Origin of the sequence: Capnocytophaga cynodegmi DSM 19736 (assembly GCF_000379185.1) — a bacterium.
GTDB classification, from domain to species: Bacteria; Bacteroidota; Bacteroidia; order Flavobacteriales; family Flavobacteriaceae; genus Capnocytophaga; species Capnocytophaga cynodegmi.
Window position 1 is genome coordinate 1 of record NZ_KB900726.1, and the last position, 56,093, is coordinate 56,093.

Consider the following 56,093-nt stretch of genomic DNA (forward strand, 5'->3'; position numbering starts at 1 on the left):
ATTTATTTAAGACTATACAACTAAAAAAATAGATATTTTAAAGAAAAAAACAGCTTTAAAATTAAAAGCTGTTTTATTTTTTTTACTTTCTTGATACAAATTAACGAGTGTAGTTAGGAGTTTTTGTAATTATAGGAATGTATGTATTAACTTCTTCCGCGTTCTTCTGCATTTCCTCCCTCTCTTTTTTGTACTGAAATTTTGCTATTTCCAAATTTATAGGTAAGCGAAAGACGTAGGTAACGCGTGTCGTAGTATTGACGATAGCTTTCTGTAATGCCTTGTTGTTTAATTTTTCGGGTATAAGTCATTATATTGGTTTTGAAGATGTCGTTTGCATTGAGAGCAATAGTTAATTTTTTATCGAAAGCTAAATATTTGATACCCAAATCTAAACTTGAAACCTCCGAGCTTTTTGATGCTTCATTGTCCCACGGAAACTGATATTCATACGATACACTTGCTTGTAAAGTTTTGTTTTCATTCAGCATAAAAGTATTCCCAAATATTGATAACCTCCCCAACTTTTCATTGGGTCGGGAAATGCAGCAACATAAGGTTTTACATTTTCGTAAGTTACAATCATATATGCCGAAAATTCCCACCACCAAAACAAACTTTTATTGATATTTACCGAAGCACTCCACGAATCTCCATTAGCAAAATTTTCCCATTGCATTTTAGTTTCCTCCAAAGCAGGATTGTGATACGTAATTTGAGTTCCATTATCCTGTATGTTGGAATATGTTAGCTGGAATGTTAACCAATGTTTATAGGAATAGTTCAGCGTTGCTCCTAATAAATAGGTAGGCTGCAAAAATGGGTTGCCCACTACATACGATTTCGGATTCATATATAATCTTCCTGGGTTAAGTGAAAAGAATTGCGGACGATGAATGCGACGGTTTACATTTGCCGAAATGTTGTGATTCTCATCAATTTTATATTGAATATATAATGTCGGGAAAAGCTTAAAGAAATTTCGTTTGTGTATTTTGTTATTTGCTAAAACGGAAACTCCTTTGGTTTGTGTATTTTCGCCTCGAAGCCCTGCTTTTATGCTCCATTTCTTTCCGAAAGATTTCGCCCAATCGGCGTACAAGGCTTGGGTATCTTCTGTATAAAGAAAATGGTCGTTGTGAGCAAGAGCTTGTATTTGATTTTCATCACGAAAATCGGATTCGGCTATATTATCGGTCTGTGTTCGGGAAATTTTCGTTCCGAAAGAAAGATTTCCCCACGAAACGGGTAGCTCCGCATCGGTTTTAAAGGAATAATTGTCTATTTTTTGTATAGAAAGCGAATTTACATACGACTTTGGTTGCGTGTTCAACTGATAATTATGAAAAATAGTGTTTAGGTTGTCATTTCTATCTTTTTTGTAATAAAAATAATCGGCATCGAAGGTGAGTTTTGCTCCTTTATCTCCGATTTTTTGTAAGAAATTCACATTGACAGACAAATTTTGAGTGTTTTCAGGTTCAATTTGATAGGTAATATATTCTTTCATCAGTTTTGGATTGTTGTACATATACGCACGATTTGCTGTCAAACCATTGTTAATATTATCCGAAAAACTTCCCATAAACTGTACACCAAGCGTACTTTTTTGGGTTACATCGTAGTTCAAATTTACAAGAGGCACCCACGTTTTGTTTTTCCCTTCTATATCTAACCGATTGACCCAATATTCCTGTGGATACCAAAAGTGAATGTCGTTTTCGTATTTCGATTTTCCGTCTGTATAGCCCAAATCAGCCAAAGCGGAAAACTTATTTTTTCGATAAGAAAAGTTTGCACCGCTTCGCAATGTTCCTACAATTCCTTGTTGGTAGGAAGTTCGCAGAGTGGTGCTCCAATGGTCTTCCTTGGCTTTTTTCAGCACGATATTGATTAGTCCTGCATTGCCTTCGGCGTCGTATTTGGAAGGCGGTGTGGTGATAACTTCAATCTTTTGGATATTGTCGGACGATATCGATTTCAGGTAGTTAGTGAGTTCTTCGCCTGAAAGTTGTATTATTTTATCGTTGACCATTACACGCGTAAACCATTTTTGCCAACAATAGAAATATCCTCGTTACGCACCTGAACTCTGGGGGTAGATTTTAGGGCATCAAGGGCATCTCCACCACTTGCTTGAACAGAATTTTCTACGTTGAAAACAATTCTGTCCACTTTTTGTTCTACAAGTTTTTTACGACCTTCAACAGTTACAGCTTCCATCTGAATAGACTCATCAATTTTTATAACTCCTAAATCAGTATTTTTGGAAAGTGATACGTTTTTGCTGAAAAGTTCCGTTCCGAATTGTTCTAAAATGAGGGTGTAATCGCCTTTCGGGATTTTCACCAAAAATTTTCCCGAAACATCAGTAAGTGTTCTGTGTACGGGTTTTTCGTCTTTCTTTAAGATGACATTCAGAAATTCAGCGGGTTTTTGCTGTTGATTTTTCACTTCTCCCGAAAGAGTGACTTCTTGGGCGGAAAGACTTATTGCCCATAGTAAAAACAAAAAAGAAAATATGGTTTTCATGGCAACTCTGTTTTTGATTTCCATCTTAAAGACGTATGAAAGAAAAAAATGTTACAAAAAATCAGAAATTTTATTCAAAAAAATGTACATTTGCCCAATAACGCATTCTCAAAATCCGTGAAAGAGTTGTTGTTACATATCAAAAAAGTTAAGTTCCTTTTTTGGGGAATGTTCATTTTGTTTTCGCTTACGCCCTGTACTGCGAAAGGAATTCTTTTTGATAGTGCTGAAATATCATTTTTTAAACCGCTTCATAAAAATAGAACGACTACCTCCTCATTTCAATGTCAAAATCTCGTCTCTGCGAATAAAAAACTTCGTACGGAATGTGTTCTAAATGTTTTGATAATCAGGAGAATGATTTGCTTTGTTCTACTGAGATATTTGCTTTTGATGCGAAAATAAAAAATGAGTATTTTAATCAAAACTCTGCAAATACTCCTCCTAAATACATTCTTTTCAGGTGTTTAAGAATTCATTTAAGTTAATTTTTTCTGATAGTAGGTTTTCAATTGAAATAAATTGAAAGAAACCTATAACTATTATATTATTTTACTTTTCTGATTTGGAAAGTAAGCTATTTTTGTAATAAAATTTTAATATTAAAAAGAGTTTAAATGAAAAATAATACATATCAGGAGCAATTCTCCTCTTGGGCAGGGTTGTTCGCTTTGTCTTTACGTTTGGTTATCGGTTGGACGTACTTTTCTGCCTTTTGGCGACGCGTGGTTTTAGAAGATAAACTTTCTCCGGAAGTGGCAGGTTATGTAGGTGAGAAGTTTAATCATTTTTTACCTAATGCATTGGGAATAAAACCTTTAATTGAATACTTAGTCTCTAATCCCGATAAATTAGAGTTTGCTATGATAGCCTTTACCATAGTGGAAGCGATTGTGGGCTTGTTCATTATGTTAGGGCTATTCACACGCTTGATGAGCATTGGAGTTTTTTCTTTAGCAATGGGAATTTTGTTGGGTTCAGGATGGTTGGGAACCACTTGTTTAGACGAATGGCAAATCGGCGTTTTGGGCTTAGCGGGAGGTTTTACCATTTTCCTGACGGGTGGTGGATTTTATTCACTTGATGATTTTTTGATGCGTAAAAACTATGCTTTTACCTCCAAAAAGTGGTTTAATTACTTAGGTTCAGGAGTTTTGACAATCAAACAATTGAAACCTTTGGTATTGATATTTTCGCTGTTTATTTTTGTGGTAACTTTGTTTACGAACCAATATTTTCACGGAGGTTTATTTGGAAAATTGCATAATAAATCGGTAAAGCCCAAAGTAGAAATCTCAAATGTAATATTAGCTGATAATGAACTCACTTTTGAAGTATTTCGGGTAGAAGGAGCCGATGTGTATGGTTCTTTTTTAATTGAAGTACAAATTTTAAATGAAAAAGGAGAAGTTTCTAAAAGTTGGAATATGAGCTATTTATCAAAATTTCCTCAGGAGAAAATCAATAATCATTATGTAGCAAAAGTGAAGCCTGGTAAGCATAGTCTGATATTGCCTTTGGGAGCAAAAGCAGATTTGTCAGTTTCGTTAGAAGGATTGCCTAAATCAGAAATTAAAACCTTGAAACTTATCGATATTAGTGGAGCTGAGTGGATTGCTGAAATACACCGAAAATAAAGTATGTTTGTTCTTATTAAGAAGATTATTTAACTTTGCATTATGCAAAGATTAAACTTCAAAGAATATTCTTTTCGATTCAAAAAAATAGATGATAAGTTATTTATTTTTGATGAAATCAGAAAGAAATTTGTAGCATTACAGCCAGAAGAATGGGTACGTCAGCACGTTATTTGTTTTCTGATAGAGGAAAAAAAAGTACCGAAATCACTGATAAATGTGGAGAAAGAAATAACCATTAATGGTCTGGCAAAACGCTATGATATAGTAGTTTTCTCAAGAAATGGTAATATTCTTTTGGCAGTAGAGTGTAAGGCTCCTACGATACAAATTTCGCAAGTGGTTTTTGACCAAATTGCACGTTATAATTTGATGTTGAAATCTGAAATTTTGATGATAACCAATGGTTTAAATCATTACTTTTGTCAGATGGATTATCAGAATGGTAAGTATCTTTTTCTGAAAGAATTGCCCGAGTATGATTTTTTAGTTAAAATGAAAGAGGATAAAGATTGAAAAAAATCTTTATCCTCTTTTTTCTATGTTTTAAGGAAATTATCCTATAATCATTCCTGCAATAGTTGCGGAGAGAAGTGAGGCTAACGAACCACCCAAAACGGCCTTCAGTCCAAATTCAGAAAGAGTTTTTCGCTGACTGGGAGCTAAAGAGCCAATTCCTCCAATTTGTATTCCGATAGAGGCAAAGTTTGCAAATCCACAAAGCATATACGTTGCGATGATTACCGATTTGTCATACAACAAATGTGTGGCACTTGTAACATTTTTCAAATCAGCTAATTGTGTGTATGCTACAAACTCAGAAGAAGCTAATTTTACCCCTAAAAGTTGTCCCATTAACATCATATCTTCTTTGGGAACACCAATAAGCCACATTAATGGAGAGAAAACAAATCCTAAAATCATTTCCAGTGACAGGCTTTTATATGGCGTATTCTCTGCAATGAATCCATTCAAGGAAGTGAAATCTCCTACCCAAGAAAAGAAATAATTAATCATTGCAATAAAAGCCACAAAAACCAGTAGCATTCCTCCTACATTGGCTGCTAATTTTAATCCTTCAGTGGTTCCGTTGGCTATGGCGTCTAATACGTTAGAACCTACATTTTCAACAGATACTTTTGAGTCATTTGAAAAAGTTTCAGTTTGTGGATATAATATTTTTGAAACTACAATGGCTCCAGGTGCTGCCATTACAGAGGCTGCCAATAAGTGTTTGGCAAACATCAATCGTAAGGCTGGGTCATTTCCGCCTAAAAAACCAATATAAGCTGCTAAAACACCACCTGCCACAGTAGCCATTCCACCAATCATAACAAGTAAAATTTCGGAACGAGTCATTTTTGCAAGATAGGCTTTAATCATCAGTGGAGCTTCGGTTTGCCCTAAAAATATATTTCCTGCTACGGAAAGGCTTTCTGCTCCCGAAATTCCCAAAAACTTGGATAAAAACCAAGCCAATCCCCGTACAATGATTTGAATAACACCTAAATAGAAAAGTAGAGAGGTTAAAGCAGAAAAGAAAATAATTGTAGGTAAAATCTGGAAGACAAAAATAAAACCATACGTGTTGCTATCCATCAGTCCTCCTAATAAAAATTCGCTTCCAGCTTTAGTAAAATCTAAAATCAAAACGAAAATTCCTCCTACTTTTTCAAATATATTTTGTATAAAGCTCACTTTCAGAACCCCAAAAGCCAGTAAGATTTGTATTCCGAGCCCAATGCCAACAGTTTTCCAGTTGATTTTCTTTCTGTTACTACTAAAAATGTAAGCAATCAGTAAAAGAACAACCATTCCTAAAGCACCTCTGTACAGATTTTCAAATGTAAAACCTTGACTTTGTATAAGTTTTGCGGTTACTTCGGTCGAAGTTTCCAACTCTTGTTGCACATCTTGAGCAAAAATAAATGCGGGAAAGAAAAAAAATATACCAAGAATTTTTAATACTGTATTCATCTTTGATTTGTAGGATTAATTTATAGTGATTTTTCTCTTTTTGTTATTTCGTCTCGGATTTGAGCTGCTAATTCATAATCTTCATTTTCCACACAATCATTGAGCATTCGTTTTAAATCTTGAAGTGAATGATGTTCAAAGCGATTTTTTTCTTTAGGAGGTTCCTGTTTTTCAGGATAATCCAGTGTAGGACTTATGGTTGTCTCTATAGTATAATTTTGATTAGGAATTTGAACACCAGCTTTTTGCAGAATACTTTTGTACGTGTAAATAGGAGCTTTGAAACGCAGAGCGATTGCAATGGCATCACTTGTACGAGCATCAATTGAGTGTTCAATTCCGTTTTGTTCACAAATCATATTGGAATGGAAGATTCCTTCAGTTAATTTGTGAATAATGATTTTGTTCACTTTCACTTTGAAAGTTTGTGCAAAAATTTTGAAAAGGTCGTGAGTTAAAGGTCTTGGAGGAATCATATTTTTATCCATTTCGAGGGCAATAGCCTGAGCTTCAAAAGCACCAATAACAATTGGTAATTTTAAATCAGATTTTAACTCGTGCAAAATTAATACGAAAGCCTCATTTTGAGATTGGCTGTAGGCAATTCTTTCTACGGAAAGTTCAACTAAGTCCATTATGTTTGAAATTCAATGTGGTATTCAGATGGTAAAAATAGTGTAAAAAAATAAGACTAAAAAGTTTTTGTTTAAAATTTACTTTTGGGGGTTTGAATATTAGTATAGTTGTACTAAATTTGCCAAAAGTATATCAGAGATTTATGCTGATTTGTACGAGTTATCTATTGAATAAAAAAACGTAATATTATGAAATGGCAAGGTAGAAGACAGAGCAAAAACGTAGAGGACAGAAGAGGAATGGGAGCAGGTAAGAAAATAGCTGCTGGTGGAGGAGTATTGGGAATTATTATTGTACTTTTACAACTCTTCGGTGGAGAAACAGGTCAGAATATTGCTCCAGTACTTGAGCAATTTAATAGAGGACAACAGGTGGAGCAAACTTCACGAGTTGTAGAACTTACAGAAGAGCAAAAACAAATAGGTGAATTTGCTGCAACTGTTTTGGCGGATACAGAAGATGTGTGGGAAAAAATTTTTGCAGAGAATGGCTTGGGAACTTACAAAAAGCCAACATTAGTGTTATTTACAGATGTGGTGGAGTCGGGCTGTGGAAGAGCAACGGCTTCTGTAGGTCCATTTTATTGTCCTGCAGACCATAAACTTTATATGGATATGGCTTTTTTTGAGGAACTTAGAACAAGATTTGGAGCTAAAGGAGGGGATTTTGCTATAGCTTATGTAATGGCTCACGAGGTTGGTCATCATATACAAACACTTTTAGGTACTTCACAGAAGTTAAGACAAGCACAACAAGGAAAAAGCAAAAAAGAAGCTAATAAATTATCGGTTGCTTTTGAATTACAGGCTGATTTTTACGCAGGAGTTTGGGCTCATCATAATAAAAAATATTTGGAAGAAGGTGATATAGAGGAAGCTATGAGTGCAGCTCACGCAGTGGGAGATGATGCTATCCAAAAGCGTATGCAAGGACACGTAGTGCCAGATTCGTTCACGCACGGAACTTCCGAACAACGTAAAAAATGGTTTATGAAAGGTTATACAACAGGAGATATAAGGCAGGGAAATACATTTGCAGAAATTGATTAAAAGCGAAAAAGATTCAAAAACAGAACTTTGTTTTTGAATCTTTTTTATTTTAGAATACAGGAGCAATTCCCAATCTAATTCCAAATTTCGGATTTCTCACGCCATTCACGTCATTAAAATCACTTTGCCAAACAAAGTCGAGACGTATGAAACGGAAATTTCCCAGACCAATATTCTCAATTCCAAAACCATATTCCCAGTACAATTTGTTTGGAGCATTGAAAACTACATTTGAAACGGTGGCTTCTTTATTCTTGTCAGAAATAGTTCCATAGGCAAAACGAGCGAAGATTAAACTTCTCAATCTTGTATCTCTAATCCAAGGTATTCTATTGAAAATAAGCCCCTCAAAATGATGTTCAAAATAACCATTTACGTAAGTGTCCGTTATAAAATCATAATAATCCAATAAAATAAATGTGTTAGGAGCCGTTGAAAAAGATTGATTTGCTGGAGTAGGGCTTAACACAGTTAAAGGCACAGTACCAAATATTTTTCCTGCTTCAACCGAAGTCAAAAGTAAGCCATAACCAAAAAGTGGAATCGGTTTTTGTATTAAAAGCTGTAATTTATCATAGTTGAACTGGCTATTAAAAACATCTTTTACTCCTTTGGTGTATTTAATTTGGTAGGTTGAAAATAACTTTTTGCCAAAGCGTTGTTCTACCCCGTAACCATATACGTTTCTTTTAGGAGTATATGAAAGGACTATCCCTGTATTGAAATCAGTATAATTATTTAGTATTTCTTGATTTTCAGGATTTTTGTAAGCTATCGAAAAATGATTTTCATCGGCAGATTTGGTTCTTTGATGTGTGCCGAAAAATGAAACTTCGAAATTTTTATGAAGCCCAACGGAAACCAAACTTTGCCATTTTTTGTTGTGAGTCAAATAGTAATTTTCACCTCGAGCAATGATGAAATTGGTCGTTTTGCTGAAATCTAATCGAGTGTCATCGTGCATTACAAAGCTACCCAATTGCAAATTGTCATTCTGGAAGGAAGCTCCAAATGTAACACGTGGATAATGTGTTAATAGATACTTAGCACTAATTCCGTATTTGAATTTGTGGTCACGCAATCCGTAAGCTCCATAGAAATACGACCGAAATCTATCTTCTGTTGAAACATAAGTTTTAAATCCTGCTCTTAATCTTCCTCCTTCTATATCGTTTCGTGAATAGATTTGTCCAAGATTCCCAAATTTCAGATACTTTCCTGCAGGAATATAGCCTGAACCAATGATGTCCATAAGGTCTGCAATCAGTTTAATACGTCGATTGTTTCCAACTTCCTGTATCAATGTTTTCGTTTTGCTTAAATGGCTGGAAGCGGTAGCATTATCATTCCAATACGAATTATCTTTGGCAAACTGATTTTTGGAAACTCTTACAGTTTGCTCATCATAGAATGAAGAAGGTTTTGGTTTATTTATCACAACATCATAAAAATAAATTTCATTGTGAACGTATAGCCCTTTTTCGTCTTCTTTTTTTGTAACTAACGTAAAATCACCTTCTTGTATTTCTTTTATAGGATAATAGATAGAATCATTTTCAATGGTAAAATGTTTTTCAAAGAACAAGCTCCTTACCATATTAATATTGGTTTTTGGAGTTGTTTTCATTTCTATTGATTTGATAATAAATGTTTTACTATCTACTGTAAAAAATCCTTCTAAAGCCAAATCTTGGTCTGATTTTGGAAAGAAATGAATTTTGTAGAACATTCGGTTATTTTCTGAAATAGAATCACTTAGTACGTAATGATACGTTCCATAACCGAACTCGGAAAGTGGACCAACAAAAGGTTTATTCAGAATGATGTATGAATTATCATAAATTTCAAATTCATCAAAAGCACGGCTAATTCGTTCTAAGCCAAATCCTTCCTGAACGATTCCTTGTGAACACTCAGCTTGGATATCAACACGTTTTTTACCAGAAATGTTATTTTCATAAACTTTTTCAATGGTTTCTTTCAGATACATAGGAAGCGAAAAATGTTCCTTGTATTTCTTTTCGGAAAGGATTTTTCGTATGGTATCGTATTCTTCTCCTAAAGTTGTTTGTAAGAAAATACTATCCAAGTTATTCAATCCCAGTTCTGTAGAGTAATGTTTTTTGTATTCGTAGGCTGTGGAATTTCGCAAACCTCGTTTTGATTTGTTTTTCCAGATGCCTTTCAAAATAGGATATGCAGGATTTTCTTTTTTGGACAAGGCTTTTTTAGGTTTTCCTATAATGGTAACTTCCTCAAGTATTTCTCCTTCAGCTAGTACCACAACCAAATTATGTACATCAGCCTTATTTAAAGATACTCTATTAGTGGCATATCCAATGAATGAAACTTCTATTTCACGATGCTTTTTTTCGGAGTACAACGAAAATTTTCCTTCTTCATCTGTTGATGTACCTATCGTAGTTTTTGGGAAAATTACATTGGCATAAGGAATTGGATTTCCGTCTTCATCAATTACTTTTCCTGAAACATTTGTTTGACAGAAAATGTAAAAGGGAAGGAAGAACAATAGTATAGAAAAATATATTCTCATCATAATTTAATAATAAATCTGTCTGAAAAAGGGGGTAAATATAAACCTTTTCAGACAGATTTTTAAAATTAATAGGTTAATTTTATGTTCTATTTAAAGCATTTTGCTGTAATTTCTCTTAGTTCAGTTTCTTTCTCTTCTAAACGTTGCAACAACACAAACTGATTTCTTGCACGAATGAAATTTTCATCTTCAAAGTGTGTTTTGAAGTAAATATCATTGTTAAAATAATCCGTCAGGAAGCGAACTCCAATGATGAAAATCATATACTTAGCTCCGTCTAAAATCATATTTTTTTCAGTTTCCGTCATTACATTTTTCATTACAGAGAAACCTTTACAAATAGCTTCAAAGAATGAAGTGTTGAATACAATTTTGGACTCATCTAACTCATTTTCATTAGTTGGACTAACAGAAGTTCGAACCATATCTCCAAAATCATACAACAAAATTCCTTGCATTACCGTGTCTAAGTCAATTACTTTGAAGTCATTAGGATTGTCTTTGTTAATCAGAACGTTATTGATTTTAGTGTCGTTGTGTGTTACGCGAATAGGAATGCGTTTTTCATCAACAGCTTTTTTTACTTCATCAAAAATAACCTTGTGTGATTTAGCAAAATCGTAGAGGTGTTGTGCTTTTTTAATACGTTCAGGTTTTGCTTGTGCGTAGGCTTCTTCCAGTTGCTGAAAACGCTTTGGTCCATTATGGAAGTCAGGAATGGTATCCTGAAGTTTATCAGTATCTATTTTTTCAAAAGTTTTGATGAAAGTGGCATAAGCCGAAGCTGCTTTTTCCGCTTGCCAAGCTTCCTCTACAAATTCATAAGCAACGTAATTTTTTGCAAAAGGAACAGTCCTCCAAACAGCATTTTCTGTTTCTATAGAATAACCTCCTGTTTTTACGGGTAACATATTTAAAATAATATTATTATCTGAAACCGTTTCCCAAAGTAGCTCTATATTTTTTATAATGGCGTGAGGTTTTTTAAAAACATTAATGTTAATACCTTGAAGAACGTATTCATCTTCAGTGGTTTTTACTAAAAAAGTGTAGTTAATATGCCCATTTCCGAAAGGTTCTACGGAAATGATTTCTCCTTTTAAATCGAACAAAGGAGCTATTTTTTCGGCTGTGGTTTTCATTGTTTTTTAAAATTTAATAAGATGAGAAAGAAGATTTTTTAATTTTCAACTTTCTCATCTTAGTGGTTAATTATTTAAAAATTCTCTGGATATTTTCCGTTTTTTGTCAGATTTTGAATTTCATTCTTAACTTTTTCCAAATCTTCACGATAAGTCATTCCGAACCAAGCATCGTTATTAGGAAGAACTTCCAAAACGTAACCTTCTTTTTCGATAGCGTGTTGAACAATCAAAGGAATGAAAAATTCCGCTTTTGGTTTGTCTCTGTTTGCTTCAACGAAATCGGCAAAAAGTTTTTCTGTCATTGGGAAAATCTCAGGAGTGAATCCCCAGAAATTCATAGAAACAAAATCATTGATATCATAGTTGATTCCTGTTTCTTGGTCTACAACGGTAGTATCATTTACTTTTATAAGTTTTGTAGCCTCTACAATTGATTGTAAATGATTGTTGCTGTCCACTTTGCAAATTCCTCGCGATACCGTTCCATTTTCACTTAGCGTGTTTCTTAACAGATAACCAGCGGAGAAGAAAGTTTTATTTTTTCCTGATTTTAAGGCTTTTGCCATAAAGTGGAATGCATCTTTTCCATAGTAGTCATCGGCATTAATGATAAGGAAAGGATTTTTTACCACATCTTTTACGCAAAGCATTGCGTGTCCAGTTCCCCAAGGTTTTTGACGTTCAATTCCTTTTGGGTTTTGTAAATCTTGGTACACGAAAGAAACTGGCACTCCTTTAAAACGGTTTTCTAAATGTGTTTTAGTTAGTTGGTCAATTTCTGTTCTGATAATCATAACTACATCCGAGAAACCTGCCTCAAGAGCATCAAAAATTCCGTAGTCAAATAAAGCATTTCCGTTGTAAATTTCTTGTAATTGCTTGTCCGAACCGAAACGGCTACCCAAACCTGCGGCTAAAATCACTAATGTTGTATTCATACTTTTTTATATTTTTATAACTTTGTTATGTGAGTTTTTTATTATGCTTCCATATTTTCGATGCTTTTGTAAGCTTCGATAATGTTTTTCACTAATGGATGACGTACCACATCTTTATCGTCTAAGTGTAAAATTCCAATTCCTTTTACATTTCGTAAGATGAGTAAAGCTTCTTTTAATCCTGAAGAAACTCTACGAGGGAGGTCTATCTGTCCTGGGTCGCCAGTTATCATAAACTTAGCATTTCGTCCCATTCTGGTTAGGAACATTTTCATTTGTGCGTGTGTAGTGTTTTGTGCTTCGTCCAGAATCACAAAAGCATTATCAAGTGTACGTCCTCGCATAAAAGCCAAAGGAGCAATTTCAATAACTCCTGTTTCGATAAATCCAGCAAGTTTTTCATACGGAATCATATCTCGAAGAGCGTCGTAGAGGGGTTGCATATATGGGTCTAGTTTTTCTTTTAAGTCTCCTGGCAGAAACCCTAAATTCTCTCCAGCTTCCACTGCAGGGCGAGTTAAAATGATACGTTTTACTTGTTTTTCTTTCAAAGCTTTAACGGCTAAGGCAACACCCACATAGGTTTTTCCTGTTCCCGCTGGTCCTACAGCAAAAATCATATCATTTTTCTTCATCAACTCAACCAATTTAACTTGGTTTTTTGTTTGTGGACGAATGACTTTCCCGTTTACGCCGTGAACAATGATATCTTTATCGTTTTTTGAATCAGTTTCAGGAGTTTTTCCATTGGAATTTAGTATGCCGTCAATCGACTGCACATCCAATCGGTTGTATTTTGAATAAAAGTTGATTAGTTGTTCAATTTTCTTTTCAAAATCTTTCAACTGCTCTTCTTCTCCGAAGGCACGAATGCTATTTCCTCGTGCTACAATTTTTAGTTTTGGGAAATGAGCCTTAATTTGCTTTATATTAGCTTCTCTTTCACCGAAAAAGAGCTGTGGATTTATTTCTATAAGTTCTAAAGTAATTTCGTTCAAAGTTTTTATCTTTTCTAAGGATTTAACAAATGCTGAATGCTAATTAAAACAGTGCAATTTTATAAAAAAAAACACTCATTTGCAAGAGAAAACGTTTTTATTTTGAATATTGAATAGAAGTCCAAATGGAAAAGTAGGAAAAATAAAAAAAGTAGTCAAGATTTTCCTCTCAACTACTTTTTTAAATAGATTGTTTACAAAATTAGTTATTAATTGCAGGATCTTTCATTCCTTGCTCTATCATATTATAGAATTGGTCAAGTTTTGGAAGTACTACAATACGAGTTCTTCTATTTTGAGCTTTTCCTTCTCTGGTTTCGTTAGTAGTTACTGGAACATATTCACTTCTTCCTGCAGCCGTCATACGTGATGGGCTAACGCCAAAATCATTTTGTAAGATACGAACAACTGCGGTAGCTCTAAGAACACTCAAATCCCAATTGTCTTTAATTGAGCTATTTGCTTTGAAAGGAACATTGTCGGTGTGTCCTTCTACCATAAACTCGAAATCAGGTTTGTTTTTAACAACCATTGCTACTTTACCTAAAACCTCTTTTGCTCGATTTGTTACGGCATAACTTCCACTACTGAATAGCAACTTGTCAGAGATATTTACAAAAACAACACCTTTTTCTACCTTTATTTCGATGTCTTGATCGTCCAAGTTTCCGATAGCTCCCTTGAGGCTTTGAACCAAAGCTAAGTTTACAGAGTCACGGCGAGTTACAGCGTCTCGTAAGTTTTTGATTGTAAGGTCTTTTTCTCGAAGACTTTCCAATGATTTTTCAAGATTTTCAGCTCCTTTTTGGGTCAAAGTGGTAAGATTACCCATATTGTTGATAAGCTGTTGGTTATTTTCTTTTAGTAAGTCATTCTGATTTTTCAAACTTGCAACTTGATGTTGTAATCCTTCATAATCTTTCAAACAGATATTTAACTTCATTGTTGCTGAGTTTAATAAATCTTCTGTTTGTTTGTGCTTATCAGCCAACTCTGCATATTTCTTTTTAGAAACACACGAAGTTGCTAAAATACTCACTAACGAAACAGCAATAAAAATTTTTCTCATCTCTAAATGTTTAATAGTTAGACCGCAAAGTTACTAAAAAAATCAATGGAAATCACTAAAAAACTTCTTATTTTTAACAAAATACAGCCAAACAATTGATTTTGTGTTGTAATATGAAGAAAAAGTGTGTTTTGGTCTTTTGTTTTTGAATTTTAAAAAATTGTGATAGAAGTTCATATGAGCTTTGAATATTGCCCAAGTAAACCAAATTTTTCCCTGTAAAAGAAAACGTATTCCAGCAATTCCATCAAAAATTAGTCTGATAAATAGTGTTTTATATAGATTTTCTTGCGGAAGGTTCTTAAGAAGCATAAATAAACCATTTCTGAAATTCAGAAAAGTTTTCTTAGGGCTATCTACTGGAAGAGTAGCACCGCCAACGTGATACACAATGCTTTCAGAACAGAAAACAACTCGCTTGTTGAGGTGGTGAATTCTCCAACAAAGGTCTATTTCCTCTTGATGTGCAAAAAAGTCTTCATCGAAACCTTTTACTTGATTGAAAACTTCCGAACGTACAAAAAGAGAGGCTCCCGAAGCCCAAAAAATATCTGTTTGGGAGTTGTATTGTCCATAATCTTCTTCTATTGTTTCAAAAATACGTCCTCGACAGAAAGGAAATCCATATTTGTCAATAAAACCACCAGCTGCACCTGCATATTCGAACATTTTTTTGTTCTTGTAGTCCAAGATTTTAGGTTGAACAGCCCCGATTTCAGAATTTTTGAAAACATTTATGACTGGAAGTAGCCAATTTTCAGTAACTTCAATATCTGAGTTGAGCAAACAATACACATCTGCAGAAATTTTAGCTAGTCCCCAGTTGTAACCTTGAGCGTATCCACCATTTAAAGGATTTCTGATAAGTTGAACATCTGGAAAATGCGATGTTAAGTAGGAAATAGAGTCGTCGGAAGAGGCATTGTCAATTACATAAACGTCTGCTTCTTGCGAGTGTGCCACAACCGAAGGTAAAAACTTCTCTAATAAGTGCTTCCCATTCCAATTGAGTATTACGACAGCTATTTTCATAAGGTTATTTTACCTCGTAGGATATTTCAGAATATTGCGAAACGCGAAAAGCTCCTAATGGGTTTTCTTTGGGATTTTCTGTGTTCACGACATTACCATACACACGTGAAGGAATGGTAAATCCGCCTTCTCGTCTGCTGTTGGTTGTGTTTCTTATGAGAATATTAACAAATTGTTGATATTGAGGAGAAACGCGGAAAAGAGTCGCCCTTACTCGATATCCTTTCTTTAAAATCAATTCCATAAGGCTTGTTGTAAAGAAGAATTTGCGATCGGAAAGAAGTTCGTCATTCAGGCTGATGAAAACATCTTTTTTATGGTCTTTTAATTTTATAAAATAGTTATTTTCTTCGTTTAGAATACCATCAAAAGGAAATTTCACCTCTATTTTATCTTTGAATAGCCCACCATTGGCTTTTTGTGTTACGTTGTCAGGATTTATGACAGGAACTTCTCGCATTTTTTCCTTTGCTATGTAGGTTTTGCCTTTATACTCAATGGTAAGAATGTACTCTTTCCCTACTGAGGGCATAATTCCGTCAGTGTTTGCATAGATACTTCCCCCTTTAGAAGGGATAAAAGCAATTCCTGCTAAGTCTTTATCTTTTGTATATAAATCTTTGTAATCTTCTGGGAATATTTCTTTTAAAGGATATATTTCTCCGTCGCTTGTTGATACTTTTATGACCGCTCCACTAACCTTTTCTGATGGAGATTGGTCGTAATAATTCGTTGTGTAACTTAAATGTACAATAGGAAAGGCTTTTTCATTTCCTTTTTTCCAGTCGATATAGGCATCAACTACCAATTGTTTTTCTTGCGTATCTAAAGACAGATCAATTACTTCCTCACAAGAAGTAAGTAAGGTTGTGACACACAAAAATATGTAAATAATTTTTTTCATAGTTTAAAAGATAAAGTTATACGTTACACTTGGGACAATTCCGAAGATAGAAAGCTTAACAGCTTCGTTTCTTCTTGTTTCCTCATTCTCTCTGAAAGAGATAGAAATGGCATTTTTACGATTGTAAACATTGTACAGACCAAAATTCCATTCGCTTTTCCATCGTTTGTCCTTTCTTGTGGAGGTGTAAGTTGCCGATAAATCCAAACGATGGTAACTTGGAAGCCTATATGCATTGCGTTGGCTGTAATTAGGAACGGTTAGTCCAAGATATTGGTATTTACCGACAGGGAAATTAGCAGGTAAGCCTGTTTGATAATTGAAAATCGCTCCGAAAGTCCATTTTTTATTTAAGGCATACATAGCTGTAATGGAAAGGTCGTGAGGTTTGTCGTACGCAGTATTGTACCAATTTCCGTAATTGATGCCAATTTCTTCGGGGGTACGTCCTTTGGTTTGTTGCTCGGATTTTGAAAGTGTGTAGGCTATCCACCCAGTTAATTTTCCCGTGTTTTTGCGAAGTAATACCTCCAACCCGTATGCACGGCTGTGTCCATTCAATATAACTCGCTCGATGTCTTCTTTGGCAATAAGATTTGCTCCATCAATATAATCTAAACGATTTTTTACAAACTTGTAATATCCCTCAACTTCCAAACTATATTTGTTTTCTGACAGATTACTTGCAAAACCTACTGCAAACTGATTGGCTTGTTGTGGTTTTAAAAAGCGGTCGCTCGGAGCCCAAACATCAAGTGGGGTAGGAGAAGACGTGTTAGTTATCAAATGTAAATATTGCGAAGTACGTGCATAACTCGCCTTGAAGGATTTGTTGTCATTCAAAGCATATGAGAGCGTAAATCGTGGTTCTAAATTACTAAATAAGTCAATGATTTTTCCGCGATGATAGTATGTAGAACCAATTGGAGTGGCTTCTTGATAAATTTGTAAGTTACGATTGAAAATTACAGCTTTATCATCTTTATAATCGTGCATATAACGTGTACCTAAATGATAGAAGGAACTTAACCTCAATCCGAATGAAGCACTTAACGAAGACGTTATATTATGTTCGGAATCAATATATATTCCTGTTTCTAAAGCATTCTTATTGGGTAATTGAAGATTTTTTATGGAAGAAGTAGGTGTAGTTGGAGATAATTTCCCAGGCATAAACCTGTAAAGCAATCCTTGTACACCATAACTGAGTTTCCAATTCTCAGAAATATAGTTTCTAAAATCATACTTTAAATTGAGATTCTTAATTCCTGAGTCCCACTGAAATTCAATAGGGTCGAGGCGAAAACCATAATAGTAATCACTAAAGATTAATGAAAGATTTGAGAAAAGGCGGCTATTGAAAATATGATTCCAACGCAGATTAAAAAGAGCATTTCCGTATACGTTTTTAATCACATCACTTAGCTCAAATAAGTCCCTCCCGAAATATCCTGACAAATAAAATGTGTTATTCTGGTTAAGTTGATAAGAAAGTTTGGTGTTGAGGTCATAAAAATATGCCGTATTGTCATTGTTACGAAGTTTTAGAAACAAATGTGCATACGAGGCTCTTCCTCCAAAAAGAAAAGACGCTTTGTCTTTAACAATAGGACCTTCTGCCAGTAACCGAGAGGATAGTAATCCGATACCACCAGTCATTCCAAAATCGTTACGGTTACCTTCTTTTTGATAAATATCCAAAACGGAAGAAATCCTACCACCATATCGTGCTGGAATACTTCCTTTGTAGAGTTTCATATCCCGAACAGCATCGGCATTGAAAACGCTTAAAAATCCAAACAAATGTGATGAGTTGAAAATAACAGCTTCATCTAAAAGAACTAAATTTTGGTCAGCGGCACCACCACGCACGTTAAAACCAGAAGAGGCTTCTCCAGCATTGCTCACGCCAGGAAGTTGCATTAAGGATTTTACAATATCCACCTCTCCAATAAGCACAGGGAGTTTCTTAATTGTAGCAATAGGAACACTAATAGTACTCATTTCGGGCTTTCGGATATCCACTTTTTGCGAGGCGTTGGCAGTAATCTCAACGGCATCAAGCTCTACAGCCTGAGGAGAAAGTTTATAATCCTTGCGTATGTTTTTATCTAATGTAATGGTTTCGATGATGGTTTCAAACCCCATATAATCTACCAAAATTTCGTATTTTCCTTCAGGAAGTGTTATAGAATAGAAGCCATACTCATTGGTATAGGTTCCTGTGTTCAACTCTTTGATGATGAAATTTACACCAAGCATTTTTTCCCCGTTGGAAGCATCGGAAATTACTCCACTAATTGTATGTTTTTTTTGAGAATATGTTGCCAGACTTAAAAGAAATATGATGAAGAAAATGATTTGTTTCATATAATTTTTTATTTGTGGCAAATATAGTCATTAATTTGTTAATTTCATAACTTAAAATGCTTTTTATTGGAATAAAAAATATGTTTTTTTAGAAAAATAGAAACTTATATCTGGATTTATCTTAAATTTTTATAAAATTTTTATTGTGTATTTATCTAATTACGTTGGTAAATTTTATTTTGTTTGTGTTTTTGTGTGTTTCTACCTTTTTTCAATGTTGAAAGTATTTGTAAAAGGATTGATTTGTGTACAAAATATAAAAATTTTTACACAAATATGATGTCAAAACCTTGTTTTAATTTTTAAATGGGGAATTATATCGCATTATCAGTCTATTTTTAATGTAATTATTATAAAAATATGGAGTTGATAGCTTCTTTTCTATTTGATTTGACGTAAAATATGATGTCAAAACCTTCTTTTAGTTTTTAAATGAAGAATTATATCGCATTATCAGTCTATTTTTAGTTTAATTATTATAAAAATATGAAGTTGATGGCTTTTTTTCTATCTGATTTAATAAAAAATATGATATCAAAATCTTGTTTTAATTTTTAAATGAAGAATTATATCACATTATCAGTCTATTTTTAATGTAATTGCTACAAAAATATGAGATTGATAATTTTTTTTCATTTTTGAAAGAAATATTTACATACATCAAAAGCATAAAAAAACCACCTTTTAGGTGGTCTGTTTGTATTTTTAAAAGTTTTTAAAGTAATATCCTACTCCTATTTGAAAGTAATTATTCCGAATAATTTGTCCAATTTCAGAAATATTACTTAATCCAAAGTTATATCTAGCTTCTAAGAAAAAGTCTTTGAATATACGGCATTCACCACCAAAAAAAGCAGCGTGATTCCCTGTTTTGATATTGTTAAGTTTAATTCTTTCATTGTTTAGCTTTGTTGTAGCTAGTAAATTAAAACTGAGATTAAATCCGCCAAGTAAAGCAAACCCTTTAGTAGGATATACCTTAATGCTTATAGGAAGGCTGTATGTTTGTAAATGTATGTCAAAATGTCCTTCGTGAGTTTCTCCATTTTCAGATTTTAGATTTCCTATTACTTCTCTTCCTCCAAGTCCTGCCATAGTAAATTCAGCTTGAGCGGCAATATACGGATTGAAAAAATATTCGGCTTGAATTCCCAAGTAAATATTTGACTTTGACTTAGAGGTTATTTTTGTACTATTGTCGATTTGCAAGTTCAAAGTTGAATTTACATAACCTAATTTTGTTCCAAATCCAAATGATTGTGCATTGATAGAACCTAATGTTGCTAAAAATAGAATTGTTAAAAGTCGTTTCATACCTATATGTTTTTATTGTTAAATATTTATTAATAGTGATGACAAAAGTAGAAAGAAAAGTTAAAAGAAGCAAATTTTATTTAGAAGAAAAATATGTAAAAAACAGAAGAATTTATATTGATTTCGTGAAATTATATCTTATTGTTAGTATGATAAAATATTGATTTATAACATTATTATGATATATAAGATAGATTTTTTACATTTATTAGTTTTTGAGTTTACTAAATATGACGTAAAACATAAAATTGTTAATAAAAACTAAATATGGAAATGACATAAATTTTTCTTTTTACAAGTTTTGGGAATAAAAAAACTGCCTAAAAGAAAAAATCTTTCAGGCAGTAAAAAATAAAAAAACAAATTGTATAACTCTCAAATTTAAGTATTAAAATTCAGCGTTTTGTGGTGTTCTTGGGAAAGGAATCACATCACGAATGTTGGTCATTCCTGTTGCAAATAGCACAAGGCGTTCAAAACCAAGTCCGAAACCGCTATGCACTGCCGTGCCGAACTTTCGCAAATCCAAATACCACCATAATTCTTTCTCGTCAATACCCATAGCTTTGATTTTTTCAACCAAAACATCGTACCGCTCTTCACGTTGCGAACCTCCTACAATTTCGCCAATACCTGGGAATAGTATATCCATTGCACGAACCGTTTTTCCGTCTTCGTTGAGTCGCATATAAAACGCTTTGATTTTTGCTGGATAATCAAACAAGATAACAGGGCTTTGGAAATGTTTTTCTACTAAGTAACGCTCGTGTTCACTTTGCAAATCGGCACCCCATTCATCAATAATGTATTGGAATTTTTTCTTCTTATTATGATTTGAATTCTTCAGAATATCAATCGCTTCGGTGTAGCTTACTCGTTTGAAATCATTGTTGATTACGAACTCCAACTTTTCAATAAGTGACATTGAGCTACGTTCGTTTTGCGGTTTTGTTTTTTCTTCTTCCAAGAAACGTTTGTTCAGAAACTCGATATCTTCACGGCAACGCTCAAGAGTGTATTTCAAAACATACTTGATGAAATCCTCTGCCAAATCCATATTGCCATCAAGGTCGAGGAAAGCCACTTCGGGTTCAATCATCCAGAATTCCGCCAAGTGACGCGATGTGTTTGAATTTTCGGCACGGAAAGTAGGTCCGAACGTGTAAATTTTGCCCAAAGCCATCGCAAAAGTTTCTCCTTCAAGCTGTCCTGAAACGGTTAAATTGGTTTCTCTTCCGAAGAAATCTTTTTTGAAATCGACTTTGCCTTCTTCAGTAAGTGGCGGATTTTTAGCATCTAATGTAGTAACACGGAACATTTCTCCCGCACCTTCGGCATCACTTCCTGTAATGATAGGCGTATTTACGTAGAAAAATCCATTTTGCTGGAAATAATCGTGAATGGCAAATGCCAACACCGAACGAACCCGCATAATGGCTCCAAAAACATTGGTACGAACCCTTAAATGTGCATTCTCGCGTAAAAATTCAAAAGAATGCTTTTTAGGCTGAATAGGATATTCCTCTGGATTAGAATCTCCTAAGATATGAATTTCTGTTGCTTGTATTTCAATGGATTGCCCTTTTCCTTGACTTTCCACAACTGAGCCTTTCACTTCAATGGCGGCTCCTGTGGTGATGCGTTTTAGCAGTTCTTCGGGGGTGTTTTCGAAATCCACAACCACTTGTACGTTTTCAATAGTCGAGCCGTCGTTCAAAGCAATGAAACGATTGCTTCGGAAGGTACGAACCCAACCTTTTAGAGTGACTTCTTGTGCTGTTTTTCCTTCGTTTAATAATTTTTTAATGCTGATATACATACATTTATGCTTTATTCTCTGTCCTAATATGAAAATATTTTGCAAATATAGGAAAAAGATTTGTTTTTCACTATTTAATCACTACTGTTTTGATGTTAGCAAATTCATACATCCCGAATTGAGAAAGCTCCCGACCGTACCCTGAATTTTTCACGCCACCAAAAGGTAAATGTGGGTCACTAATGAGCATTTCATTAACATATACAGCTCCTTCCTCAAAGCGATAAGTTTGTGATTTTATGAATTCTACATCTTTTGAAAAAATAGAAACTCCTAAGCCAAAATCGGATTGGTTGCTCAAGTTTACAGCCTCATCAAAAGTTTCAAAAAAGGTAACGACAGCAACAGGACCAAAAGTTTCCTCTCTGAAAATAGGCATTTGGGGTGTGACTTCTGATAGAATTGTTGGCTCGTAAAAGGCTCCTTCTCGTTTTCCTCCGCAAATCACTTTTGCTCCTAAAGAAATGCTTTCATTTACTAATTTTTCCAATTCGATAGCCAAATCTTCCCGAGCCATTTCGGCTATTTCTGTTTCTGCGTTGAATTTATCTCCTCTTTTCAGAGCTTCCACTTTTGATTTAAAGGTAGATAGAAATTTTTCCTTTAAGTTTTTGTGGACTAAGAAACGCTTGGCAGCGATGCAACTTTGTCCAGCATTTTGCATACGAGCATTAACAGCTATTGATGTGGCTAATTCTAAATCAGCATCTTCACATATGATAAAAGCACTGCTTCCGCCGAGTTCCAAAACCGATTTTTTAAGATGTTGTCCAGCACATTGAGCAACTGCTTTTCCAGCTTTTTCACTACCCGTTAAAGAAACACCTTTGATGTGCTTGTGAGCAATGATGTTAGCAACAAATTTGCTCTCTAAAGATAGGTTTTTATATATTGGAAATTTTAGCTTTTTGGAATTGAAGATGCTTTCCAATAAGTTTGCTGATTTCGGAACATTGGAGGCGTGTTTTACAATGAAAAGATTTCCTAAAATTAGATTTGGAATCACAAAGCGAAATACTTGCCAGAAAGGAAAGTTCCAAGGCATTACTCCCAACAAAACTCCAATAGGTTCAAAGGTTATGTAACTTTCTGTCCATTTGGTTTTTATGTATTGTGGTTTTAAGAAATTTTCGGCATTTTCGATATAGTAATCGCACAAATACGCACATTTTTGGACTTCTGCATTGGACTGTGAGATAGGTTTTCCCATATCCGAAGTGATCGCCTTTGCGTATAAATTCGTGTTTTTTAGTAAATTATCTTTTATATCTTTAATTATTTCTATTCGCTGAATTACAGAGTATTCTTTCCATAAAAGGTAAGATTGTTGTATATTTTCAATAATATGATTCATATTTTTGTGAAATTTAGCTTATCCGCAAAGATATGTAAAATTGAAAAATTTCGAATGGATTTATTTAGAAATTCGGTTGTTTAGGAATACAAAATTTAATTTCTGTTGTAAAAAATTGTCTGATACTTAAAAAATATGTAGGTTTGCAAATATTTTTAGGATATGGGGTTTTCTGAGATTTTTTTCATACTTTTCGTAGTTCTAGTACTTTTCGGAGCGGACAAGATTCCAGAAATAGCTCGTGGATTGGGCAAAGGAATGCGACAACTTCGTGACGCAACCAACGAAATTAAGTCCGAAATCAAAAAAAGTGCACAACAGAACAATATAGATACTTCTTTTATAGAAGAGACTCAAAATGAGATAGATAAGGTGAAAGAAGAAATCGAGGAAGCAACAAATATTACGGGAACTATAAAAAGACAACGATAATTATGGCACCAAAAACAAAAGCATTTTTATTTAATTTTATTTGTTTTGGAGTGATTTTTATTACGATTAGGCTCGGGATTAATTATTTCTTTCCTGAATTCGGACGTTTGTTTGCATCTCTCATTTCGGGAATAACCACGATAATCATTTCTCCTCGTTTTGCAGCTGTACCTACAGATGAGGGAGAGAAGTTGTTTATGAAGTGGATTTTCTTCAAAGATGTTAAAAAAATAGGAGGAAAATAACTATTCTATCCTGAAAATTTTGTACTTCAAAAGGGTTCGTTTTACTACATTTTCGGTACGCTCATAGTGCGTGTCAGTTATGAATAATTGACCAAAGTGCCTTTCTGTTACCAGAGATACTAGTTTGGCTACTCGATTATCATCTAATTTATCAAAGATATCATCTAATAAGAAGATAGGAACAACTTTTAGTTGTTTTTTTATCATTTCAAATTGAGAAAGTTTTAATGCAATTAGAAAGGATTTTTGTTGACCTTGGCTTCCGTATTTTTTCATCGGAAAACCTTCTATTTCAAAAAGTAAGTCATCTTTGTGAATGCCCACAGAGGTATGTTGTAGCAACCTGTCCTTGTTGATGTTTTGTTTAAGTAAAGTTGCTAAATCTGTTTGATGAAGAGTACTTTCATAGGTCAGATTTACATTTTCTTTTCCTTCAGAAATATATTGGTATTGATACTCAAAAATAGGCAAAAAGGTTTTCATAAAGAGTTTTCTTCTTTCATAAATAAACTGCCCAAGTTCAGAGAGTTGCTCGTCATAAATAGATAGCGTTTCTGCGTCAAAATATTGATTCTCAGAAAAATGTTTTAGCAAAGTATTTCGCTGTAAAAGAACCCGATTGTAACGAATAAGTTTATCTAAATATTCCAAATCTGATTGCGAGATTACGTTGTCCAAAAATTTCCGCCGAACATCACTTCCTTCGATTATTAAATCTTGATCTGCTGGTGATATGATAACCATTGGATATTTTCCTATGTGGTCAGCCAATTTATCATATGCTTTTCCGTTACATTTTATGATTTTTTTTTGTCCTCGTTTTATGCTACAAACAATCTGTTCTTCACGTTCTTGTGCTTCAAAAAGACCATCAATTACGTAAAATTCCTCTCCGTGACGAATGCTTTGACTAGCAGACGAATTAAAATATCCTTTCCCAACTCCTAAATGGTAAATGGCATCAAGCAGATTTGTTTTTCCAACGCCGTTGTTGCCAACAAAGCAGTTGATATTTGCATCAAAAACAAAATCTTTTGAAGTGATATTTTTGTAATTTACGATTGAAAGTTTTTTCAGAAACATAATCCTTTTTTATAAAAGTAAGCTATAAGCAATAGTTTCAGATTCTACGGCTTATAGCTTAATTAAGAGGTTGAAAATTGATGTTTTATTTTAAGTTTTTGATGATATCTTCTGTCATTTTGTCCAAATCAAAGCTCGGTGTCCAACCCCAGTCTTTCCGTGCGGCAGAATCATCAATGCTATCTGGCCAACTATCAGCTATTTTCTGACGAAAATCGGGTTCGTACTTAATTTTGAAATCTGGAATTATTTTTTTGATGCTTTGGTAAATTTCCTTTGGTGAAAATGATAAAGCCGAAACATTGTAAGAAGTACGTACCTTTACTTTTTCTTTCGGAGCGTCCATTAAATCGATTGTAGCTTTGATAGCATCGGGCATATACATCATTGGCAGATATGAGTTTTCGCTCAGGAAGCAAGAAAATTCTTCTCCAGCAATAGCCTTGTGGTAGATATCTACAGCGTAATCTGTTGTCCCACCACCAGGTAACGATTTGTAACCGATAAGGCCTGGGTATCGAATGCTTCGAACATCTACTCCATATTTTTGAAAATAGTACTGACACCATAATTCACCTGAAACTTTGGTGATTCCGTAAACCGTATTAGGTTCAGTTACTGTTTCCTGAGGAGTATTTTCTTTAGGAGTGTTTACCCCAAAAGCAGCGATTGATGAAGGCCAATACACTTTGTCTAAGTTCTTTTTACGGGCAATTTCCAAAACATTCAGTAATCCGTTCATATTCAGATTCCAAGTAAAAAGAGGATTTTTTTCTCCTACAGCTGAAAGCAATGCAGCTAAATGGTAAATCTGTGTAATTTCGTACTTATCAACAAGATATTCTAATCTTGCATTATCTTGAATGTCTAACACTTCAAAATTGCAGTATGAAAATTTTTCGGCAACTTTTTCATTGATGTCTGTAGCAACGATGTTTTCTGAACCAAACTTTTGAGCCAAAGCCTCGGTAAGTTCACTACCCAATTGCCCACCAGCTCCCGTAAGTAATACACGTATTTTTGTCATTTTCTTAAATATTGGCTTGATTAATATTTTATCCCACAAAGATAAGAAAAAAAAGTAAATCCAGAATTTATAACTCTACATTTTCAAGTTAAAAAAAGTATAAAAGATTGGCTACTTTGAAAAACAATAGAATAGGTGATAGTTTTTTCATTTTTCAACTTTTTTTGTACCTTTGTCCGAATAAAAAAGAATCATTATGTATAATTTACTAAAAGGGAAAAGAGGAATTATCTTCGGTGCTTTAGATGAAAATTCAATAGCTTGGAAAACAGCAGAACGTGTTCACGAAGAAGGAGGAAAATTTGTGCTAACAAACGCCCCAATTGCAATGCGTATGGGACAAATAAAACAATTGGCAGAAAAAACAGGTTCGGAAATTATTCCTGCTGATGCTACCAATATGGAAGACTTGCAAAATTTGGTAACCAAAGCAATGGAAATATTGGGAGGAAAATTGGATTTTGTACTTCATTCTATCGGAATGTCCGTAAATGTTCGTAAAAATATTCCTTACACCGAGTCAAATTATGATTTTACGGGAAAAGGTTGGGACGTTTCAGCTCTTTCTTTCCATAAAGTGTGTCAAGTTCTTTACAAAAATGATGCGATGAATGAATGGGGAAGTATCGTAGCTCTTACATATATGGCGGCACAACGAACTTTTCCTGATTACAACGATATGGCAGATAATAAAGCATATTTGGAGTCAATTGCTCGTAGTTTTGGATATTTCTTCGGAAAAGATAAAAAAGTACGTGTTAATACAATTTCTCAATCTCCTACGCCAACCACTGCAGGACAAGGAGTTAAAGGATTTGATGGATTTATTTCATATGCTGAAAAAATGTCTCCATTAGGTAATGCTACTGCACAAGATTGTGCCGATTATACTGTGAGTTTGTTTTCTGACTTGACTCGCAAGGTTACAATGCAAAATCTTTTCCACGATGGAGGATTTTCTAATACTGGTGTTAGTCAGGAAGTTATAGAAAGATTTAGCTAATTAGTTTAGAACTTCATTTTATTTGGCAGTAAGTTCTGCAGATTTTTCAACTGCGTACGATTATTCTGTAACTTACTGCCTTTTAGGTTATAAATTAGTAATGTTAAGAAAAATACTCATATTTCCTTTTGTTCTATTAGTTCGATTTTATCAGCTATTTATATCTCCGTTAAAGCCACCAACTTGCAGATATACACCAACTTGCTCTCAATATACGTTGGAAGCCTTAAAAAAACACGGAATTTTAAAAGGAGGTTGGTATGCGATTAAGCGAATTCTTAGTTGCCATCCTTGGGGAGGAAGCGGATATGATCCTGTGCCTTAATTATTAAAAATATAAAAGCCAATGAATTGGGAAAGTTTACTCTCTTTGAATCGATATGGAGATTTGGAGAAACGTTTGCGTAAAGGACAAAATGAAACACGCCTGAATTTTGATTCAGATTATGATCGTGTTGTCTTCTCAAGTGCGTTTAGGAGTTTGCAGGATAAAACGCAGGTGATTCCTTTGTCAAAAACAAGTTTTGTGCATACACGTCTGACTCACAGTATGGAAGTATCAGTAGTTGGAAGAAGTTTGGGAAGGGCTGTGGGGAATTATATTTCAGAAAAATATCCCAGTTTACAAACCTTAGGTTATCAGGCGAATGATTTTGGAGCTATCGTGGCGGCAGCAGCTTTGGCTCACGATATTGGAAATCCTCCTTTTGGGCATAGTGGAGAAAAAGCCATAGGCGAGTTTTTTAAGTATAAGAAAGGAGCAGACATTAAGTCTTTCCTTTCAGAAAAAGAGTATGAGGATTTGTGTAGTTTTGAAGGAAATGCCAACGGATTTCGCATTTTAAACGAATCCAGACCAGGAGTTGAAGGAGGTTTACGACTTTCATTTGCAACACTTGGAGCATTTACGAAGTACCCAAAGGAATCTTTACCCGTTCGTCCCACCAAAAATATTTCAGATAAGAAGTATGGCTTTTTTCAATCCGAAAGAGATTTTTTCGTTGATGTGGCGAGTGAACTTCAATTGAAATCCAATTCTACTAATTCTGATTTGCGGTTTTCTCGACATCCTCTTGCTTTTTTGGTGGAAGCTGCTGATGATATATGCTACACAATCATCGATTTTGAAGACGGAATCAATTTGGGGCTAATTTCTGAGGATTTAGCATTGGAATATCTTGGAAAATTGATAAATGAGCGAATTAACATAAAGAAATACACCCAATTACTTACAAAAGAGGAACGCATTGCTTATCTCAGGGCTATTGCTATTGGTACACTTATTCAGGAAGCTGTAGAAATTTTCATCAAAAATGAAGAGGATATTCTCAAAGGTGATTTTCATTCTTCGCTTTTGAGTAAAAGTACTTACAGACCTCAGATAGAAGATATTATAGATATCAGTGTATCACATATTTATCAATCAGATGAGGTGGTTGAAAAGGAAATTTCTGGTTACGTTGTACTTCAAAATCTGCTTGATGTGTTCTTTGCTGCGGCAATGAACGATTATAAGGGCAAACTTACGTCTTTTGATAAATCAATTTTCAAAATCCTTCCAGAAAAGTATAAAAAAGAAACTTCTCTTTATGATAAAATAATGGGAATTACCTGTTATATAGCCAGCTTAACCGATAGTAAGGCTGTAGAACTTCATTTGAAAACTTTAGGTAAGTTATAACGTTTGCATTATCCGCTGTCGCATAGCCTCGTATAAAAATACGCCACAAGCTACAGAAACATTCAAAGAGCTAATTTCTCCTGTCATTGGGAGTTTAGCTTTATCATCTGCAAGTTTGATTAAGGCTGGAGATACGCCGACATCTTCCGCACCCATTATAATTGCCAGAGGTTCAGTCATCGAAATGTCATATAGGAGTTTATCTGTCTTTTCGGTAGCCACAATGGTTTTTATCCCACTTCCTTGAAGATAATAAACGGCATCTTTCAAGTTATCAACTTTGCAAACGGGAACATTAAAAGCAGCTCCAGCTGAGGTTTTTATTGTATCAGCAGTTATTGAAACACTTCCTCTTTTGGGTATGATAATTCCCGAAACGCCAGTGCATTCAGCGGTGCGGATAATAGCTCCAAAATTGCGAACATCTGAAAGGTGATCTAATATCAGAAAAAGAGGAACTTTTCCACTTTCAATTGTTGTAATGACCAGATTTTCAAAATTATGATATTCCACAGGTGACAGATTTGCTACAACACCTTGATGATTTTTTTTTGTCAGACGATTTAATTTTTCAATAGGAACATAAGAAGCGATAATTTGTTCTTGTTTCAGTAATGCTTGTAATTCCTGAAAAAGAGAACCTTTTAATCCCTTCTGGATAAAAATTTTGTCAATTGTTTTTCCTGCTGAAATGGCTTCTATAACGGCACGAATGCCAAAAATTTGATATTCTTTTTCCATAGTTTTTTTAATTTAAAAAATAAAAAGTGTTGTTTTTTATTGTTGAAAAGTCATAAAAGGATACTTTTCGATGATTTTGTGTATTTTTTCAGATAATTTCTGTTGAAAAATTTTAGATTGTTCGCTTTTTGGGTGAAAAACTTTATGTTTCAGTCCTTTTTGTATAGAATCTATTTGTTTCATATCATAAAAGCATTCTTCAGATATGTATTTTTCCACAAAACGCTCCCAGATATAGTCAATTGCCACATCAGAAGGATGTAACATATCTTCTGCGTAAAAACGATAATCTCGTAACTCGTCCAACATAATTTCATACGAAGGAAAGTATTGTATTTCAGTGTTCTGCAATAAAAAAGAGTGCAAACCAGCAATTAGGTGAGCTTTACTTATTTGATTTTCAACAAATCCGTCCTTTAAGTGTCTAACTGGCGAAATTGTATATACGATTTTTATTTTGGGATTTTTATTTTTTATTTGATTTACAGTATTTTGAATGCTTTTTTCAATTTCACGAACAGAAAGTAATTTTTTTGAGAAATTTGCCTGAGGTACTTTATGGCAATTAGCCACCACATTTCCATTTTCGAGAGAATATGCCCAAGATGTTCCCAATGTAATGAATAGAAAATCAGAGTTTTGAATTGAATTTTTGAATTCTTCAGTTTTTTTATTCGCAATATCTATTGCCTCGCTTAACGAGGTTTGGCTTAGCTCGGAATGTAAGTCAAACGAATGCCACAAATCATTGTGTTTAAAAAAATCATTTTCATCAAAATAGGTGTTTTCCAATGATTTTTTCACTAATTTTTCAATTGCTAAAGGGTGAAAAAGAATCCCAAAAGGATTTGTAACTATTTGGAAATTATAGTATTTTAGTTTTTTAGCAATATTTGTTGAAAAACACGACCCAATACTCAAAATTCGGTTGTTGTAACTGATTTTGAAGTCTGATTCTTTCAAAGGGACGATGGTTCTGAAATTCATTTTTATAGAAAGTGATTTGAGGGCAAAAGTATGAAATTTTCAGTTGAAAGCTAATTATTGAGAATTAAAAAATGAAAACTTAAAAGAGAGATATATAAATTATTGAATTATACTTGTTTTACTCTTTTTAAAGTTAAAAAAAGTGAAAATAGATACAGATATGAAAAAAAATATGTAATTTCGGCAATTGTTTTCATTTGAGAATACAAAAATGATGTATGAATAAATTTTAAGGAGAAAAAGAAGATGGATTTGATAAATCATTTGATGTCGGCAGTTTTGATGTTGATTACTTTCGCGATAGGTAGTTCTTTGCGTTTCAGTGACTTTGAGAACGTATTTAAAAAATCAAAAGCATTTAATATAGGATTAATAGCTCAAATGGTATTTTTGCCAATTTTAGCGTTTTTAGTTGCTTATTTTTCCGATTTGTCTCCTGAATTAAAAGTGGGATTAATTATTGTGGCTATTTGTCCTGGAGGAACAACATCTAATTTTATTACTTATTTAGTTAATGCAGATACGGCTTTGGCAGTAGCTTTAACAACTATCAATAGTATCTTAATTTTGCTAACAATTCCTACCTTAGCCAATGTTGCGATTTCATTATTTATGGGAACCTCTTCAGAGTTTTCATTGTCAATGTTGGATACTTTTTGGGAAGTTAGTAAAATTACAATAATTCCAGCTTTTTTAGGTTTGGTTTTCAATCGCTATCTTCCAGATGTAACAGCACGAATCAAAATTCCTTTAAAAGTTATCAATACAATTTTACTTGGGTTAGTCTTTATTATTAAATTCTTTGCAGATAAAGATTCAGGAGGAACAGGAATCGTTTTTGACGAAATTCTTGGTATACTTCCATACGCTTTAATTATGCACTTAAGTTCGATGATTTTGAGTTATGTGATTTCTAAAAAGGTTTTTCACATCACCAACATACAATCTGCTACAATAGGTATAGAAGTAGGGTTGCAAAATACGGTACTGGCTATTTATGTGGCAGGACTCATTCAAAGTGTAGAAATGGCAAAACCAGCATTAGTTTTTGCTATGTTTTCTTTTTTTACGACATTAATCTTCGCTTTTGTCGTGATGAGAGCAAGATATAATAGATAGAAGAATAAATAATTTTCAGAAAATCAAATTATGAATATTAAGTGTACGTTTTTTGTTGTTTGTTTTTTATGTTTCTTATCGCTTTTTTCTCAAAATCAAGCAGAATTAATTAGTGCTGAAGCTAATCTATATAAGGTAGATGATAGATTGTATCGCAGTGAGCAACTAAGAGAAGAAGATAGACAAGCAATAGAAAAAACACCAATAAAAACAATTATAAATTTGCGTTATTTTACACGTGGTGGAAATTCTAAAGTCTTTGGTAAAAATGGAAACATAAACCTAATAAATGTTCCATTACTAACTTGGAGAATTAAAACAAAGGATATAGCCAATGTGCTTTCAAAAATAAGAAAACATCAGCAAGAAGGAGCTGTGTTGGTACATTGTTATCACGGGGCAGACAGAACAGGAATTATGGTAGCGATGTATCGGATTATTTACCATAATTGGAGTATTGAACAAGCTAAAAAAGAAATGCAACAAGGACCTTTTGGTTATCATAGTATTTGGAGAAACTTGGATAGACTTCTTACTGAAAAAAACGTAAATGAAATTAAAAAAGAACTAGGAATTAATTAAATCGAACAGATTAGTCTACTGATTGATGATAAAAAAAATAGCAGAATCAATAAAAATTTTGTGATATTTGTAACAAAAATATTTTTTTGATAAAATTGTTTTTGATTTAATTTATTGATATTTAGTTTGTTGGAATTTTGTTGCTCAATTTCCCTTGTTAAGGTTAAAGTTTGTAGTCTTATTTAATGTGTTGATTTCTTGTTGTTTTGGAAATAAAACTATACTTTTGCACCCGCAAATTATGGAGTAGATAAGGAAGTTCAGGATTTGCAGAAGAGGTTTTTCGGAATCTTTAAAAGCTAAGTAAATTAATTTTAAGTAAATAATATTGTAAATTAAATTATGCCAACAATTTCACAATTAGTACGAAAAGGAAGAACCAGAATTACCAAGAAGAGTAAATCGGTTGCTTTGGATTCGTGTCCTCAACGAAGAGGAGTGTGTACGCGTGTTTATACAACAACGCCGAAAAAACCAAATTCGGCAATGCGTAAAGTTGCTCGTGTTCGTTTGACAAATGGCAATGAAGTGAATGCTTACATTCCAGGTGAAGGACATAACCTCCAAGAGCACTCAATAGTATTGGTACGAGGCGGAAGGGTAAAAGATTTACCGGGTGTTCGTTACCACATCGTTCGTGGTGCGTTAGACACAGCGGGAGTAGCAGGAAGAACGCAAAGACGTTCTAAATATGGAGCTAAGCGTCCAAAACCAGGACAGGCAGCAGCACCAGCAAAAGGGAAAAAGTAATAAAAAATCTTTTAACGAGAAGAAATGAGAAAAAGACAGGCTAAAAAGAGACCTCTTTTACCAGATCCAAAGTTTAATGATCAATTGGTAACACGTTTTGTAAATAACTTAATGTGGGATGGTAAAAAGTCAGTGGCTTTTAAAGTTTTCTATGATGCGCTTGACATCGTAGAGCAAAAGAAAAATAATGAGGAAAAATCTGCATTGGAAGTGTGGAAAGATGCTTTGACAAATGTAATGCCTCACGTAGAAGTTCGTTCGCGTCGTGTAGGTGGAGCAACTTTTCAAATACCTATGCAAATCAGACCAGACAGAAAAGTGTCAATGGCAATGAAGTGGTTGATTGGTTACGCTCGTAAACGTAATGAGAAATCAATGGCTCAAAAATTGGCTGGAGAGATATTGTCTGCGGCAAAAGAAGAAGGTGCTGCAGTTAAGAAAAGAATGGATACGCATAAAATGGCAGAAGCTAACAAGGCTTTCTCTCATTTTAGATTTTAATACATAGATATATAATGAGTAGAGATTTAAAATATACAAGAAATATTGGTATTGCCGCACACATTGATGCGGGGAAAACTACAACTACAGAGCGTATTCTATTCTATACAGGTAAAACACACAAATTAGGGGAAGTTCACGATGGAGCTTCTACAATGGACTGGATGGAGCAAGAAGCTGAGCGTGGAATCACAATTCAGTCTGCTGCTACAACTTGTGTGTGGAATTTTCCTACAGAACAAGGAAAACCTACAGCTGATGCTAAGGAATATCATTTTAATATTATTGATACTCCTGGTCACGTTGACTTTACTGTGGAGGTAAACCGCTCGTTGCGTGTGTTGGACGGATTAGTGTTCTTGTTCAGTGCAGTAGATGGAGTAGAGCCTCAATCAGAAACAAATTGGCGTTTGGCGGATAACTACAGAGTGCCACGTATAGGGTTTGTTAATAAAATGGATAGACAAGGTGCAAACTTTTTGAACGTTTGTAACCAAGTGAAAGAAATGTTGAAATCAAATGCGGTGCCTATCGTTCTTCCTATTGGAGATGAAGCTGACTTTAAAGGTGTTGTAGATTTGATTAAAAATCGTGCTATCGTGTGGCACGAAGAAACTCAAGGAGCAACTTTTGATGTTGTTGAGATTCCTGAGGAAATGAAAGACGAGGTTCACGAGTATCGTGCTCACCTGATTGAGGAAGTAGCAGGATATGATGAGGGACTTTTGGAGAAATTTATGGAAGATGAAAATTCTATTACAGAAGATGAAATCCATAAAGCACTAAGAGCGGCAGTTATGGATATGGCTATCATTCCTATGGTGTGTGGTTCTTCTTTCAAAAACAAAGGAGTTCAGTTTATGTTAGATGCGGTTTGTCGTTACTTGCCTTCTCCTTTGGATAAAGAGGCGATTGAAGGAACAAATCCTGATACAGGAGCAGATATTGCGAGAAAACCGTCTGTTTCAGAGCCTTTTGCTGCTTTGGCTTTCAAAATTGCAACAGATCCTTATGTAGGTCGTTTAGCGTTCTTCCGTGCTTATTCTGGTCACTTAGATGCAGGTTCTTATGTATTGAACACACGTTCAGGAAACAAAGAGCGTATCTCTCGTATCTATCAGATGCACGCTAACAAACAAAATCCAATTGAGTATATTGAAGCGGGTGATATCGGAGCTGCAGTAGGGTTTAAGGATATCAAAACAGGAGACACTCTTTGTGATGAGAAACACCCAATTGTGTTGGAGTCAATGGTGTTCCCTGATCCTGTGATTGGTATTGCAATTGAACCAAAAACTAAAGCTGATGTTGATAAGATGGGTATGGCTTTGGCTAAATTAGCTGAGGAGGATCCAACTTTCCAAGTAAAAACAGATCAAGCTTCAGGACAAACAATCATATCTGGTATGGGAGAGCTTCACTTGGACATTATCGTTGATCGTTTAAAACGTGAATTCAAGGTTGAAGTAAATCAAGGAGAGCCTCAAGTAGAATATAAAGAAGCTCTTACGGCAGTTGCAGAACACAGAGAGGTTTATAAAAAGCAATCAGGTGGACGTGGTAAGTTTGCTGATATTGTGTTCCGTATGGAACCGGCTGAAGAAGGAAAAGTAGGACTTGAATTCGTTAATGAGATCAAGGGAGGAAACATTCCAAAAGAGTACATTCCTTCTGTAGAGAAAGGATTCAAAGAAGCTATGAAAAATGGTCCTTTGGCAGGATTTGAAATGGATTCAATGAAGATTACTTTGGTTGATGGTTCTTACCACGCAGTCGATTCAGATTCTTTATCATTCGAATTGGCAGCCAAATTGGGATACAAAGAGGCTGCTCGTGCAGCGAAAGCTGTATTGATGGAGCCTATAATGAAGTTGGAAGTAATCACTCCAGAAGAAAATATGGGTGATATCGTTGGAGACTTGAACCGTCGTCGTGGTCAAGTAAATGATATGGGAGATAGAAATGGAGCCAAGGTAATTAAAGCAAATGTTCCTCTATCAGAAATGTTCGGATATGTAACAACTCTCAGAACACTTTCATCTGGGCGTGCTACTTCAACAATGGAATTCTCTCACTATGCTGAAACACCTTCAAACATAGCGGAAGAGGTAATTAAAAAAGCAAAAGGCAACTAATTTTTTATAAAAATGAGCAGTCAAAAAATCAGAATAAAGTTAAAATCTTACGATCATAACTTAGTAGATAAGTCAGCTGAGAAGATTGTAAAAACGGTGAAAGCAACAGGAGCAGTTGTAACGGGACCAATTCCATTGCCAACTCACAAAAAGATATTTACTGTATTGCGTTCTCCTCACGTAAATAAGAAGGCTCGTGAGCAGTTTCAATTAAGCTCTCACAAACGTCTTCTCGACATCTACAGTTCTTCATCAAAAACTATTGATGCTTTGATGAAACTGGAGTTACCAAGTGGAGTAGAAGTTGAAATTAAAGTGTGATAATTCACTATTTAGATTTTTAACAAAGTAAAATGTCCTTAAGCCAGTGAGCTAAGGAAAAACGGATAAAAATGATTCAGGGTCAAAAGGCTGAGGCATTTTTTGACCCTGAGCCTTATAGAAAAAGTAAAATAATTATTAAATTTAATTTATGTCTGGGTTAATTGGAAAAAAAGTAGGCATGACAAGTCTTTTTGATGAGAATGGGAAAAATATTCCTTGTACTATCATTGAGGCAGGTCCTTGCGTAGTTACCCAAGTCAGAACCGTAGAGGTTGACGGGTATGAGGCTCTTCAACTTGGTTTCGATGACAAAGCAGAACATCGTGCTAACAAAGCAGAGTTAGGACATTTCAAAAAAGCAGGAGCTTCTGTTAAGAAAAAAGTTATCGAATTTCAAGGATTTGAAACAACTTACAAATTAGGTGATACAATCACTGTTGATTTGTTTACTGAAGGAGAATTTGTTGATATAACAGGTACTTCTAAAGGTAAAGGATTTCAGGGAGTTGTTAAAAGACACGGTTTTGGTGGAGTAGGACAAACTACACACGGTCAGCATAACCGTTTGAGAGCACCAGGTTCTATTGGAGCGTCGTCGTATCCTTCAAGAGTATTCAAAGGAATGCGTATGGCTGGTAGAATGGGAGCAGAAAAAGTAACAGTACAAAACTTGAAAGTATTGAAAGTGGTAGCCGAGAAGAATCTTTTAGTAGTTAAAGGATGTGTTCCGGGACACAAAAATGCTTACGTAACTATTCACAAATAATGGAAGTAGCAGTATTAAATAGTCAAGGAAAAGAAACAGGCAGAAAAATAACGCTTTCTGATTCTGTTTTCGGATTGGAGCCTAATAATCACGTGATTTACTTGGATGTTAAACGCTATTTAGCAAACCAACGTCAAGGTACACATAAGGCTAAGGAAAGAAATGAAGTAGCGGGAAGTACTCGTAAGATAAAAAAACAAAAAGGAACTGGTACAGCTCGTGCAGGTAGTGTTAAATCTCCTGTATTTGTTGGTGGAGGACGTATCTTTGGTCCTCGTCCAAAGGATTATACACAAAAATTGACTAAAAATGTGAAAAGATTGGCACGTCGTTCAGCGTTAAGTGCAAAAGCAAAAAGCCAATCAATTTTAGTTGTTGAAGATTTAAATTTTGAAACTCCAAAAACAAAAGAATTCACTAATATTTTGAAATCTTTGGGGTTAGAAAATAAAAAATCACTTTTTGTGTTGCCAGATACAAATAATAATGTATATTTGTCGTCACGAAATTTGAAAACTTCTAATGTTGTAACTGCTTCTGAATTAAATACTTATGAAGTTGTAAATGCTTCAAGTGTAGTTTTATTAGAGAGTTCTGTTGAGGTTTTAGAGTCAATTTTAACAAAATAAGTAAGAAATGAGCGTATTAATTAGACCTGTAATTACAGAAAAAGCAAACGCAAATAGTGAATTAAAGAATTGTTATACATTCGAAGTTTCTAAACAAGCGAATAAAATTCAGATTAAAGAAGCTATTGAAGCCACTTATGGAGTTAAAGTTAAAGAGGTTCGTACATTGAATTATGGACCTAAACGTACAACTCGTTATACAAAGACAGGTTTACAAGTTGGTAAAACCAATGCTGTTAAGAAAGCGGTTGTTCAAGTGGCAGACGGAGAAACTATAGATTTTTATAGTAATATATAAGTGTTTAATAAATAGACAAAATGTCAGTTAGAAAATTAAAACCGATTACCCCTGGTCAGCGTTTTAGAGTAGTAAACGATTTTGACACCATTACTACTGATAAGCCGGAGAAAAGCCTTTTGGTTCCGTTGAAAAAGACTGGTGGTAGAAACAATCAAGGAAAAATGACCATGCGTTACATTGGTGGTGGTCACAAGAAAAAGTATCGTATTGTTGATTTCAAACGAAACAAGTTTGGTGTTGATGCTAAAGTAGTTTCAATCGAATACGATCCAAACAGAACAGCATTTATCGCTTTGATTCAGTACACAGATGGTGAGAAACGTTACATTATCGCTCCTGCTGGTTTGAAAGTGGATCAAACGATTGTTTCAGGGCAAGAAAATGTTGCTCCTGAAATTGGAAATGCAATGCCTTTGTCACAGATTCCATTAGGAACAGTAATTTCTTGTATAGAATTACGTCCAGGACAAGGTGCTAACATTGCACGTTCTGCGGGAACTTTCGCTCAGTTAATGGCAAAAGATGGAAGATACGCAACGGTTAAGTTGCCTTCAGGTGAAACTCGTATGATTTTACTTACTTGCTTGGCTACTATTGGTGCTGTGTCTAACTCTGATCATCAATTAATTGTATCAGGTAAAGCTGGTCGTTCACGTTGGTTGGGTAGAAGACCAAGAACTAGACCAGTAGTAATGAACCCAGTTGATCACCCAATGGGAGGTGGTGAAGGTAGAGCAACCGGAGGTCACCCGAGATCAAGAAAAGGTATTCCAGCTAAAGGTTACAGAACACGTTCTAAAACCAAAGCAAGTAATAAGTATATTGTAGAACGTAGAAAAAAATAAAAGACTAAGAAAAGATGGCACGTTCATTAAAGAAAGGACCTTACGTTCACTATAGTTTGGAGAAAAAAATTCAACAAAACATTGAAACAGGTAAAAAGACAGTTATCAAAACTTGGTCAAGAGCTTCGATGATAACACCTGATTTTGTTGGTCAGACAATAGCAGTTCACAATGGTCGTCAGTTTGTTCCAGTGTATATCACTGAGAATATGGTAGGACACAAATTAGGAGAATTTTCACCGACACGTTCATTTAGAGGACACGCTGGTGCAAAAAATAAAGGTAAAAAATAATAGAAGGCTATGGGAGTTCGTAAAAGAGAAAAAGCAACAGAAATAAAAGAAGCTAAAAAGAGCTTGGCTTTTGCAAAGTTGAATAACTGCCCTACTTCACCTCGAAAAATGCGTTTGGTAGCGGATTTAGTTCGTGGTCAACAAGTAGATAAAGCCCTTGCTATTTTGAAATTCAACCAAAAAGAAGCGTCAACTCGTTTGGAAAAGTTGTTGTTGTCGGCAATAGCTAACTGGCAAGCGAAAAATGAGGATGCGAATTTGGAAGATGCTGGATTATTTATTAAGGAAATCCGTGTGGATGGAGGGATGATTTTGAAAAGATTACGTCCAGCTCCACAAGGAAGAGCACACAGAATTAGAAAACGTTCTAACCACGTGACGTTGGTTTTAGGAGCTAAAAATTATAACACAGAAAGCTAAGATAAATATGGGACAAAAGACAAATCCAATCGGAAATCGCCTTGGAATTATCAGAGGATGGGAGTCTAACTGGTACGGAGGTAATGACTACGGAGATAAACTTGCTGAAGATGACAAAATCAGAAAGTATGTACAGACCCGTTTGTCTAAAGCTAGTGTTTCTCGTGTGATTATTGAAAGAACTTTAAAACTTGTAACCGTTACTATCACTACTGCTCGTCCAGGCATCATTATTGGTAGAGGAGGGCAAGAGGTAGACAAGCTTAAAGAAGAATTGAAAAAAATCACAGGTAAAGATATTCAAATCAACATCTTTGAAATCAAAAGACCTGAATTAGATGCTAACTTGGTTGCTGCAAGTATCGCTCGTCAGATAGAAGGACGTGTTTCATATCGTAGAGCTATCAAAATGGCTATCGCGGCTGCAATGCGTATGAATGCAGAAGGAATCAAGGTAATGATTTCTGGTCGTTTGAATGGTGCAGAAATGGCTCGTTCCGAAAGTTATAAAGAAGGAAGAATTCCATTGTCTACTTTTAGAGCAGATATTGATTATGCACTTGATGAAGCACACACTACGTATGGTCGTATGGGGATCAAGGTGTGGATTATGAAAGGCGAAATCTACGGCAAGAGAGAGCTTTCTCCACTTGTGGGAATGACTAAAAAGTCTGCAGGTTCAACAACAGGTAAATCTGCTTCGGATAAAGGCCCAGGAGGACATAGAAAAGCACGTCGTAAAAAGTAATTTTTAAAGTAAAAAGGAATGTTACAGCCAAAAAGAACGAAATATCGTAGAGTACAAAAAGGTAGAATGAAAGGAGTTTCCCATCGTGGAACCCTACTTTCTAACGGTATGTTTGGAATAAAATCTTTAGATTCCGCATTTATTACCTCTCGTCAAATTGAGTCAGCTCGTATTGCAGCAACTCGTTATATGAAGCGTGAAGGGCAATTGTGGATTAAGATTTTCCCAGATAAACCAATTACCAAAAAGCCTTTAGAAGTGCGTATGGGTAAAGGTAAAGGTGCCGTAGAATACTGGGCAGCTGTTGTTAAACCAGGAAGAATTATGTTTGAAGTAGGAGGTGTGTCAATCGAAATCGCGAAAGAAGCACTACGTTTGGCAGCACAAAAGTTACCTGTGAGAACAAAATTCGTTGTAGCAAGAGATTATCAAGATTAATTAAATTGTGATGAAACAGTCTGAAATTAAAAATTTGACAATAGCTGAGCTACAAGAAAAGCTTGGTGAATATAAAAAATCGTATGCAGATTTGAAAATGGCTCACGCCATTCAACCACTTGAAAAACCGATTCAATTACGTCAAGTAAGAAGAACTGTAGCAAGATTGGCATGCGAGTTAACTAAACGAGAGTTACAATAATTCTATGCTACTTTGAACATGGAAAAAAGAAATTTAAGAAAAGAAAGAATAGGGGTTGTTAGTAGTAACAAAATGGAAAAAACCATCGTGGTTTCAGAAGTTAAGCGAGTGAAGCACCCTATGTATGGTAAGTTTGTGTTGCGTACTAAGAAATATGTAGCACACGACGAAAAGAACGAATGCAACATCGGTGATACAGTTAGGATTATGGAAACTCGTCCGCAAAGTAAAACTAAATGTTGGAGATTAGTTGAAATCATTGAAAGAGCGAAGTAATTATGGTACAACAAGAGTCAAGATTAAAAGTAGCCGATAATACAGGAGCAAAAGAAGTTCTAACGATCCGTGTTTTAGGAGGTACAAAGCGTCGTTATGCTTCTGTAGGTGATAAAATTGTGGTTACCGTTAAAGAGGCAACTCCGAACGGAAACGTAAAAAAAGGACAAGTTTCAACTGCTGTGGTGGTAAGAACTAAGAAAGAGGTACGTCGTGCTGATGGCTCTTACATACGTTTCGATGAAAATGCTTGTGTTCTTTTGAATGCAGCTGGTGAGATGAGAGGGACCCGTGTTTTTGGTCCTGTTGCGAGAGAACTTCGTGATAAACAATTTATGAAAATTGTGTCATTAGCACCTGAAGTGCTTTAATTTTTAATATATTAAGTAATGAAACTAAAAATTAAAACAGGAGACACAGTACGAGTAATCGCTGGAGAACATAAAGGTTCAGAAGGTAAAGTGCTACGTGTTGATCGCGAGAAGAATAAAGCGATTGTAGAGGGAGTGAATTTGGTATCAAAACATACAAAACCAAGTGCTCAAAACCCTCAGGGAGGAATCGTTAAAAAAGAAGCTTTTATTCACATTTCAAATCTTTCTTTAATTGATCCAAAATCGGGAAAAACAACTCGTGTAGGATTTGAAGTAAGAAATGGTAAGAAAGTGAGATTTTCTAAAAAATCTAATGAAGTAATATAGTTATGGCTTACGTACCTAGACTAAAACAAGAATACAAAGAGCGTGTAATAGCAGCTCTAAAAGAAGAATTTGGCTATAAGAATGTAATGCAGGTTCCTAAACTAGAGAAAATAGTTGTGAGCCGAGGAGTTGGTTCAGCAGTTGCAGATAAGAAACAGATAGATTATGCAGTTGAGGAATTAACAAAAATTACAGGACAAAAAGCAGTTGCTACAGTTTCCAAGAAAGATGTAGCTTCTTTCAAACTCCGTAAAGGAATGGCTATTGGAGCAAAAGTTACTTTAAGAGGAGAAAGAATGTATGAATTCTTGGATAGATTGATTACAACGGCTCTTCCACGAGTAAGAGATTTTCAAGGAATTAAAGCCGAAGGTTTTGATGGTAGAGGAAATTACAATTTGGGTGTAACAGAGCAGATTATTTTTCCAGAGATTGACATTGATAAAATCAATAAAATTGCAGGGATGGATATAACTTTCGTTACATCTGCTGCAACTGATAAAGAAGCCAAATCATTATTAAGCGAATTAGGATTACCTTTTAAAAAGAACTAAATATATGGCTAAAGAATCAATGAAAGCCCGTGAGGTTAAAAGACAAAAATTGGTAGCAAAATATGCAGCAAAACGTAAAGCCTTGAAAGAAGCAGGTGATTACGAGGCTCTTCAAAAGTTACCTAAAAACGCATCACCAGTTCGTTTACACAATCGTTGTAAATTGACAGGACGTCCGAAAGGATATATGCGTACATTTGGAATTTCACGCGTTTTGTTCCGTGAAATGGCAAATAAGGGATTAATTCCGGGCGTTAAAAAAGCAAGTTGGTAATATTAAAAGGATAAAAATATGTATACAGATCCTATAGCAGATTATTTAACAAGAATTAGAAATGCGAATAATGCAAGGCATAGAGTAGTTGAAATTCCTGCATCTAATTTGAAAAAAGAGATTACAAAAATCTTATTTGATCAGGGATATATTTTAAGCTACAAGTTCGAGGATAATGCTGTTCAAGGCACTATCAAGATAGCTTTAAAATATGATAAATTAACTAAGGAGCCTGTCATTAAGCATATTGAAAGAGCAAGCAGACCTGGACTTAGAAAGTACGCTGGGGCTGATAGTCTTCCTCGCGTATTGAATGGCTTAGGCATTGCCATCATATCAACTTCAAAAGGAGTTATGACTGGTAAAAAAGCTAAGGAGCTTAATATCGGAGGGGAAGTAGTTTGTTATGTTTACTAATAAATAAAAGACAAAGAAATGTCAAGAATAGGTAAATTACCCATCAAAATTCCTGCAGGAGTTACAGTTACCATCAAAGATGGTGTTGTGACAGTGAAAGGAAAATTAGGCGAATTAACCCAAGAGGTTAAAGACATTGCTGTAAAGCAAGAGGATGGACAATTAGTGTTGGAGCCTACTGCTCAAACTAAAGACCAAAATGCAAAGCACGGTTTGTACAGAGCGTTGCTTAATAATATGGTTGTAGGGGTATCAGAAGGATTCACTAAAGAATTAGAGTTAGTAGGAGTTGGATATCGTGCCTCGAACCAAGGTCAAAAGTTGGATTTGGCTTTAGGATTTTCTCATAATATTGTTTTGGAATTACCCCAAGAAGTGAAACTCGAAACAGTAACTGAAAAAGGTAAAAATCCAATTATTAAATTGACATCATACGACAAACAATTAGTTGGACAAATAGCAGCTAAAATTCGTAGTTTCCGTAAGCCTGAGCCTTACAAAGGAAAAGGAGTTAAGTTTGTTGGTGAAGTGTTGAGAAGAAAAGCAGGTAAATCAGCTTAATAGTTAGAACAATGGCATTATCAAAAATAAAAAGAAGAGAACGTATTAAAAGCAGAATCAGAAAAGTAGTTAATGGTACTGCAACGCAACCTCGTTTGGCTGTTTTCAGAAGTAACAATGAGATTTATGCTCAAATCATTGATGACACCAAAGGAACTACTTTAGTGGCTGCTTCTTCGAGAGATAAAGAAATTAGTACTACCAAAGGAACTAAAACTGAAAAAGCGGCTTTGGTAGGTAAAGCTGTTGCAGAGAAAGCTCTAAAACAAGGTATTGAAAAAATTTCTTTTGATAGAGGAGGATACTTATATCACGGAAGAGTAAAATCATTAGCTGAAGGAGCTAGAGAAGGCGGACTTAAATTCTAAAAGACTATGTATCAGAAATATAAAAATGTAGAATATGTAAAACCAAGTGGTCTTGAATTAAAAGATCGTTTGGTAGGAGTTCAACGTGTTACCAAAGTAACTAAAGGAGGACGTGCGTTCGGTTTCTCAGCTATTGTTGTAGTAGGTGATGAGAATGGAGTAGTAGGACACGGTTTGGGAAAATCTAAAGAGGTAGCCGATGCAATTGCGAAAGCTGTTGAAGACGCAAAAAAGAATTTAGTTCGCATCCCACTTAATGGAACTACTTTGCCACACGAACAGAAAGGTAAGTTTGGTGGAGCTAGAGTGTATTTGCAACCAGCTACAGAGGGTACTGGAGTAATTGCAGGTGGTGCAGTTCGTGCCGTTTTAGAGTCTGTTGGAGTTCACAACGTACTTTCAAAATCACAAGGTTCTTCAAATCCTCATAATGTGGTAAAAGCTACTTTTGATGCATTGTTGCAATTACGTTCTGCAAAAACTATCGCAGCTCAACGTGGAATTTCCTTAGAAAAATTGTTTAAAGGTTAATAAATTTAGAACAATGACAAAAGTTAAAGTAACACAAGTGAAAAGTAGTATCAAGCGTCTGAAAAGTCAAAAATTGACTTTACAGGCTCTTGGTTTGAAGAAAATAGGACAAGTTGTTGAGCATAATGCAACACCAAGTATCCTAGGTATGATTAGTAAAGTGAAACACTTAGTTTCTGTTGAGGAAATTAAATAATATTTTATACAAAGTTATGAACTTGAGTAATTTACAACCTGCAGAAGGTTCAATTCACAGAGAAGGGAAGCGCGTTGGTCGTGGGCAAGGTTCTGGAAAAGGAGGCACTGCTACACGTGGGCATAAAGGAGCTAAATCTCGTTCAGGTTATTCTAAAAAGATTGGCTTTGAAGGAGGTCAGATGCCTTTGCAAAGACGTGTACCAAAATTTGGTTTCAAAAACTTTAACCGTAAGGAATATGTAGGAATCAACTTAGGGCAATTACAAGGTTTGGTTGATTCTGGTAAGATTACTGATACAGTTGATTTAGAAACCTTAGTTCAACTTCACATCGTTAAAAAAACAGATTTAGTTAAAGTTTTAGGTGGAGGAGAATTAAAAGCAAAATTAAAAATATCTGTTCATAAGTTTACGGCAAATGCTAAGTCTGCTGTTGAGGCAGTGGGCGGTGAGGCTGTAACCTTGTAATGTATTAAATTATTATGAAGTTTATCGAGAACCTAACCAACATTTGGAAAATAGAAGAGTTAAGAAATCGTATAATTTTAACTCTGGGGATTTTGTTAGTTTATCGTTTTGGAGCACATATTGTTCTTCCAGGAATTGATTCAACTCAGTTACATGAGTTGGCATCAAAAACTTCAGGAGGTGGGTTGCTTGATATCTTAAATGCTTTTACTGGGGGAGCTTTTGCTAACGCCTCAGTTTTTGCATTGGGTATTATGCCTTATATTTCGGCTTCTATTGTAGTCCAGCTTATGGGAATAATGATTCCGTACTTGCAAAAATTACAAAAAGAAGGTGAAAGCGGGAGAAGAAAGATAAACCAAATCACTCGATTTCTTACTATCGCGATATGTGTTGTTCAAGCACCAGCTTACTTGTATGGAATTAACCAATTAGGAGTTCCCGATAGTGCTTTCGTTTTAGGAAAAGGTGTTGAGTTCATTGTTCCCGCTGTTTTGATTCTTGTAACAGGAACTATTTTTGCGATGTGGTTAGGAGAAAAAATCACAGACAAGGGTATTGGTAATGGTATTTCTTTGCTGATTATGGTGGGAATCATTGCTCGTCTTCCTCTGGCTTTTGCGGCTGAGTTTGATGCTCGTGTAGCACAATCTAATGGTGGATTGATGATGATTCTTATTGAGATTATCATTTGGTTTGTGATTATACTACTTTGTATCTACTTAATCAAGGCGACTCGTCAGATTCCTGTTCAATATGCACGTAGAACAGCAGATGGAGGTGTTGCGGTTGAAAAAAACATTTTTGGTGCACGTCAATATATTCCATTAAAGTTGAATGCATCAGGGGTTATGCCGATTATCTTTGCACAAGCTTTGATGTTCATTCCAGCAACTGTAGCAGGTCTGTCTAAGTCAGAAACAGCTTTAAGTATTCAACAGGCTTTCAGTAATATGTTCGGATTTTGGTATAATTTGCTGTTTGCAACAATGATTATATTGTTTACATACTTTTATACAGCGATTACCGTACCAACTAATAAAATGGCTGATGACTTAAAGAGAAGTGGCGGGTTTATTCCGGGTATACGTCCTGGGAAGGAAACGGGTGACTATCTAGATAAAATTATGTCGCTTATAACATTACCTGGTTCTATATTTTTAGCTTTAATTGCTGTATTTCCTGCTTTTTTAAAAGTTATTGGAATGCAAGATGGATGGGCATTATTTTATGGGGGTACATCTCTATTGATTTTAGTAGGTGTTGCTATAGATACAATGCAACAAGTTAATTCATATTTGCTAAATCGTCATTATGATGGTTTGATGAAAACGGGCAAAAATAGAAAAGCTTAGTAATTTATGGCAAAGCAAGCAGCAATAGAACAAGACGGAACAATTGTAGAAGCGTTGTCAAATGCAATGTTTCGAGTGGAGCTAGATAACGGACATGTGGTGATTGCTCACATCTCTGGTAAGATGCGTATGCATTACATCAAACTACTTCCTGGGGATAAAGTAAAACTTGAAATGAGTCCTTATGATTTGAGTAAGGCTCGTATAACGTATCGTTATTAGGCAATTTAATTCGAAATTTTTAAAAACATTCAATAAGATAAAAACTTTGTCAAAGTTTTTTAACTTTGGCAAAGTTCTATGTAAATGAATATATAGTTGAAAATCAATTTTTTAAGCTATTTTTTTTAAGGAGAGAATGTTTTGTGAAAATTTAAAGGTAGTATTTTATTTTAAAATTACATTATAAATCAAAATATTTTGTAGTTTTGCAAACTCTATTGACTAAACAATAAAGAAATGAAAGTTAGAGCATCAATTAAAAAAAGAAGCCCCGAGTGCATTATTGTGCGTAGAAAAGGGGTATTGTACGTAATTAATAAGAAAAATCCTAAATTTAAACAAAGACAAGGATAATTATGGCAAGAATTGCAGGTATTGATTTACCAAAAAATAAACGTGGAGTTATTGGATTAACTTACATTTTTGGTATCGGAAAAAGTAGAGCTAAAGAAATCTTAGAAAAGGCTCAAGTTAATGAGGACAAGAAAGTAAACGAATGGAATGATGAAGAAATCACTAACATTCGTGAGGCGGTTGCGTCTTATAAAATTGAAGGGGAATTGCGTTCTGAAATTCAACTAAACATCAAACGTTTGATGGATATAGGTTGCTATCGTGGAATTCGCCACAGAATTGGATTGCCATTACGTGGACAAAAAACCAAGAACAATTCTCGTACAAGAAAAGGTAGAAGAAAAACTGTTGCTAATAAGAAAAAAGCGACTAAATAATAAGTAAGGTTAGTATGGCAAAATCAAATGCAAAGAACGCAAAGGTTTCTAAAAAGAGAAAGGTAGTTGTAGAGTCAGTTGGTGAGGCACACGTTTCTGCTACATTCAATAACGTAATTATTTCTCTTACCAATAAAAAAGGAGATGTAATTTCTTGGTCATCAGCGGGTAAAATGGGATTCCGTGGGTCTAAAAAGAATACACCATATGCTGCTCAAGTGGCTGCTGAAGATGCTGCGAAAGTAGCTTTTGATGCAGGATTGAAAAAAGTGAAAGTGTATGTTAAGGGTCCAGGAAATGGAAGAGAGTCTGCAATCAGAACAATACACAATGCAGGGATTGAGGTAACAGAAATTATTGATGTTACTCCATTACCTCACAACGGTTGTCGTCCACCAAAAAGACGTAGAGTTTAATTAGTAATAATAAATACGAGAGGATTTTGATTATCGAAGGAATGCCTTAATTCATAATCCCTTTCATTTAAATACAAAAAAATGGCAAGATATACAGGACCAAAAACGAAAATAGCTCGTAAGTTTGGAGAAGCTATCTTCGGAGATGATAAATCTTTTGAAAAGAAAAATTATCCACCTGGGCAACACGGTATTGCCCGTCGTAGAGCAAAACGCTCAGAGTATGCTATTCAGCTACAAGAAAAACAAAAAGCAAAATATACATATGGTATTTTGGAGAAACAATTCCGAAACTTGTATGAAAAAGCAAAAAGAAGCAAACACGTTACAGGTGAAGTGTTGTTACAATTGTGTGAATCACGTTTGGACAACGTTGTTTATCGTATGGGAATAGCTCCAACACGTAGTGCAGCTCGTCAGTTGGTTTCACATCGTCATATCACGGTAAACGGAAATATCGTTAATATTCCTTCTTATGCTTTGAGACCAGGAGATGTAGTGGGTGTTCGTGAGAAGTCAAAATCATTGAGTGTGATAGAAAACTCATTGGCTTCTAATAGCACTGTTTATGAATGGATTACTTGGAATACTGAAAAATTAGAAGGTACATTTGTTACCGTGCCTCAACGTATCCAAATTCCTGAAAATATTAAAGAACAGTTAATCGTAGAGTTATACTCTAAATAATAAATAAGACAGCAGTCAAATTATGGCATTATTCAACTTTCAAAAACCCGATAAGGTTATAATGATTGAATCATCTGATTTTGAGGGGCGATTTGAGTTTCGTCCTTTGGAACCAGGATATGGTTTAACTATAGGTAACGCATTACGTAGAGTTATGCTCTCTTCTTTGGAGGGTTTCGCAATCACTTCTGTAAAGTTTGACAAAGTAGGACACGAGTTTTCTACTATATCAGGTGTTGTGGAAGATGTTACTGAAATTATCTTGAATTTGAAACAAGTGCGTTTTAAACGACAGATTGAAGATGTAGAGAATGAAACAGCAACAATTTCTGTTTCAGGAAAAAAACAGTTGACTGCCGGTGATTTTCAAAAATATCTATCAGGATTTCAAGTCTTGAATACAGATTTGGTAATTTGTAATATGGAATCGTCAGTAACTTTTGATATGGAGATAACCATTGAAAAAGGACGTGGCTATGTTCCTGCAGAGGAAAACGCAAATCCGAATGCAGCGATAGGAGTTATCGCAACAGATGCAATTTTTACACCTATCAAAAATGTCAAGTATTCTATTGAAAATTACCGCGTTGAACAAAAAACTGATTATGAAAAGTTAGTTTTTGAAATCAAAACAGATGGGTCTATACATCCAAGACAAGCTCTAACAGAGGCTGCAAAAACGTTGATACATCATTTTATGTTGTTCTCTGATGAGAGAATCACGTTGGAATCAGATGAGATTGCACAGACTGATGCATACGATGAGGAATCGTTGCATATGCGTCAGTTATTGAAAACTAGATTGGTAGATATGGACTTGTCAGTTCGAGCATTAAATTGCTTGAAAGCTGCCGAAGTGGATACTTTGGGAGATTTGGTTTCTTTCAATAAAGCTGATTTGATGAAATTCAGAAATTTTGGTAAAAAATCACTTACAGAACTTGATGAATTGGTTGCCAATAAAGGTTTGACATTTGGAATGGATTTGTCAAAGTATAAGTTAGATAGAGATTAACCCGCTTTTGCGTTATTTAATTAAGGAAAAATGAGACACGGAAATAAAATTAATCATTTAGGAAGAAAAACTGCTCACAGAAAAGCAATGTTAGCTAATATGGCTTGTTCATTGATTGAGCATAAGAGAATAAATACGACTTTGGCAAAGGCAAAAGCTCTTAAATTGTTCATAGAGCCATTGGTAACAAAGTCAAAAGAGGATACAACTCACAATCGTCGTATCGCTTTTAGTAAATTAAGAAATAAATATGCCGTAACCGAATTATTTAAAGAGGTTTCTGTAAAAGTAGGCGATAGACCAGGAGGTTATACACGTATTATCAAATTGGGAAATCGTTTGGGAGATAATGCAGAAATGGCATTGATAGAGCTAGTTGATTACAATACTACATACAATGTAGAAAAAGCTTCTAGCAAGAAAAAAACTACTCGTCGTGGTAGAAAAAAATCTGCTGAGTCAGCTACACAAAAAGAAGTTGAAAATACAGAATCAGCTGAATAAATTAAGAATTTTATTTGATTTTCAAAAAGACAAGCAAACAAAATGCTTGTCTTTTTTTTATTGAATTATAAATGTTTATTTTCAATCGTTAATTATATTTTTTGTTTTAAATGTAACTTTTTGTGAAAGTTAATAATATTGTTTCTATTTTTGCTTTGTAAATCAATAGTTAAAGAATGGAAAAAGAACGTTTGTATAAAATCTCATTGTTTGGGGCTTTCTTCCCGATTGCGGTGCTTATTATCCTGCTTGGATATAATGTGTTTTTTGTATATGGGGATAACGCTCTCGGAGGTTCAAATCAATTTATTTTGCTCCTTGGTGCTGCTGTCGCTGTTGTAATCGGAATTCTTAATAAAGTTCCAATTCATACGATGACACAAGAAATATACAATAATATAAAGTCCACCAGTGGGGCGATTCTTATTTTGCTTCTGGTGGGAGCTTTGTCGGGTACGTGGCTACTTAGCGGAATTATACCTTCAATGATTTATTACGGATTGAACATTCTAACGCCATCGATATTCTTACCCGCTTGTGTTATTATTTGTTCACTTGTTTCGGTAGCTGTAGGCAGTAGCTGGACAACTTCCGCAACGATAGGAATTGCTCTGGTAGGTATAGGAAGCTCTTTAGGAATTCACGAAGGGCTTATCGGTGGAGCTATTATTTCAGGCGGATACTTTGGAGATAAAATGTCGCCGATGAGTGATACAACCAATCTGGCACCTGCTTTGGCTGGAACGGATATATTCACCCACATACGATATATGTTATTTACCACTATTCCTACAATTAGTATTTCACTGATAATTTTCACTATCATTGGGCTAAACCTTGAAACGGTAGGCGTATCGGATACAAGTGCTATACAGAGTGCTATTTTGGAACGATTTAACGTTACACCTTGGGTTTTTGTTGTCCCTGCCATAATTTTGGTTATGATTTACAAAAAGACAGAACCCTTAGTAGCGTTGTTCTGTGGTGTACTTTTGGGAGCAATATTCGCACTGCTATTTCAGCAAAACTTACTGCTGGAGCTAACCCAAAAATCATCGTTAGAGTTTTCAGCTCTTTACAAAGTAATAATGGATACGATAACAACTTCTACACAAATACCGACCGATAATGAAAATCTGAATGAATTGTTTTCTTCTTCAGGAATGAGTGGAATGCTCAATACGATATGGCTCATTATCTGTGCGATGGCTTTCGGAGGCGTTATGGAAGCTATTGGTGCTTTGGAGCGTATAACTGCTTTTTTGCTACATTTGTTTACTTCTACCTTTGGGTTATTTGCCAGTACGGTAATGAGTTGTTTGGCATTGAATGTTACCACTTCCGACCAGTATTTAGCGTTGGTAGTGCCAGGGAAAATGTTCTCTAAAGCGTATGCAAGGAAAGGATTAGCTCCTGAAAACTTAAGTAGAACGTTGGAAGACTCAGGTACGGTAACTTCTGTTTTAGTTCCTTGGAATACCTGTGCCGCGTACAACAGCGGTGTTTTGGGAATTCCGACTTTGACGTATCTTCCGTATGCGTTTTTCAATATCATAAGTCCGTTTATGACTCTTCTTTTTGTGGCACTTAATATAAAAATAAGAAGAATAGGAGACAAGCAATAACACCTCTCTTTATAACAAGTTATTATTGCTTTATTATTGATTTTATAAAAACTTGTTTGTAGGTTGGTTAAGTTGAATAGCGTAGCAATTTGTAAAAAAGATTTTTGTTAAACTACAATTAACTAAAAAATAAACCTTAAAAAGAGAGGGAGTATTCTTTTTGTAGTGAATTAACTATACCACCAATTATATGAACATCTTAGCAAAAGATTATTACTTTCGCTAAGATGTATTTTTTTACAATTGATATCAGCTTAAACGGCTAAAATTATTAGTACTACTTGAAAGATTTTAAAAGAAAATCAGGTAGTTTGGGCATTGCTCCGTGTTGTTGACATACGTAGGCGGCTACTTCTACTGCCAACTGATGTGCTTCTTTAATTGATTTTCCTTTCAGATAAGCTGCAATAAAGGAGGCTGTAAATGAGTCACCTGCACCAACAGTATCCACAACGTTTATGGGCGGTGAAGGCAAAAAGGAAAGTTGTGACGGGGTAAAAACATAACTTCCTAATGAGCCTTTTGTTAGGATTAGTATTTTTAAGTTGTATCGTTCTACTAATTCTTCACAAATATCTTGTTCTGAACCTTCTAATTTAAAAAGAAGTGTTATTATGCCAAGTTCGTCATCATTTAATTTTAATATATTGGCTAATTCCAACGATTGATGAATAATCTCTTTTGTGTAATAATACTGCCGAAGATTCATATCAAAAACCTTTAAACTATCAGGAGGCATTACTTGTAAAAATTGCCGAATCGTGTTGCGAGAGACTTCACTGCGTTGGGCTAATGAACCAAAACAAAGTGTTTTTGTTTTTTTGGCAAGTTCTTTAGTCTTCTCATTAAAAGGAATGTTATCCCAAGCTACATTTTCACGAATTCCATACTTCGGAATGCCTTCTTCATCTACTGAAATTTGTACTGAACCTGTCGGGAAAGGGACTTCTTCCAGAAGATGATTTAATTTTTTTTCATTTAGGTTTTCTACAAGGGTTTTTCCTAAATCATCATTGCCAATAGCACTTACAATATGTCCGTTTAGTCCAAATTGTGAAGCGTGATAAGCAAAATTGGCGGGAGCTCCTCCCATTACTTTTTGTTTGGGGAAAATATCCCAGAGAATTTCTCCCAAACCTACAACGATATGTTCCATTTGTATATAATTTTATTTTTCAGTTTATAATATTTGTAATTCAATTTATTTTGATGATGAATAACACTTCGACTTCGCTCAGTGTGACAGGGCTATATTAGTTTGATATTTGTAAGGCTTATGATTTTAATTTATTTTGATTACTAATGCTTCGACTTCGCTCAGTGTGACAGAATTGTATCAGTTTGATATTTATAAGATATATAATTATAATTTATTTTGATTACTAATGCTTCGACTTCGCTCAGCGTGACAGAATTGTATCAGTTTGATATTTATAAGATATATAATTATAATTTATTTTGATTACTAATGCTTCGACTTTGCTCAGCGTGACAGAATTGTATCAGTTTGATATTTATAAGATATATAATTATAATTTATTTTGATTACTAATGCTTCGACTTTGCTCAGCGTGACAGAATTGTATCAGTTTGATATTTGTAAGATTTATGATTTTAATTTATTTTGATTACTAATGCTTCGACTTCGCTCAGTGTGACAGGGCTATATTAGTTTGATATTTGTAAGGCTTATGATTTTAATTTATTTTGATGATTACTAACGTTTCAACTTTGTTTCGTATTGTAAATGTTATGTCAGGCTGAGCGGGGTCGAAGCCTTTTGTAGTAACAAAATCAAAATGCAAAAAATATTCAATATCTTTCAAAAAAATTATTCCTTGCTAACAAAAACACTTTATTAGTTTTTATTCAATTTAATATAATTGAAAAAATAGGCTTCTGGATAGCAAAGAATAATTTAATATGCAGAAAATATTTAATATACGAACTATTTTTTGGCAGCTTTTACAAACTCGTTGAGCTTATTATAAAGCGTAGTCCATTGCTGTGTTTCATACATTGAAGTTACTAAATTCAGAAAACGTTTCAAATCTTTTTCAACGTCTTTACGCAACTCACTGGCACTTTTTGTTTTTCGAAGTTCGGAGTTTGATTGTACTTGTTCTTCATAGACTTCTTTAAAAGTTTGTTCTACTTTTTTGAGTTCTTCAAAAGTACTTTTTAGTGAAAGATTCTCAATACGTGTTTGATTTTCAGCAGAAGAAAGAGCTTCAATAAGTTTATCGAGCTGAATGGTCTGTTCCCCATAATTCAATTTATCCAGTGCCAGACCATAAATTTTAAATTCTTTGAGCAAAGCCACAGCATCGGTTTGATGAGGCATTAATGTCATTTTTGAATATGCTACCAGAAAATTCTTGATAGTACGAAAGATAGCATCACGTTGTCTATCAACTTGAAGCACATCAACTCCTTTGCCACTAAAACTTATTTTAGAAATAACTTTGTAGTATTCCTGATAGGAAGTATCCAATTTGCTTAAAAACAAATGATTTTTGACTTCTTCAAATTCGGATTGCTTGGAAGATTCAATAACTCGCTGAGCTAATATTGCCAAGTCTTTTGTCGATAATTTTCGGAGATATATTTTCATATTGATTAAATTTTGTTTACAAATTTCAGTAATTAAATTGACTTTAGCAAATAAAAGTTTCTGAAAATGAGAAAGAAATATTTTTTTTATTTTTGAAAAGTATAATCTTTAAAAGAAGTTACAAATAACTAAGATTTATTCTTACTCTAAGTGGAATAGGGTTTACGCTAATAGCGAAAGATTTTTTCCAAATGGTAGAAGGTTTACGCTGATAGCGAAAGATTTTTTCCAAGTGGTAGAAGGTTTACGCTGATAGCGAAAGATTTTTTCCAAGTGGTAGAAGGTTTACGCTGATAGCGAAAGATTTTTTCCAAGTGGTAGAAGGTTTACGCTGATAGCGAAAGATTTTTTCCAAGTGGTAGAAGGTTTACGCTGATAGCGAAAGATTTTTTCCAAGTGGTAGAAGGTTTACGCTAATAGAAAAAGGTTTTTTCCAAGTGGAATAGGGTTTACGCTGATAGCGAAAGATTTTTTCCAAGTGGAGTAAGGTTTACGCTATAATGTTTTATTATTAGAAGTTTTGTTTTTATTATTTTTAATTTTAGTTTTTCTGTGCCAGTACAAAACTTACACAGGCACAGAAATTAATAATATAATGTTTAATCATAGAATTTTAATCTATTATTGCGTAAATGGGGGATACTTGTATAAACATATTCTCTTTTACCAAAAAGATAGAAGTATAATTTTCAAGATATAAATCTAATTTCCAATGGTCTATTTTGAATTCACTTTCTTGTTCATTTGTATATGTTAAAGCTTTAGCATCATTCAATAAAGATTCAAAACAAGTGATTTTTTGGGGTTTTAATCCTTTTATGTGTCTTTTTTCTTCAAAAGCAATCCACTCCGAACCTTGATTATTATCTTTTAAAGTAAACCAAATTTTTTCAGATTCATATTCTATTTTTTGCATAAATTTTGAGCTATAGGCTATGAAAAGTGTGTCCCGTTTTTGTTGAGAATACATAAGAGAAACACTCCAAGAAGATGAGTTGGAATAGTTTTTCTCAATAACTTTTTCATAAAAGTTTAGATTATCGTTATTTATTACAAAAAACAAACTATTTGAGTTAATCTGTACCTGTGCAAAACTTACACAGGCACAGAAAATTAGTGCAATTAATGGTTTCATTGCCTTTCAGGAAAAAGTTCTTTAGCCCACATTATATCGTATCTGACAACTCGCTTGAAACCATCTTCTGTTCGGTCGAAATAAAAATCATACGAACCTCCTACAATTCCTTTGCCTTCAATATATGCAAATCGGTCAATACCTCGATGGTAACTATAATTGCCTATTTCTTTTCTGATTTTTCTGTTTGAAGTATAATGATTTTCTTTTCTCCAGTCATCAAAAGTCCAAAAGTAATATATTTTTTCATTATCTTTTTGTTCTATTTGTGAAAGATAAATAGCACTCATAGCTTTATTGATGTAAATAGTTCCCATATATCCAGAAAAACCCTCCATAGGAGAATATTCGTCAAATTGTGGAATATATTCTTTTTTTACATCTTGATAGGTCATTATATTTTGTTTGATGTTGATTATATTACTTCCTGAAAATTGCAGAGAAGTGTTGAAATCAAAACGTTTAAATATCTCCAATAAAGTGTTTTTAGTTACATAGAATTTATTATTTTCTTCTTTAACTATTCTATATTTTCTAAAAACTTTAGTGCTATTTAGTTTAGACATATTATTTTTTACATCTTGTATTGATACTATTTTGTCTTCAATAAAGAAAAATGGAATTTCTTCCCAAATATTATCTCCGTCTAAATCAGGCAATATTGTAAGAAGTAAAAGGTTTCCTGATTCCAAAACATTATATATTTCTATTTCAGCTTTAATGCCGTACATTTTTTTTGTATTAAGAGTATATTTTTTTACTTTGTTTTGGGATATCAGTTCATTCAATAAAATGTAATTTTTCTCGGATTGTGAAAACCCGAGAAAAGAACATAAAAATAGTGTGATTAAAAGTTTTG

General features: G+C 34.4%; 67 protein-coding genes. 43 read left to right on the plus strand and 24 right to left on the minus strand.

Annotated elements, in window-relative coordinates; all coding sequences use genetic code 11:
- Window positions 1-146: 146 nt before the first annotated feature.
- The 3 genes from YW9_RS13780 to YW9_RS13120 are packed head-to-tail and all read right to left on the minus strand — an operon-like array spanning window position 147 to window position 2,532.
- Window positions 147-491 carry an outer membrane beta-barrel protein gene (locus tag YW9_RS13780; protein WP_051074753.1) on the minus strand — a complete coding sequence of 115 codons (345 nt, stop codon included), beginning with the start codon at window positions 489-491 and terminating at the stop codon, window positions 147-149.
- Window positions 485-2,035 (minus strand): outer membrane beta-barrel family protein, encoded by a 1,551-nt coding sequence (locus YW9_RS13785; RefSeq protein WP_051074754.1) that lies wholly within the window; start codon window positions 2,033-2,035, stop codon window positions 485-487. The genes YW9_RS13780 and YW9_RS13785 overlap by 7 nt, the downstream gene beginning before the upstream one ends.
- Window positions 2,035-2,532 carry a carboxypeptidase-like regulatory domain-containing protein gene (locus YW9_RS13120; RefSeq protein ID WP_167933622.1) on the minus strand — a complete coding sequence of 166 codons (498 nt, stop codon included), beginning with the start codon at window positions 2,530-2,532 and terminating at the stop codon, window positions 2,035-2,037. The genes YW9_RS13785 and YW9_RS13120 overlap by 1 nt, the downstream gene beginning before the upstream one ends.
- Before the next feature lie 617 nt (window positions 2,533-3,149).
- On the opposite strand from YW9_RS13120, the gene YW9_RS0107465 reads away from it, so the two are divergent.
- Together YW9_RS0107465 and YW9_RS0107470 are read left to right on the plus strand one after the other, a co-directional pair.
- Complete coding sequence (locus YW9_RS0107465; protein WP_018279556.1) at window positions 3,150-4,169, plus strand: TQO small subunit DoxD; 1,020 nt, start codon at window positions 3,150-3,152, stop codon at window positions 4,167-4,169.
- Between the two features lie 42 nt (window positions 4,170-4,211).
- The gene (locus YW9_RS0107470) at window positions 4,212-4,685 is read left to right on the plus strand and encodes a type I restriction enzyme HsdR N-terminal domain-containing protein (protein WP_018279557.1); all 474 of its coding nucleotides are present in this window, start codon (window positions 4,212-4,214) and stop codon (window positions 4,683-4,685) included.
- Window positions 4,686-4,724: 39 nt separating this feature from the next.
- Here the strand turns inward: YW9_RS0107470 and YW9_RS0107475 are convergent, their stop codons facing one another.
- Both YW9_RS0107475 and YW9_RS0107480 read right to left on the minus strand, forming a co-directional pair.
- A complete protein-coding gene (locus tag YW9_RS0107475; RefSeq protein ID WP_018279558.1) occupies window positions 4,725-6,146 on the minus strand; it encodes a NupC/NupG family nucleoside CNT transporter in 1,422 nt (473 codons plus the stop codon).
- A gap of 20 nt (window positions 6,147-6,166) precedes the next feature.
- Entirely contained in the window at window positions 6,167-6,781 is a 615-nt protein-coding gene (locus YW9_RS0107480) for a bifunctional nuclease family protein (protein WP_018279559.1), read from the minus strand.
- Between the two features lie 189 nt (window positions 6,782-6,970).
- On the opposite strand from YW9_RS0107480, the gene ypfJ reads away from it, so the two are divergent.
- Complete coding sequence (gene ypfJ / locus YW9_RS0107485) at window positions 6,971-7,831, plus strand: KPN_02809 family neutral zinc metallopeptidase (protein ID WP_018279560.1); 861 nt, start codon at window positions 6,971-6,973, stop codon at window positions 7,829-7,831.
- A 49-nt stretch (window positions 7,832-7,880) separates the two neighbouring features.
- Here the strand turns inward: ypfJ and YW9_RS0107490 are convergent, their stop codons facing one another.
- From YW9_RS0107490 to YW9_RS0107550, 11 genes are all read right to left on the minus strand, one after another.
- Entirely contained in the window at window positions 7,881-10,388 is a 2,508-nt protein-coding gene (locus YW9_RS0107490) for a DUF5686 and carboxypeptidase-like regulatory domain-containing protein (protein WP_026193901.1), read from the minus strand.
- Between the two features lie 86 nt (window positions 10,389-10,474).
- Window positions 10,475-11,530 (minus strand): phosphotransferase, encoded by a 1,056-nt coding sequence (locus YW9_RS0107495; protein ID WP_018279562.1) that lies wholly within the window; start codon window positions 11,528-11,530, stop codon window positions 10,475-10,477.
- Window positions 11,531-11,604: 74 nt separating this feature from the next.
- The gene (locus YW9_RS0107500; RefSeq protein ID WP_018279563.1) at window positions 11,605-12,471 is read right to left on the minus strand and encodes a nucleotidyltransferase family protein; all 867 of its coding nucleotides are present in this window, start codon (window positions 12,469-12,471) and stop codon (window positions 11,605-11,607) included.
- Window positions 12,472-12,512: 41 nt separating this feature from the next.
- Entirely contained in the window at window positions 12,513-13,469 is a 957-nt protein-coding gene (locus tag YW9_RS0107505; protein WP_018279564.1) for a PhoH family protein, read from the minus strand.
- A 202-nt stretch (window positions 13,470-13,671) separates the two neighbouring features.
- Entirely contained in the window at window positions 13,672-14,538 is an 867-nt protein-coding gene (locus YW9_RS0107515; protein WP_018279565.1) for an OmpA/MotB family protein, read from the minus strand.
- A 42-nt stretch (window positions 14,539-14,580) separates the two neighbouring features.
- A complete protein-coding gene (locus YW9_RS0107520) occupies window positions 14,581-15,570 on the minus strand; it encodes a glycosyltransferase family 2 protein (protein WP_018279566.1) in 990 nt (329 codons plus the stop codon).
- A gap of 4 nt (window positions 15,571-15,574) precedes the next feature.
- Window positions 15,575-16,474 (minus strand): DUF4249 family protein, encoded by a 900-nt coding sequence (locus YW9_RS0107525; protein ID WP_018279567.1) that lies wholly within the window; start codon window positions 16,472-16,474, stop codon window positions 15,575-15,577.
- 3 nt (window positions 16,475-16,477) lie between these two features.
- Entirely contained in the window at window positions 16,478-18,844 is a 2,367-nt protein-coding gene (locus YW9_RS0107530) for a TonB-dependent receptor (RefSeq protein WP_018279568.1), read from the minus strand.
- Window positions 18,845-19,549: 705 nt separating this feature from the next.
- The gene (locus YW9_RS0107535) at window positions 19,550-20,158 is read right to left on the minus strand and encodes an outer membrane beta-barrel protein (RefSeq protein WP_018279569.1); all 609 of its coding nucleotides are present in this window, start codon (window positions 20,156-20,158) and stop codon (window positions 19,550-19,552) included.
- 388 nt (window positions 20,159-20,546) lie between these two features.
- Complete coding sequence (gene asnS / locus YW9_RS0107545) at window positions 20,547-21,977, minus strand: asparagine--tRNA ligase (protein WP_018279571.1); 1,431 nt, start codon at window positions 21,975-21,977, stop codon at window positions 20,547-20,549.
- A 70-nt stretch (window positions 21,978-22,047) separates the two neighbouring features.
- Entirely contained in the window at window positions 22,048-23,331 is a 1,284-nt protein-coding gene (locus tag YW9_RS0107550) for an NAD-dependent succinate-semialdehyde dehydrogenase (protein ID WP_018279572.1), read from the minus strand.
- Between the two features lie 162 nt (window positions 23,332-23,493).
- Between YW9_RS0107550 and YW9_RS0107555 the strand changes: the two genes are divergently transcribed.
- Together YW9_RS0107555 and YW9_RS0107560 are read left to right on the plus strand one after the other, a co-directional pair.
- Window positions 23,494-23,763 carry a Sec-independent protein translocase subunit TatA/TatB gene (locus tag YW9_RS0107555; protein ID WP_018279573.1) on the plus strand — a complete coding sequence of 90 codons (270 nt, stop codon included), beginning with the start codon at window positions 23,494-23,496 and terminating at the stop codon, window positions 23,761-23,763.
- A gap of 2 nt (window positions 23,764-23,765) precedes the next feature.
- Window positions 23,766-24,008 (plus strand): hypothetical protein, encoded by a 243-nt coding sequence (locus YW9_RS0107560; RefSeq protein WP_018279574.1) that lies wholly within the window; start codon window positions 23,766-23,768, stop codon window positions 24,006-24,008.
- Here YW9_RS0107560 and recF read toward each other — a convergent pair whose 3' ends face one another.
- The gene (gene recF, locus YW9_RS0107565) at window positions 24,009-25,091 is read right to left on the minus strand and encodes a DNA replication/repair protein RecF (RefSeq protein ID WP_018279575.1); all 1,083 of its coding nucleotides are present in this window, start codon (window positions 25,089-25,091) and stop codon (window positions 24,009-24,011) included.
- 85 nt (window positions 25,092-25,176) lie between these two features.
- Window positions 25,177-26,118, minus strand: a complete 942-nt coding sequence (locus YW9_RS0107570; RefSeq protein ID WP_018279576.1) for an NAD-dependent epimerase/dehydratase family protein — start codon at window positions 26,116-26,118, stop codon at window positions 25,177-25,179.
- Window positions 26,119-26,314: 196 nt separating this feature from the next.
- On the opposite strand from YW9_RS0107570, the gene YW9_RS0107575 reads away from it, so the two are divergent.
- From YW9_RS0107575 to dgt, 3 genes are all read left to right on the plus strand, one after another.
- A complete protein-coding gene (locus YW9_RS0107575) occupies window positions 26,315-27,121 on the plus strand; it encodes an enoyl-ACP reductase FabI (RefSeq protein ID WP_018279577.1) in 807 nt (268 codons plus the stop codon).
- 100 nt (window positions 27,122-27,221) lie between these two features.
- A complete protein-coding gene (gene yidD / locus YW9_RS0107580) occupies window positions 27,222-27,446 on the plus strand; it encodes a membrane protein insertion efficiency factor YidD (protein ID WP_026193902.1) in 225 nt (74 codons plus the stop codon).
- Between the two features lie 21 nt (window positions 27,447-27,467).
- Complete coding sequence (dgt, locus tag YW9_RS0107585; protein ID WP_018279579.1) at window positions 27,468-28,802, plus strand: dGTP triphosphohydrolase; 1,335 nt, start codon at window positions 27,468-27,470, stop codon at window positions 28,800-28,802.
- On the opposite strand, the gene rlmB is transcribed toward dgt, so the two are convergent.
- Together rlmB and YW9_RS0107595 are read right to left on the minus strand one after the other, a co-directional pair.
- Window positions 28,797-29,543, minus strand: a complete 747-nt coding sequence (gene rlmB / locus YW9_RS0107590; RefSeq protein ID WP_018279580.1) for a 23S rRNA (guanosine(2251)-2'-O)-methyltransferase RlmB — start codon at window positions 29,541-29,543, stop codon at window positions 28,797-28,799. The genes dgt and rlmB overlap by 6 nt on opposite strands.
- 36 nt (window positions 29,544-29,579) lie before the next feature.
- Entirely contained in the window at window positions 29,580-30,530 is a 951-nt protein-coding gene (locus YW9_RS0107595) for a GSCFA domain-containing protein (protein ID WP_018279581.1), read from the minus strand.
- 246 nt (window positions 30,531-30,776) lie between these two features.
- On the opposite strand from YW9_RS0107595, the gene YW9_RS0107600 reads away from it, so the two are divergent.
- The 35 genes from YW9_RS0107600 (at window position 30,777) to YW9_RS0107765 (ending at window position 51,485) form a co-directional block, all read left to right on the plus strand.
- Window positions 30,777-31,649 (plus strand): bile acid:sodium symporter family protein, encoded by an 873-nt coding sequence (locus YW9_RS0107600; protein ID WP_018279582.1) that lies wholly within the window; start codon window positions 30,777-30,779, stop codon window positions 31,647-31,649.
- 30 nt (window positions 31,650-31,679) lie between these two features.
- Window positions 31,680-32,231 (plus strand): fused DSP-PTPase phosphatase/NAD kinase-like protein, encoded by a 552-nt coding sequence (locus YW9_RS0107605; RefSeq protein WP_018279583.1) that lies wholly within the window; start codon window positions 31,680-31,682, stop codon window positions 32,229-32,231.
- 342 nt (window positions 32,232-32,573) lie between these two features.
- A complete protein-coding gene (gene rpsL / locus YW9_RS0107610; protein WP_018279584.1) occupies window positions 32,574-32,981 on the plus strand; it encodes a 30S ribosomal protein S12 in 408 nt (135 codons plus the stop codon).
- Between the two features lie 24 nt (window positions 32,982-33,005).
- Window positions 33,006-33,482, plus strand: coding sequence for a 30S ribosomal protein S7 (rpsG, locus tag YW9_RS0107615; RefSeq protein WP_018279585.1), 477 nt, complete (start codon window positions 33,006-33,008; stop codon window positions 33,480-33,482).
- Between the two features lie 14 nt (window positions 33,483-33,496).
- The gene (fusA, locus tag YW9_RS0107620; RefSeq protein WP_018279586.1) at window positions 33,497-35,617 is read left to right on the plus strand and encodes an elongation factor G; all 2,121 of its coding nucleotides are present in this window, start codon (window positions 33,497-33,499) and stop codon (window positions 35,615-35,617) included.
- A 12-nt stretch (window positions 35,618-35,629) separates the two neighbouring features.
- Window positions 35,630-35,938 carry a 30S ribosomal protein S10 gene (gene rpsJ / locus YW9_RS0107625; protein WP_018279587.1) on the plus strand — a complete coding sequence of 103 codons (309 nt, stop codon included), beginning with the start codon at window positions 35,630-35,632 and terminating at the stop codon, window positions 35,936-35,938.
- A 151-nt stretch (window positions 35,939-36,089) separates the two neighbouring features.
- The gene (gene rplC / locus YW9_RS0107630; protein ID WP_018279588.1) at window positions 36,090-36,707 is read left to right on the plus strand and encodes a 50S ribosomal protein L3; all 618 of its coding nucleotides are present in this window, start codon (window positions 36,090-36,092) and stop codon (window positions 36,705-36,707) included.
- Entirely contained in the window at window positions 36,707-37,336 is a 630-nt protein-coding gene (gene rplD, locus YW9_RS0107635) for a 50S ribosomal protein L4 (protein WP_018279589.1), read from the plus strand. Before rplC ends, rplD begins: the two co-directional genes overlap by 1 nt.
- A gap of 7 nt (window positions 37,337-37,343) precedes the next feature.
- Window positions 37,344-37,634 (plus strand): 50S ribosomal protein L23, encoded by a 291-nt coding sequence (gene rplW, locus YW9_RS0107640; protein WP_018279590.1) that lies wholly within the window; start codon window positions 37,344-37,346, stop codon window positions 37,632-37,634.
- Between the two features lie 20 nt (window positions 37,635-37,654).
- Window positions 37,655-38,482, plus strand: coding sequence for a 50S ribosomal protein L2 (rplB, locus tag YW9_RS0107645; protein ID WP_018279591.1), 828 nt, complete (start codon window positions 37,655-37,657; stop codon window positions 38,480-38,482).
- Window positions 38,483-38,496: 14 nt separating this feature from the next.
- Window positions 38,497-38,775, plus strand: coding sequence for a 30S ribosomal protein S19 (rpsS, locus tag YW9_RS0107650; protein ID WP_018279592.1), 279 nt, complete (start codon window positions 38,497-38,499; stop codon window positions 38,773-38,775).
- Window positions 38,776-38,784: 9 nt separating this feature from the next.
- The gene (gene rplV, locus YW9_RS0107655) at window positions 38,785-39,195 is read left to right on the plus strand and encodes a 50S ribosomal protein L22 (RefSeq protein WP_018279593.1); all 411 of its coding nucleotides are present in this window, start codon (window positions 38,785-38,787) and stop codon (window positions 39,193-39,195) included.
- 7 nt (window positions 39,196-39,202) lie between these two features.
- Complete coding sequence (gene rpsC, locus YW9_RS0107660; RefSeq protein WP_018279594.1) at window positions 39,203-39,943, plus strand: 30S ribosomal protein S3; 741 nt, start codon at window positions 39,203-39,205, stop codon at window positions 39,941-39,943.
- A gap of 18 nt (window positions 39,944-39,961) precedes the next feature.
- A complete protein-coding gene (gene rplP, locus YW9_RS0107665; protein WP_018279595.1) occupies window positions 39,962-40,381 on the plus strand; it encodes a 50S ribosomal protein L16 in 420 nt (139 codons plus the stop codon).
- Window positions 40,382-40,391: 10 nt separating this feature from the next.
- Entirely contained in the window at window positions 40,392-40,583 is a 192-nt protein-coding gene (gene rpmC / locus YW9_RS0107670) for a 50S ribosomal protein L29 (RefSeq protein ID WP_018279596.1), read from the plus strand.
- A gap of 18 nt (window positions 40,584-40,601) precedes the next feature.
- Window positions 40,602-40,859 (plus strand): 30S ribosomal protein S17, encoded by a 258-nt coding sequence (rpsQ, locus tag YW9_RS0107675; RefSeq protein ID WP_018279597.1) that lies wholly within the window; start codon window positions 40,602-40,604, stop codon window positions 40,857-40,859.
- A gap of 2 nt (window positions 40,860-40,861) precedes the next feature.
- On the plus strand, window positions 40,862-41,230 hold the full coding sequence (rplN, locus tag YW9_RS0107680; RefSeq protein WP_002675043.1) for a 50S ribosomal protein L14: 369 nt from the start codon (window positions 40,862-40,864) through the stop codon (window positions 41,228-41,230).
- A gap of 18 nt (window positions 41,231-41,248) precedes the next feature.
- On the plus strand, window positions 41,249-41,560 hold the full coding sequence (gene rplX, locus YW9_RS0107685) for a 50S ribosomal protein L24 (RefSeq protein ID WP_018279598.1): 312 nt from the start codon (window positions 41,249-41,251) through the stop codon (window positions 41,558-41,560).
- Between the two features lie 2 nt (window positions 41,561-41,562).
- Window positions 41,563-42,114, plus strand: a complete 552-nt coding sequence (rplE, locus tag YW9_RS0107690; protein WP_018279599.1) for a 50S ribosomal protein L5 — start codon at window positions 41,563-41,565, stop codon at window positions 42,112-42,114.
- A 4-nt stretch (window positions 42,115-42,118) separates the two neighbouring features.
- Window positions 42,119-42,388 (plus strand): 30S ribosomal protein S14, encoded by a 270-nt coding sequence (rpsN, locus tag YW9_RS0107695; protein WP_013996569.1) that lies wholly within the window; start codon window positions 42,119-42,121, stop codon window positions 42,386-42,388.
- 18 nt (window positions 42,389-42,406) lie between these two features.
- A complete protein-coding gene (gene rpsH / locus YW9_RS0107700) occupies window positions 42,407-42,805 on the plus strand; it encodes a 30S ribosomal protein S8 (RefSeq protein ID WP_018279600.1) in 399 nt (132 codons plus the stop codon).
- An 18-nt stretch (window positions 42,806-42,823) separates the two neighbouring features.
- The gene (gene rplF, locus YW9_RS0107705) at window positions 42,824-43,366 is read left to right on the plus strand and encodes a 50S ribosomal protein L6 (RefSeq protein ID WP_018279601.1); all 543 of its coding nucleotides are present in this window, start codon (window positions 42,824-42,826) and stop codon (window positions 43,364-43,366) included.
- Window positions 43,367-43,377: 11 nt separating this feature from the next.
- On the plus strand, window positions 43,378-43,734 hold the full coding sequence (gene rplR / locus YW9_RS0107710; RefSeq protein WP_018279602.1) for a 50S ribosomal protein L18: 357 nt from the start codon (window positions 43,378-43,380) through the stop codon (window positions 43,732-43,734).
- A 6-nt stretch (window positions 43,735-43,740) separates the two neighbouring features.
- Entirely contained in the window at window positions 43,741-44,265 is a 525-nt protein-coding gene (rpsE, locus tag YW9_RS0107715) for a 30S ribosomal protein S5 (protein WP_018279603.1), read from the plus strand.
- Window positions 44,266-44,278: 13 nt separating this feature from the next.
- Window positions 44,279-44,461, plus strand: coding sequence for a 50S ribosomal protein L30 (rpmD, locus tag YW9_RS0107720; RefSeq protein WP_018279604.1), 183 nt, complete (start codon window positions 44,279-44,281; stop codon window positions 44,459-44,461).
- 16 nt (window positions 44,462-44,477) lie between these two features.
- Window positions 44,478-44,930: a 50S ribosomal protein L15 gene (rplO, locus tag YW9_RS0107725; protein WP_018279605.1), complete on the plus strand. Its 453-nt coding sequence runs from the start codon at window positions 44,478-44,480 to the stop codon at window positions 44,928-44,930.
- An 11-nt stretch (window positions 44,931-44,941) separates the two neighbouring features.
- Window positions 44,942-46,285 (plus strand): preprotein translocase subunit SecY, encoded by a 1,344-nt coding sequence (gene secY / locus YW9_RS0107730; protein ID WP_026193903.1) that lies wholly within the window; start codon window positions 44,942-44,944, stop codon window positions 46,283-46,285.
- A 6-nt stretch (window positions 46,286-46,291) separates the two neighbouring features.
- Entirely contained in the window at window positions 46,292-46,507 is a 216-nt protein-coding gene (infA, locus tag YW9_RS0107735; protein ID WP_002675066.1) for a translation initiation factor IF-1, read from the plus strand.
- Between the two features lie 237 nt (window positions 46,508-46,744).
- A complete protein-coding gene (gene ykgO / locus YW9_RS12690) occupies window positions 46,745-46,861 on the plus strand; it encodes a type B 50S ribosomal protein L36 (protein WP_040353965.1) in 117 nt (38 codons plus the stop codon).
- Between the two features lie 2 nt (window positions 46,862-46,863).
- Window positions 46,864-47,238, plus strand: coding sequence for a 30S ribosomal protein S13 (gene rpsM, locus YW9_RS0107740; protein WP_018279607.1), 375 nt, complete (start codon window positions 46,864-46,866; stop codon window positions 47,236-47,238).
- A gap of 14 nt (window positions 47,239-47,252) precedes the next feature.
- On the plus strand, window positions 47,253-47,654 hold the full coding sequence (gene rpsK / locus YW9_RS0107745) for a 30S ribosomal protein S11 (protein ID WP_018279608.1): 402 nt from the start codon (window positions 47,253-47,255) through the stop codon (window positions 47,652-47,654).
- 81 nt (window positions 47,655-47,735) lie between these two features.
- Window positions 47,736-48,341 carry a 30S ribosomal protein S4 gene (gene rpsD, locus YW9_RS0107750; protein WP_018279609.1) on the plus strand — a complete coding sequence of 202 codons (606 nt, stop codon included), beginning with the start codon at window positions 47,736-47,738 and terminating at the stop codon, window positions 48,339-48,341.
- Window positions 48,342-48,363: 22 nt separating this feature from the next.
- Entirely contained in the window at window positions 48,364-49,356 is a 993-nt protein-coding gene (locus YW9_RS0107755; RefSeq protein ID WP_026193904.1) for a DNA-directed RNA polymerase subunit alpha, read from the plus strand.
- A gap of 30 nt (window positions 49,357-49,386) precedes the next feature.
- Window positions 49,387-49,860 (plus strand): 50S ribosomal protein L17, encoded by a 474-nt coding sequence (gene rplQ / locus YW9_RS0107760; protein ID WP_018279611.1) that lies wholly within the window; start codon window positions 49,387-49,389, stop codon window positions 49,858-49,860.
- Between the two features lie 176 nt (window positions 49,861-50,036).
- Window positions 50,037-51,485: a Na+/H+ antiporter NhaC family protein gene (locus YW9_RS0107765; RefSeq protein ID WP_018279612.1), complete on the plus strand. Its 1,449-nt coding sequence runs from the start codon at window positions 50,037-50,039 to the stop codon at window positions 51,483-51,485.
- A gap of 277 nt (window positions 51,486-51,762) precedes the next feature.
- Here YW9_RS0107765 and YW9_RS0107770 read toward each other — a convergent pair whose 3' ends face one another.
- The 4 genes from YW9_RS0107770 to YW9_RS0107790 all read right to left on the minus strand — a co-directional run bounded on the left by YW9_RS0107770 (window position 51,763) and on the right by YW9_RS0107790 (window position 55,965).
- Window positions 51,763-52,641 (minus strand): carbohydrate kinase family protein, encoded by an 879-nt coding sequence (locus YW9_RS0107770; protein ID WP_018279613.1) that lies wholly within the window; start codon window positions 52,639-52,641, stop codon window positions 51,763-51,765.
- A 792-nt stretch (window positions 52,642-53,433) separates the two neighbouring features.
- Window positions 53,434-54,099: a DUF6261 family protein gene (locus tag YW9_RS0107780; protein ID WP_018279615.1), complete on the minus strand. Its 666-nt coding sequence runs from the start codon at window positions 54,097-54,099 to the stop codon at window positions 53,434-53,436.
- A gap of 613 nt (window positions 54,100-54,712) precedes the next feature.
- Window positions 54,713-55,234 carry a hypothetical protein gene (locus YW9_RS13125; protein ID WP_018279616.1) on the minus strand — a complete coding sequence of 174 codons (522 nt, stop codon included), beginning with the start codon at window positions 55,232-55,234 and terminating at the stop codon, window positions 54,713-54,715.
- Window positions 55,231-55,965 (minus strand): hypothetical protein, encoded by a 735-nt coding sequence (locus YW9_RS0107790; protein ID WP_155848747.1) that lies wholly within the window; start codon window positions 55,963-55,965, stop codon window positions 55,231-55,233. The genes YW9_RS13125 and YW9_RS0107790 overlap by 4 nt, the downstream gene beginning before the upstream one ends.
- Window positions 55,966-56,093 lie beyond the last annotated feature (128 nt).

Coding starts and splice junctions, on each gene's coding strand:
- YW9_RS0107500 (WP_018279563.1), bottom strand. CDS start 12,471: ATGAATACAACATTAGTGATTTTAGCCGCAGGTTTGGGTAGCCGTTTC.
- YW9_RS0107575 (WP_018279577.1), top strand. CDS start 26,315: ATGTATAATTTACTAAAAGGGAAAAGAGGAATTATCTTCGGTGCTTTA.
- YW9_RS0107770 (WP_018279613.1), bottom strand. CDS start 52,641: ATGGAACATATCGTTGTAGGTTTGGGAGAAATTCTCTGGGATATTTTC.
- YW9_RS0107495 (WP_018279562.1), bottom strand. CDS start 11,530: ATGAAAACCACAGCCGAAAAAATAGCTCCTTTGTTCGATTTAAAAGGA.
- YW9_RS0107755 (WP_026193904.1), top strand. CDS start 48,364: ATGGCATTATTCAACTTTCAAAAACCCGATAAGGTTATAATGATTGAA.
- YW9_RS13125 (WP_018279616.1), bottom strand. CDS start 55,234: ATGAAACCATTAATTGCACTAATTTTCTGTGCCTGTGTAAGTTTTGCA.
- YW9_RS0107560 (WP_018279574.1), top strand. CDS start 23,766: ATGGCACCAAAAACAAAAGCATTTTTATTTAATTTTATTTGTTTTGGA.
- rpsC (WP_018279594.1), top strand. CDS start 39,203: ATGGGACAAAAGACAAATCCAATCGGAAATCGCCTTGGAATTATCAGA.
- infA (WP_002675066.1), top strand. CDS start 46,292: ATGGCAAAGCAAGCAGCAATAGAACAAGACGGAACAATTGTAGAAGCG.
- rpmC (WP_018279596.1), top strand. CDS start 40,392: ATGAAACAGTCTGAAATTAAAAATTTGACAATAGCTGAGCTACAAGAA.
- rpsN (WP_013996569.1), top strand. CDS start 42,119: ATGGCTAAAGAATCAATGAAAGCCCGTGAGGTTAAAAGACAAAAATTG.
- rplP (WP_018279595.1), top strand. CDS start 39,962: ATGTTACAGCCAAAAAGAACGAAATATCGTAGAGTACAAAAAGGTAGA.
- YW9_RS0107790 (WP_155848747.1), bottom strand. CDS start 55,965: ATGTACGGCATTAAAGCTGAAATAGAAATATATAATGTTTTGGAATCA.
- YW9_RS0107605 (WP_018279583.1), top strand. CDS start 31,680: ATGAATATTAAGTGTACGTTTTTTGTTGTTTGTTTTTTATGTTTCTTA.
- YW9_RS13785 (WP_051074754.1), bottom strand. CDS start 2,035: ATGGTCAACGATAAAATAATACAACTTTCAGGCGAAGAACTCACTAAC.
- rplD (WP_018279589.1), top strand. CDS start 36,707: ATGGAAGTAGCAGTATTAAATAGTCAAGGAAAAGAAACAGGCAGAAAA.
- YW9_RS0107765 (WP_018279612.1), top strand. CDS start 50,037: ATGGAAAAAGAACGTTTGTATAAAATCTCATTGTTTGGGGCTTTCTTC.
- rplQ (WP_018279611.1), top strand. CDS start 49,387: ATGAGACACGGAAATAAAATTAATCATTTAGGAAGAAAAACTGCTCAC.
- YW9_RS0107520 (WP_018279566.1), bottom strand. CDS start 15,570: ATGAAAATAGCTGTCGTAATACTCAATTGGAATGGGAAGCACTTATTA.
- rplW (WP_018279590.1), top strand. CDS start 37,344: ATGAGCGTATTAATTAGACCTGTAATTACAGAAAAAGCAAACGCAAAT.
- rpsH (WP_018279600.1), top strand. CDS start 42,407: ATGTATACAGATCCTATAGCAGATTATTTAACAAGAATTAGAAATGCG.
- fusA (WP_018279586.1), top strand. CDS start 33,497: ATGAGTAGAGATTTAAAATATACAAGAAATATTGGTATTGCCGCACAC.
- ypfJ (WP_018279560.1), top strand. CDS start 6,971: ATGAAATGGCAAGGTAGAAGACAGAGCAAAAACGTAGAGGACAGAAGA.
- YW9_RS0107595 (WP_018279581.1), bottom strand. CDS start 30,530: ATGAATTTCAGAACCATCGTCCCTTTGAAAGAATCAGACTTCAAAATC.
- rpsJ (WP_018279587.1), top strand. CDS start 35,630: ATGAGCAGTCAAAAAATCAGAATAAAGTTAAAATCTTACGATCATAAC.
- dgt (WP_018279579.1), top strand. CDS start 27,468: ATGAATTGGGAAAGTTTACTCTCTTTGAATCGATATGGAGATTTGGAG.
- rplN (WP_002675043.1), top strand. CDS start 40,862: ATGGTACAACAAGAGTCAAGATTAAAAGTAGCCGATAATACAGGAGCA.
- rpsL (WP_018279584.1), top strand. CDS start 32,574: ATGCCAACAATTTCACAATTAGTACGAAAAGGAAGAACCAGAATTACC.
- YW9_RS0107535 (WP_018279569.1), bottom strand. CDS start 20,158: ATGAAACGACTTTTAACAATTCTATTTTTAGCAACATTAGGTTCTATC.
- rplB (WP_018279591.1), top strand. CDS start 37,655: ATGTCAGTTAGAAAATTAAAACCGATTACCCCTGGTCAGCGTTTTAGA.
- YW9_RS0107490 (WP_026193901.1), bottom strand. CDS start 10,388: ATGATGAGAATATATTTTTCTATACTATTGTTCTTCCTTCCCTTTTAC.
- YW9_RS0107525 (WP_018279567.1), bottom strand. CDS start 16,474: ATGAAAAAAATTATTTACATATTTTTGTGTGTCACAACCTTACTTACT.
- YW9_RS0107470 (WP_018279557.1), top strand. CDS start 4,212: ATGCAAAGATTAAACTTCAAAGAATATTCTTTTCGATTCAAAAAAATA.
- YW9_RS0107555 (WP_018279573.1), top strand. CDS start 23,494: ATGGGGTTTTCTGAGATTTTTTTCATACTTTTCGTAGTTCTAGTACTT.
- rplO (WP_018279605.1), top strand. CDS start 44,478: ATGAACTTGAGTAATTTACAACCTGCAGAAGGTTCAATTCACAGAGAA.
- rpsD (WP_018279609.1), top strand. CDS start 47,736: ATGGCAAGATATACAGGACCAAAAACGAAAATAGCTCGTAAGTTTGGA.
- yidD (WP_026193902.1), top strand. CDS start 27,222: ATGTTAAGAAAAATACTCATATTTCCTTTTGTTCTATTAGTTCGATTT.
- rplC (WP_018279588.1), top strand. CDS start 36,090: ATGTCTGGGTTAATTGGAAAAAAAGTAGGCATGACAAGTCTTTTTGAT.
- YW9_RS0107550 (WP_018279572.1), bottom strand. CDS start 23,331: ATGAATCATATTATTGAAAATATACAACAATCTTACCTTTTATGGAAA.
- rpsS (WP_018279592.1), top strand. CDS start 38,497: ATGGCACGTTCATTAAAGAAAGGACCTTACGTTCACTATAGTTTGGAG.
- asnS (WP_018279571.1), bottom strand. CDS start 21,977: ATGTATATCAGCATTAAAAAATTATTAAACGAAGGAAAAACAGCACAA.
- YW9_RS0107780 (WP_018279615.1), bottom strand. CDS start 54,099: ATGAAAATATATCTCCGAAAATTATCGACAAAAGACTTGGCAATATTA.
- YW9_RS0107600 (WP_018279582.1), top strand. CDS start 30,777: ATGGATTTGATAAATCATTTGATGTCGGCAGTTTTGATGTTGATTACT.
- rplV (WP_018279593.1), top strand. CDS start 38,785: ATGGGAGTTCGTAAAAGAGAAAAAGCAACAGAAATAAAAGAAGCTAAA.
- rplX (WP_018279598.1), top strand. CDS start 41,249: ATGAAACTAAAAATTAAAACAGGAGACACAGTACGAGTAATCGCTGGA.
- rpsQ (WP_018279597.1), top strand. CDS start 40,602: ATGGAAAAAAGAAATTTAAGAAAAGAAAGAATAGGGGTTGTTAGTAGT.
- YW9_RS13780 (WP_051074753.1), bottom strand. CDS start 491: ATGCTGAATGAAAACAAAACTTTACAAGCAAGTGTATCGTATGAATAT.
- YW9_RS0107515 (WP_018279565.1), bottom strand. CDS start 14,538: ATGAGAAAAATTTTTATTGCTGTTTCGTTAGTGAGTATTTTAGCAACT.
- recF (WP_018279575.1), bottom strand. CDS start 25,091: ATGTTTCTGAAAAAACTTTCAATCGTAAATTACAAAAATATCACTTCA.
- rpsK (WP_018279608.1), top strand. CDS start 47,253: ATGGCAAAATCAAATGCAAAGAACGCAAAGGTTTCTAAAAAGAGAAAG.
- rpsG (WP_018279585.1), top strand. CDS start 33,006: ATGAGAAAAAGACAGGCTAAAAAGAGACCTCTTTTACCAGATCCAAAG.
- ykgO (WP_040353965.1), top strand. CDS start 46,745: ATGAAAGTTAGAGCATCAATTAAAAAAAGAAGCCCCGAGTGCATTATT.
- rpsE (WP_018279603.1), top strand. CDS start 43,741: ATGTATCAGAAATATAAAAATGTAGAATATGTAAAACCAAGTGGTCTT.
- YW9_RS0107480 (WP_018279559.1), bottom strand. CDS start 6,781: ATGGACTTAGTTGAACTTTCCGTAGAAAGAATTGCCTACAGCCAATCT.
- rplR (WP_018279602.1), top strand. CDS start 43,378: ATGGCATTATCAAAAATAAAAAGAAGAGAACGTATTAAAAGCAGAATC.
- rplE (WP_018279599.1), top strand. CDS start 41,563: ATGGCTTACGTACCTAGACTAAAACAAGAATACAAAGAGCGTGTAATA.
- YW9_RS0107475 (WP_018279558.1), bottom strand. CDS start 6,146: ATGAATACAGTATTAAAAATTCTTGGTATATTTTTTTTCTTTCCCGCA.
- rpsM (WP_018279607.1), top strand. CDS start 46,864: ATGGCAAGAATTGCAGGTATTGATTTACCAAAAAATAAACGTGGAGTT.
- YW9_RS0107530 (WP_018279568.1), bottom strand. CDS start 18,844: ATGAAACAAATCATTTTCTTCATCATATTTCTTTTAAGTCTGGCAACA.
- YW9_RS0107570 (WP_018279576.1), bottom strand. CDS start 26,118: ATGACAAAAATACGTGTATTACTTACGGGAGCTGGTGGGCAATTGGGT.
- rlmB (WP_018279580.1), bottom strand. CDS start 29,543: ATGGAAAAAGAATATCAAATTTTTGGCATTCGTGCCGTTATAGAAGCC.
- rplF (WP_018279601.1), top strand. CDS start 42,824: ATGTCAAGAATAGGTAAATTACCCATCAAAATTCCTGCAGGAGTTACA.
- rpmD (WP_018279604.1), top strand. CDS start 44,279: ATGACAAAAGTTAAAGTAACACAAGTGAAAAGTAGTATCAAGCGTCTG.
- YW9_RS0107465 (WP_018279556.1), top strand. CDS start 3,150: ATGAAAAATAATACATATCAGGAGCAATTCTCCTCTTGGGCAGGGTTG.
- YW9_RS13120 (WP_167933622.1), bottom strand. CDS start 2,532: ATGAAAACCATATTTTCTTTTTTGTTTTTACTATGGGCAATAAGTCTT.